Here is a 57,472-nt window from a genome sequence, read left to right as displayed (position 1 = left end):
AGGGCGGGTCTCGGGGTTTCCAGCCCGGATCGACCTACAAGGTCTTCACCCTCGCCGAATGGCTGAAAGAGGGCCATTCCCTGAGTGAAAGGGTGGATTCAGCACCCAAGGCGAACTGGGGCACGTTCAGGGACAGTTGCCTGGGCCCGCAGAACTACAACAGCGAGCACTGGAACCCCAAGAACGACGCCGACGAAGCGGGCGGCAACTACACGGCGCTCGAGTCGACGATCAATTCGATCAACACCGGCTACATCGGCATGGCAAAGCGGCTCGACTTGTGCGGCATCCGTAAGACGGCTGAGGCCTTTGGCGTGCATCGAGCGGATGGTGACCCTCTCGTGCAGAGCGCATCCTCGGTGATTGGAACCAACGAGGTTGCCCCACTCACGATGACTGTTGCGTTTGCCGGCATCGCGAACAGGGGGATCACCTGCACCCCGATTGCCATTGACCGAATCGTCGCGGCGGATGGCACGAACATGCCGATCCCGTCGTCGACGTGTACCCAGTCGGTGCCACCCTCGGTCGTCGCGGGAATGGACTACGCCCTGCAGCTCGTCATGTCGAGTGGAACGGCACGGCAGTCCTACAGCAGTACCACGCCGAATGTCCCGATGATCGGAAAGACAGGGACCACAGACGGTGCAAAGGACACCTGGATGAGTGGGGCGAGCACCAAGGTGGCCACGGTCGTCGCCGTCGTCGCCGTGACAGGAAACGCCAACCAGCGCATCTCGTACTTTGACAGCGGCCAGGCGGCTACTGCACGACACCGAATCTGGCCGAAAATCATGTCGGTCGCGAACGCGAAATACGGTGGAGGAAGCTTCCTGGTTGCGCCGCCGAGCCCCACGACACCAGACAGCAACCGGTGAGCCAGAGGCCGGCTAGCTTTCTCTGGGAGCCCCGATGAGCGCTCGAAGCGGGTAGTCCTGACCCTCGAGAATGACCTGGGCACTGATGCCAGTCTCGGCGTTGACGACGATTGGAGCGACCAGGTTGGCCGCGGTTCCCTCTGGGCCGGCGTTCACCACGACCAGGATCAGGGCGTCCTCAGGGGCGTGGATCGACAGCGCGGCGCAGTACTCATCTGAAATCACCGGGCTGTAATCCGAGAAGTGCGCGCCGGGATCAAGCAGGAACAATCGTGTCTGCGGGTCGAGTACTGCGGTCATCGAGTACAGCCCAACAGCATTCGGGATGGGAATGAGGGTGAAATCCACCAGAGGGTCAAGCCCAGGAGGCGATGCGACAAAGCGAAGCGCAACACTGTTGTCCACGATGCTGTGGCGAGCGGTGCTGGTGTGTACGACGCTCAACTGAGGAAGTCCATCAGTGTTGGCTGGATCACGCTCGCGGTGACCTGCAGTGCGGCCTGGTAGTTCACCTGTGCCTGCTTCAACTCCAGGATCACCTTGCCGAGGTCAATGTCTTCAATAGTCGATCGTTGTGTCTCCAACGTCGCTGATTTAATCACCAGGTTCTCCTGAGCTTTCATGATCTGCGCCTGTCGAGCACCGACATCCGCTTGCTGGTTGATGACGGACTTCATCCGAGTATCGAGTTCGGCGAGGCGCGGACCAACGTTCACGCCTGCGCGCAGGTCGGCCACGATCGAGTCGACGAGAGTGAAGACTGACGCAGGGCCCGTTCCGAAGACCGCGACTCCGTCAGCATCAACACGAACCGTTGAGTTGCTGTCGACTCGACGGTCGACGCCCGTTCCTGTCCCCGTGTATGAAATGACACCAGCCACATCGGTAAAGGCGGCACCGGCATCGGAGTTGCCCGCGAAGACGTTTCGACCGAGATACTGGGTGTTCGCCACCTTGAGGAGATCGTCTCGAAATCCCTCGAGTGCGACGGCAATCGCCTCTTTGGCGGCGGCCGACATCGCACCGTCGTTCGCACCCAACACTGTCTGGTCCCGAACGTTGTTCATGAGCGTCAGGGCGGTTCCCAGCGCGGAGTCGACGGTTGTGAGCCAGTTGTTGCCATTGCTGGCGTTGCGCGTGTACTGGCTGGCCGCACGCTGCTCGCCGCGGACGGCCATGGCGTTTGAGGTGCCCGTCGGGTCGTCAGACGGCTTGGTGATGAGCTTCTGCGACGTGGCCTGGTCCTGGAGCCTGGCCATCGTCGAGAGGTTTGCCTGCAGGTTGCGCTGCGAGGAGCGCATGAGCGCGCTGGTCGTTATGCGAGAGATCATGGCTTAGCGCCCTACAATTCCGGTGCGGTTGATGAGAGTGTCGAGCATCTCGTCGATTGCAGTGATGACCCTCGCTGCACCCTGGTACGCGTGCTGGTACGTGAGCATCGAGATGTTCTCTTCGTCGAGATCGACGGCGGAGTTGGACAGCTGGGCATTGGTGGCCGTTGTCGACGCGATGTCAGCAAGCACGGCCTGCTTGAGCGTCGTCTTGCTCGCGACGGCGATGTCGGTGACGGATGCCGCCCACAGCTTGTCGGGGGACCCAGCCGCAATACCGATCTGGGAGATGGCATCTGCGATCGCGCCATTGTTACCGCCGGCCCCCGGCAGTCCTGAGGCGATCTCCGCCTGGCTGGTCGGGATCACGGTCAGTGACAGGGCAGGCCTGGTGGCATCGAACTGGAAGAAGTCGAGTCCGACGGTGCCAGTCGCCGTTGCGCCTGTCTGGTGGATCGCGTTGACCTGTTGGGCGAGTGCCGTGGCCAGCTTGTCGTATGAGGCTGCAGCTTCGGCGAGTGCTCCACCCGTTCCGGCGGCATTGGTCGGCGCCAGCATGGTCAGCGAGCCGCCGATCTCTCCACCGTCGACGGCGACTGAGACACCGGGGCGCCTGGCCCACTCGACCTGCACAGGCGCGCCGGCCGAACCAGCGTACGTGGGAGAGCCGGTGAGCGTGAGTTCCTGGGACATCGTGCCTGTCACCAACGGGTTGCCACCCACAAGCACGTCAACGGTGCCATCGGGCAACTCGCGCACGGTGCCGCCGGTGAGGGCGGCGAGTGTTGTCGTCATCGTGTTCCTGGCATCGATCAATTCGTTCGCAGAGCTGCCCGAAGCGACCATCGTGCGGATGCGCCCATTGAGATCGGCAACCTGCGCTGCGGTTGCGTTGACTTCCTTGACCATGCCGGCGAGATCCGACTGTGTCGATGCCCATTGGCTGGTGACAGCGTTGTATCCAGAGGCGATGGTCGACGCCAGCGTCTTGGCCGCGCTGATGACCAGCCCGCCCTGTGCGGATTCATCTGGGTCATTGGTCAGGTCGCCCCATGCGGCCCAGAAGTCGCCGAGCTGGCTGGCAATACCGTTTTTTCCCGGCTCGTTGAGGGACGTCTCCAGCGCGGTCATGACGTTCGCGCGAACTGCCGTGTAGCCGGCGCCGCCCGCTGAGAACCGAACCTGTGCGTCAAGCGTCGAGTTGCCGAGACGGGCGATGCCGTCAATCGACACTCCCTGGCCAGGGCGCAAGCCGTTGCTGAACAAGCCCATGGAATTGAGCGGAGCAACCGCTGATGTCGACACGCGCTGACGCGTGTAGCCAACGACGTCGGCGTTCGACACGTTCTGGCCGACGATGTCGAAGCCCAGTTTGGCTGCAGCCAACCCTGTATAGGCGGTGTTCAATCCGCTAAAGGTACTCATCGGGACATCCTCACAGTTTCTGGTCGAAGAATCGTGCGCCGTGGCGAGCTGAATCTGTCGTTCCGGTGGCGTCGTACGTGGCGGCGTTTGTGTCGATGTTCGCCATGGTCTCTTGCGTAGAACGGGCGGCTGAGCGCAGGAACTGCAAATTGACGTCTCGCAGTTCCCTGATCTGCCCGGTCAGGTCGCTGAGCGCAGCGAGGTGGGCCATGAAGATTTCCGACCACGGGCCGTCTGGAGCATGGCTGACAATGTCGCGGAGTGTTGCATCTTCGGCGGTGCCCCATTCAAGGGCGAGCTCTGCGACGGCGACGGTGCGGCTGAGGCCGCTCTCGCGCAGCTTGTTCATGACCTGCTCCACCTCGCGGGTGGCGTGCTGGATCCAACGAGTCTTTCCTGCGGTGAGCAGCAACTGTTCTTCTTCGAGCTTGAAGACCAGGAGCTCCAGGAGTTCACGCTCGCGCCAGAGTAGCGCTGACAGTTCGGTGGCGCTCACGATGCTTCTCCTTCTCTCTCGTTCGTGCTCGACGGGCGGGGAAATCGACACCCTTGCGTGAACCACTGTCGGCAGGAACAGGCCCCATGTTAGCGATTGATCCCGAAATGACCCCGAGACGTGTCCACAAAAGAGAGGACAGCGTTTGACCCGTAAGGGGGGCACCGATCGCCGAAAAAATCGCCATTTGATTGTTAGCTTGTAATCACAGCGACGACGCATCAGCTTCCAGGAACTCGAACATCCAGATGCGAACACCTGCTGTACACCAGCACCGCTCTGAATCCGCGCTTACCCCGCACCCGCAGTCTGCCGTTGCTCTTCCCGGCACGCTGCACCGATATCCATCTCAAGTCACAGGGGTAAATCAATGAATCGCGATGAACGTAACGCGCTCGTGGTAGAGAACCTCCCGCTCGTCGGCTACCTCGTCTCAGAGGTCTGGTCGAAGGCCAGGCACCTCGACAGGGATGACCTCGCCTCGGCCGGTGCTGTGGCGCTGATCACGTCTGCCGACGCCTTCAAGCCTGAACTCGGAATTCCCTTCGGCGCTTTCGCTCGGCGCCGCATCGTCGGTGCATTCGCGGATGAGATGCGCTCACTCGACTGGGCAACACGCTCAGCTCGCCGACGCATCAAGGAAACCCTCGGGGTGCAGGAGACGCTGGCCGCGGCCCTCGGTCGGACCGCCACGGTTGACGAGATCGCCGACGCGCTCGGTGTGGACAAGGCAGAGGCACTCGCCGGTATCGCTGACGCCTCTCGTACGCTCTCGACGCTCGACGACGTGACGGCAGAGTTCCTGGTCGCAGAGACCGTGCTGCCAGAAGACAGCCTGTTGTCCGGCGAGAAGCTCCGCTACCTGCACGCATCCGTTTCAGCGCTGCCGGAGAAGATGCGTTACGTCGTTGAACAGGTCTACTTCGCAGAGCGCACAGTTAAAGAGGTCGCGGAGGAGCTGGGGACCACCCACTCCGCCGTGTCCCAGCAGCGTGCAGAAGCCATCCGCTTGCTTCGTGACGGTTTCGGTACCCACTACTCAGACTCACCGGACACCGCATACGTCCCAGAGTCTCGAATTGCCGTCGCCGGTCGGAGTGCATATCTGGCCAGGCTCTCAGAGCAGGCCGTTGTGGGCATCGCCCGGTTCGCGAACGACCGCGGCGTTGCGTCAGCAGCATCCTGACGTCTCTGACAATTTTCTGGCACATCGTCTAACGGATGATGACGGCCGGTCGATAGATCACAGTGCCAGCCCATGGATGGGCCGGTTATACCAACCCACTCACGGAGGACATCACTATGGGTATGCAGATCAACACCAACACCGCGGCTAACAACGCTTACCGCAACCTCTCCAACACGCAGAACAGCCTGTCGAAGTCGCTTGAGAAGCTGTCCAGTGGTCTCCGCATCAACCGCGCAGCGGATGACGCAGCCGGCCTCGCTATCTCAGAAGGCCTCCGTTCACAGGTGAACGGCATCACCGTTGCAGCCCGCAACGCCCAGGACGGCATCTCGGTCATCCAGACCGCTGAAGGCTCCCTGACCGAGGTGCACTCCATCCTGCAGCGTGTTCGCGACCTCGCAGTTCAGGCCGGCAACGACTCGAACAACGCTAACTCGCGCACCGCGATCCAGACTGAAGTCACCGCACTGACCAGCGAGCTCACCCGCATCGGCGCGTCCTCGAACTTCAACGGCATCAAGCTGCTTGATGGTTCAAAGACTGGTGCAACCAGCCTCACGTTCCAGGTCGGTGCAGGCGGCGTTGCAGCCGAAGACCAGATCACCGTTGACCTCGGCACCGCGAACACGACTGCCGTCGCAACCGCTGTTGGCGCCCTGACGTTCGACTCCGCAGCAAACGCTGCAGCGTCGATCCTGGTGCTCGACACGCAGATCACCAACATCTCAACGGCACGCGCCAACCTCGGTGCTGTTCAGAACCGCTTCGAGTCGACGATCAACAGCCTGAACGTCTCCAAGGAGAACCTGTCAGCTGCAAAGTCGCGCATCACCGACACGGACATGGCTTCTGAAATGGTCAACTACACCCGTGCGAACATCCTGTCGCAGGCCGGTACCGCCATGCTCGCGCAGGCGAACCAGTCCAACTCGGGCGTTCTGCAGCTCCTCCAGTAACTAAGGACGTAGCTAGCTGGGCCAATTCTGAGTAGTTTCACTCACCTCAGAAAGCAGCTCGACAAACACCTGGAAACAGGTACGAGCTGGTGGCGATCGCGGATGAACTGGACCTCATACGTGATCGCCACCGGCTTTTTCGCTTTACCCAGCGTCTGTTGGCGCATACATGATTCAGCAAAGGACTTGTAATGGCGTCAAACCTCGCAATCGACGGTCTCATCAGTGGCATGGACACGACGGCCCTGATCAACTCGCTCATGCAGGTCGAGGCCATTCCGCAGACGCTGCTGAAGGCCAAGGTCACCTCAACGCAGGCGTATGTCACGGCACTGCAGAACCTGAACGCCAAGATCGCAAGCCTCGCGACGCTCTCAGCGGCCGCGGCGAAGCCCACGTCATTCGACCTCTTCACAGCAACGGCCAGTTCGACAACCGTGACGACCGCTGTTGCAGCAGGGGCCCAGGCCGGGCAGATCGACTTCACCGTTGGCAAGACGGCCCAGGCGCAACGGTCGTTGTCTGCACCCATGAGTGCCTGGCCGGAGTCGCCTGCCGTGCTGACCGTCGTCGGCAGTGACGGCACGACAACAGAGATCACCGCAGCAACCACGTCGCTTGACGACATGGTCGCTGCCGTCAACAAATCGGCCGCCGGAGTGACGGCCACCAAGGTTTCGATCGGCAACGGCGAGTTCCGCCTGCAGTTCGAGGGCAAGACCACGGGTGACGCCGGCGCGTTCTCCCTCTATCAGGGCACAGGCACGGGCACCGCCCTGGCGACGACGGCCCTCAAGACTGCGCAGAACGCCGAGATCACGCTCTGGGCTGGAACCGCTGCGGAACAGAAAATCACCTCAGCCACCAATACCTTCGCCGACGTGCTCCCCGGCGTCTCTGTCACCGTTACCGCGGTGAGTGCAGACCCGATCACGTTGACTGTCGCCCGCGACGACAAAGCCGTGTCGAAGCTGGCCTCCGACCTGGTGACCGCGCTGAACGACATCTTCAACCTCATCAAGACGAGCACGAAGGTGATCACCGCCACCGACTCTTCTGGGAAGACGACGACATCCGCCGGCGTGCTCGCCGGTGACAGCACCGTTCGCGGGGTCAACCAGCGGATCACCTCTGCTGCATCCTTGCCGATCAACGGTTTTTCACCCTCCGAGTACGGCATTGTCATCAACAAGTCTGGAACCTTCGACTTTGACGCCGAGAAGTTCCAGGCGTCTCTGACCAAGGATCCGGCCGCAATGCAGGTCGCGCTGCAGGAAATCGCGTCGCGCGTCTCTGTCGTGGCCACCGAGTTGTCTGACAAATATGACGGCTCGCTCACCACCAAGATCTCCAGCCAGGAATCCCTCGTCAAGAATCTCGGCGACCAGGTAACTGACTGGGACCGTCGCCTCACCGCTCGTCGCGCATCGCTCGAAAAGACATACACGGCAATGGAAGTTCAGCTGGGCACACTGAGCACCCAGCAGAGCTGGCTCACCTCGCAGCTCGCGTCGCTGAACTCCTCCAAATCCTAGGGAACACCATGAATACCAGCCAGGCAGAGGCGCAACGATCGAAGTACAACAGGGAAGCCGTGCTGTCGGCCAGCCCCGTACGGTTGTTGACCATGCTGTACGACAGGCTGCTGCTCGATCTGGGTCGTGCGGATGCCGCCCAGACCGTCGGTAACTGGACCGTCGCCTCTGAAAACCTGCTGCACGCACAGGCGATCATCTCTGAGCTCGCATCGTCGCTCAACGCTGATGTGTGGGACGGCGCCGAAGGCCTGTCTGCCCTGTACTCCTATGTGTCGACGGCGCTCATCAGCGCCAATGTGAACCGCGATGTGCTGCGCACCCGGGAATGCGTCGACCTGCTCGAGCCGCTACGCCTCAGCTGGCATGAAGCGGCGCAGCACATGCCGACCACGCCTCGCCCGGCATCCGCAACGGGAACTCTCGGCTTTGCCTGATCACGCCCCAGCGTCTGACCATCGGAATGCAACAGCGTGGGCTGGCGTGCTCGATGACCTTGAACATCGTCTCGGCCTCGCCGCGGCGGAGGCGGACGGATATGCAGAAGCGGAGTCAGAGCCAACTCCCGATTCAGCTTCAGATGTAGCCGCTCATCCGCTCGCGGACTGGACTCCGCCTGTCGGTCTCGGACCGATTCCCACCGAGCTCGTGGAGCGCGCACAGCAGCTGCTGGCGGGTCAGCGAGAGCTGAGCGCTGAGCTTGAATCCGCCAGGAACGAGGTCGCGCGGCATTTGGCCGCCATCCGCTCTGTACCGGCGATGCGGGCCCCGTCTGCAGCGATCTACCTCGACGTCACCGGCTAGCGCGACCGGGGAAGTCCGCCCATACCCAGCTTCTTTTTCAAGCCCTCCTTACGAAAGTCCGAACCGGGCCGATAGCTAAGGGGGAGCACGGATCGCTCACCTCCCGGCCATGGATCGGCCACTTGTTCCCAGACCAAGAAGCGGGTATTCGTGTTTGATTCGGTGACCTCTGTTGCGCTCACCAGCGCGTTGGATGGCCTGGCCCTTCGCCAGAAGACCATTGCCAACAACATCGCCAATGTGAACACGCCGAACTACCACGCCAAGCGTGTCGCGTTCGAAGACGCACTCGCGGCATCCGTTGCAGACGGCGACGGATCGACTGTCGCCACAACGGCGAGGTCACTCGAACCCACCCGCCTCGACGGCAACAACGTGAACCTTGACACAGAGACACTGTCGAATGTCGACACGGTGCTCCGCTACCAGTTCGCGACGCAGGCGGCCAACGGCCAGTTCGCGAGCGTCCGCACAGCGATGAAGACCAGCTGATGACGTTCGACGCGATCGGAATCGCCAGCACAGGCATGACCGTCCACCGTAAGTGGCTGGACGCTGTCGCCGACAACATTGCCAACATCAACACGGCGACGAGCACAGACGGCGCCGCGTTCCAGGCCCGCTACGTCATTGCCCAGGAAGGGCAGGGCACGAGCGGCGTCTACGTGGCAGGCACCGCAGCCGGCGACGCTGAGGGCCGGTTGACCTACCAGCCTGACAGCCCCCTGGCAGACGAAGACGGCTACGTCCGCCTCCCAGACATCGACCTGGCATCCGAAATGGGCCAGCTCATCCTCGCCCAGCGCGGCTACCAGGCCAGCGCAGCGGTCGTCGACCGCGCAAAGACCACGTACGAAGCAGCACTTCAGATCGGACGCTCCTGATGACCATCGCCCCCGTCGCAGCCGTGTCAGGCGTGACCGCCACCGATTACCTCGCCGCCGTCCAGCCCGCAGCGTCGACCGATGGCTCTGCCTTCGGCACATCACTCACGGGTGCCGTCGAAAACGTGCAGCAGCTGCAGTCCACCTCGAACGAACTCGCCATCCAGGCCGTCACCGGCGACCTCGACGACATCCACAACGCAACCCTCGCCTCAAGCCGCGCACAGGTCACCCTGGAACTCGTCGCAACCGTTCGCAACAAGGGCGTTGACGCGTTCAACGAGATTATGAGAATGCAGGCATAATGCCGACCCAGGTAACCTCAGCGTTCCGACGCCTGTCAGAGACGATTCGCGCCTTCACGATCGCCCAGCGCACTGTCGCGCTCATCGGGCTCGCCGTGCTCGCACTCGGCATCGCCGCGCTCACCATGTGGGCGATGAAGCCGTCATACACGCCGCTGTTCTCCGGATTGAGTGCAACGGATGCCAGCACCATCGTCGAACAGCTGCGGAGCGACAACGTCCCGTACGAGCTGACCAACGGGGGAGCGACGATCCTCGTTCCGGAGGAAAGCGTATACCAGGAGCGGCTCACCGCTGCGGCGGCAGGACTGCCGTCGTCATCGACGGGCGGGTATTCCCTGCTCGACCAGATGGGGGTCACCTCGAGTGAGTTCCAGCAGTCGGTCACGTACAAGCGAGCGCTCGAAGGTGAACTCGCGTCCACCATCCAGGCGATGAAGGGCGTCAAGACGGCATCCGTCAAACTGGCCATCCCAGAAGAGAGCGTCTTCGTCGCAGAGCAGAACGATCCAACGGCATCCGTTTTCGTGGAAACCCAGAACGGCGTCACCCTGACGAGTGACCAGGTTCAGGCCATCGTGCACCTCACCTCAGCCTCGATTGACGGCATGTTGGCTACCGACGTCGCCGTGATCGACGCGAACGGTGAGGTGTTGTCAGCCGTCGGCGTCGGAGCGACCGGATCTGCAGACTCGCAGGCATCCGACTACGAAGCCCGCGTTCGGGCATCGGTGCAGACCATGCTCGACAGGGTTGTCGGACCGGGCAACGCCACTGTCGTCGTCGCAGCCGACATGAGCTACGAATCGGCCGAGCGGGTAGAGGAGACCTTCGAAGCCCCAGAGGGAAACCCGGCGCTGAACGAGGCAACCACAACCGAGAGCTACACCGGAACAGGCGGAACGGCGGCCGGCGTGCTCGGCCCAGACAACATTGCGGTGCCCGGTGACGCTGACGGGAACGGCACGTTCCAGTCTGAAGACACCACCAAGAACAACGCCGTGAACAAGGTCACAGAGTCGCGCTCGATCCCGGCTGGCGCACTCAACCGCCAGACGGTGTCTGTCGCCCTCAACAAGGATGCCGCAGACGGCATTCGTGTGGCCGATGTCACCTCCCTGGTCGCCTCTGCGGCCGGCATCAATGCTGCACGCGGCGACGCCGTGACCGTTGAGGTCGTCGAATTCAACGGTGCGAGCGCTGCTGCTGCGGCCGAAGCCATCGCCGCTGCAAAGGCTGAAGCCGCTGCGAGCCGCTTCGCCGACATCCTGAAGATCGGCATCATCGTGCTCGGTGTGCTTGGCGCCCTCGTGGCCGGCGTGATCCTCTACGCCCGCCGCAACAACAGGCAGACTCGCGAAGCCATCGAACTCGGTGAATTCATGGAGTCGAGGCCGGCTCTCGACGAGGCGGCGACCACGCCGATCGGGATTGAGGCGACTACGCCACTGCCGCTTCCGGTGCTCGGCGCAGACGCGAACGACAGCGATCGCCAGCGCGCAGAGATCGACGCAATGGCCGCACGCGACCCGCTACAGACTGCAGAATTCCTCCGCAGTCTGATGGATGACAGGCAGACCGTATGACCATCGTGAGCGGCGCACCACTGACCGGCACCCAGAAGGTCGCCGTCGTGCTGATGAATATGGACCAGCAGCGGGCCGCCGTTGTGATGTCCCAGTTCAATGACGGCGAGGCAGAAGAGATCGCCGCCGAGATCATCAGGCTGCGCCGCGTCGACGCCTCCGTTGCTGAAAGCGCCATGGCCGAGTTCCATGAACTCTCCACCAAGGGCAAGTTCAGCGGCCGCGGTGGCCATGATGCTGCAGTCGGATTGCTTGAAGCATCGTTCGGTGCCGAGAAGGCAGCGGGCGTCATGAACAGGGTGACCTCGTCGATGGCCGGCAAGGCATTCGAGTTCCTCGACTCTGCGGAACCCAGCCAGTTGATAACGCTGCTCGACGGCGAACTGCCCCAGACCGCAGCGCTGGTGCTCGCTCACCTTCGCCCTGAACACGCCTCAGCGGTGATCACCGGACTCAACGAGTCGCTCAGAACCGACGTTGCCCAGAGCATCGCGACCATGGGTGCTTCGTCCCCTGAGGCCGTCAAGATCGTGGCAGACACCCTCAAGATCCGTGCCGGTGCCGTGGTGTCGAAGGATTCAGCTGAAGTCGTCGGCGGCATCCAGCCACTCGTCGACATCATCAACCGCGCAGACGTGTCGACAGAGCGTGAGCTGCTCGAAGCACTCGAAGCACGAGACCCGATCCTGGCTGAAGAGATCAGGTCGCGCATGCTGACCTTCGCCGACATCGTCAAGCTGGAAGGCCGTGATGTGCAGCAGGTGCTGCGTGGCATCGGAGCCGACATCCTCGCGACCGCCATGAAGGGCGCGTCAGAGCAGGTCGTTGAAGTCATTCGCGCCAACCTCTCAGAGCGCAACAAGGAGCTCCTCGACGACGAGATCGCCACTGCACGCCCTGTGCGCATGTCGCAGGTCGAGGAAGCGCGCTCGTCGATCGTGCGCTCGATCAGGGACCTTGAAGCACAGGGGAGCATTACCGTGCTCCGCGGTGACGAGGACGACTATGTCAGCTGACCCAGTCTTCTCTACCGTGGCTTTCCCCACGTTGCGCGGCGACGTGCAGCAACGGGTGGAGGCCCAGGCGAAGGTCCGCGGGCACGCGGCAGGCTTTACAGAGGGTTTGCGACAGGCCAAGGCAGAAGCGGATGCCCAATTGGCCAGGCAGCAGGCAGAGCACCAGGCGTCCCTGCGGCATGACCAGGCCAGGACCGATCGCGCTCTCGGCGTGCTGAACCAGGCCACGAAAGCGCTGCTCCTTCGTACGGTTCCCGTGCTGGACGATGTGCGGTCTGTGCTCGCCGAGACGGCCATCCAGATCGCGGAAGCGATCCTCTGCTGTGAGCTCCAGGACACAGAGCGCTCGGCACGGGCTGCCCTGGCGCGCGCCTTCAGCGGCGCAGACCCGCAGACCGTGCTCTCGGTTCGCCTGAACCCCGATGATCTCGGCGTGCTGCAGGGGGCCATCGGTGACCATGCTGGTGTCGACTTCGTCGCCGATCCCTCTCTGGCTCGCGGCGACGCCATCGCTGAGTATCCAGACGGATTCCTCGACGCCCGGATCGGGACGGCGCTCGCGCGCGCGACAACCGCACTCCGGCAGGAGAACCCATGACGCTCCTGCTTGAGGACACCTTCCTCACCCTCGACGCCGCACGTCGCGCCAGCGCACCGGAACGCGTCGGCGTTGTTTCCGCCATCGTGGGACTTGGCCTCGAGATCCAGGGGCTCAACTGCTCCATCGGTGACCTCGTCAGCGTTGGCGATGACGACCCCGTCGACGCCGAAGTGATTGCAACCACGCGGGAAGGCATCCGCTGCATGCCGCTCGGACGACTGAACGGCGTGAACGCCGGTGCTCCGGCGCGCTCAGCAGGGCTGCCGCTTCGGGTGCCGACGGGCGTCGGACTCTTCGGCCGCGTTCTCGACGGTCTCGGCCGGCCGATCGACGGCAAAGGACCGCTCGTTGACGCGGCGATGGTTCCGCTGCACAACGAGACACCATCAGCCATGCACCGCGCCCGGATCGACACGCCGCTGCAACTGGGCGTTCGTGTCCTTGACACCATGACAACTATGGGCAGGGGCCAGCGCATGGGCCTGTTCGCCGGCTCAGGTGTTGGTAAGTCGTCGCTGCTGTCGATGATCGCCAGGGGAACGGATGCCGAGGTGTCTGTGATCGCCCTCGTCGGTGAGCGCGGACGTGAGGTGCGGGAATTCCTCGAAGACGACCTCGGTGCAGAAGGCCTGGCCAAGTCGATCGTTGTCGTATCGACCTCAGACGAGCCAGCGATGATGCGACTTCGTGCAGCGTTCGTCGCGACTCGGATTGCTGAGTCCTTCAGGGACCAGGGCAAAGACGTGATGCTGATGATGGACTCCCTCACCAGGGTGGCCATGGCCCAGCGTGAGATCGGCCTGTCTGTCGGAGAGCCGCCCGCCACTCGCGGATATCCACCATCGACGTTCTCCGTGCTCGCCCAGCTGCTTGAGCGGGCAGGAACGGCAGAGACCGGGTCCGTCACCGGCGTGTACACCGTTCTTGTCGATGGCGACGATCACAATGAGCCGATCGCGGATGCCGCACGGTCGATTCTCGACGGCCACGTCGTGCTCGACCGCAAGCTGGCCGTCCTCGGTCACTTCCCGTCCATTGACGTGCTCGGCTCCATCTCGCGGGTGGCCACCAAGGTCACGTCAGCCGAGCTCATTCGCCAGGCAGGTCGCCTGCGCACGGTGCTCGCCGCCAGGCGAAACGCGCAGGACCTCCTCGACGTCGGCGCATACCAGCGCGGCACCAACCCCCTCGTCGACGCGGCGGTGGAGCACGAAGACGCGATCAACGCCTTCCTCCAGCAACGGATGGACGACCAGTCCAGCGCTCCGGATGCCTGGGACCAGCTCACTCGACTCAACAGCATGCTCGGAGGTTCATGATGGCTGCTCAATTCTCCCTCGCCGGACTCCTGCGACTCCGCCACGCGCAACAAGACCAGGCCGCAGGTGACCTGGCTGCGGCCAACCTGCGGATCCAGCAGAACGCCGCGAGCGAGGCGAAGACGCGCACCGCGCTCGGCGTGACCGCGACCGATGCCACCAGCACAGAAGCGCTGCACGCACTGGCCGCCGCCCGCGCCTCATCGCGAAGCATGCTCGCCGACCTGTCGTCGCTGGCGCGCCACCACGAGGCAACCGCGAGCGAGGCGCAGCAGGTTTTCGACGCCGCGCGTGCCCAGACACTCAGCCTCGAAAAGCTTGAAACCAGACACAACGCCACCGTCATCGCCGACGCGCTCAAGGCCGAGCAGCTCGTGTTGAACGAAATCGCGTCAACGTCATGGCACCGCGACAGCTCTGGGGGAGCCCGATGAGCATGAGCGACACGATGCTGCGCATCGGCGAGATCCAGGCCACCCTGTTGCAGGTCTCTGGCGTGACGGTATCGACGACCGCGACTACGAGCACCACGGCGACCGACACCAGTTCGGCATCGTCCTCAGCGCTCTTCGCGGAGGCACTCGCAGCCCTGGGCGGCACCACGGCGACCGGGGGAACGACGATCGCGAACCCGACGAACGCGACGGGGACCGACGTGGTCGCATCCGCTTCAAAATATCTCGGCGTGCCCTATGTCTTCGGGGGAGAGGACTCCTCTGGGATGGACTGCTCCGGTCTTGTGCAACGCGTATACGCAGACCTCGGGATCGACGTTCCGCGCCTTGTCTCTGGTCAGATGACCGTCGGCACAGAGGTCGGCTCGCTGGCCGAGGCGCAACCTGGCGACCTGATCGTCACCGAGGGCGGCGACCACGTCCTCATCTATGCGGGCAACAACAAGGTCATCCACGCTCCCTACGAGGGTCGAACGGTCAGTCTTGTCGACGCCTATATGACGGATGCAGACATCGTCACCATCAGACGCATCATCCCCACAGGAACCGCTGCCGCCACGGCGACGTCGTCGCTCTCCGCGGCCACCGGCAGTACCGATCTCGTTTCCGCGGCACTTGCCGCCCTAGCTAAGGGAGGGGTCGCATGACTCTTCTTCCCGGTTCACTGGCCACGGCTCCTCAGCCGGCCCGCGGGGGAGCCTCGACGTCGTCGTCGAGCTCCGCCGCTCGCGCCGACGGCTCCCGTGACTTCGCGTCAGCGCTACAGGGAGCGCTGGGTGGCCCTTCACCCCGCGCAGAGCGCGGCACCTCAGCGTCGCGTGGCGCTCAAGATTCAGCGGATGCCGACACTGTCGCCCCCGTTGCTGGGGACGTAGACGCTCCGGTGGCGCAGCCGCAGGCTGACGCCCAGCCCACCCAGCCGGTTCCCACCGCACTGGTGATCCCCGCCGGACTGGTCGTTCCCACCGGCCTGGTCGTTCCCACCGGTCTGGCCGTTGCTGTGACGCCGGCCGACATCGACGGTTCGGCTGCTGCCGGTGTCAGTGCAGCAGATATCGTCGTGGGCGCAGCCCCACTGGCTGTCGCTCCGGGCGCGGCAGGCACCGATAGTGTCGCAGGCGGTGTGTTCACCGGCCCCGAAACCGATGCTGTGGCCGACGCCGCCGTGGGTGATGCCGCAGCGGCGACGCGTGACAGCGCCCCGCTCGCCGCGACGGCTGCCGCAGCCTCACCCGCCGCATCCGTCGCACCGGGAGCGCAGGCGCAGCCGGTGGCAAACCATCAGATTCCGCAGGCGGCGGTGCAACCAGATGCCGTCCAGACGGCGCCGGTCGGCAGCGTGACCACACCGGGCAGTGCGCCCGCGGTCGCACCAGCGCAGGCAGCATCGCCCGTCGCCCAGGTGGCGACAGCGCCGCTGGCGTCTGAGGCACCGGTCGCGCCAGCTCTCTCCAGCGCGTCAGCAGATGCGGGCGAGCAGTCCGACTCCTCGCAGAACGGAGCCGGCCAGCCGACGCAGGGAACGATTGCCCCATCCGTCGTCCCGAGCGGCATCGCGACCCCAGCCGTCGCATATGCTGCGGCGACCGCGAATGTCGCTGCCAGCCAGAACGCCCAGGCAGATCAGCTCGCGCAAGCGCCGCTCTCCACGCAGATTGCCAGGCCGCTGTTCAGCCTCGCGAATGCCGCTCATGGTGAGCATGTCATGACCATTTCGATCACCCCAGACAACCTCGGCCCCGTCACGGTTCGCGCTCATGTCGGCAGTGAGGGAATCAGGGTGGAGCTCTTCGCGCCCAACGACGCAGGGCGAGACGCGTTGCGCTCGATCCTGCCAGAGCTGAAGCGCGACCTGGCCGGCTCAGGCATGACGGGCGCGAGCCTCGACCTGTCCTCGCGCAACCAGGCGGATAGCTCGCGAGATCAGGGCCAGCAGCCGGGCCAATCCGGCAGGGAACGAGCATCCGTTTCGGCCCTCGAGGGCGCAGGCGCCGGTGCACACACCCCAGAACGCACGACCGTACCGACCTGGTACGGCCCCACAGCCTCCATCGACGTGATGGCATAAGGAAGAGGTATACCCATGACGGATCCTGTGACATCAGCCACCGCGGCTGCTGCGTCGACGCCGACGGCAGGCATGTACACCTCGTCAACGAAGACGCGAACGCCCAGCCAAACGCTGGACTCCGACGCGTTCATGACGCTGCTCATCACGCAGCTGCAGAACCAGGACCCCAGCTCGCCCATGGACACGACGGCCATGATCCAGCAGACCACCCAGCTCGCGATGATGGAGAAGCTCACGGCCATCGAATCGACGGCAACGGAGAACTTCTCCCTCCAGATGCGCGTGGCAGCAGCTGCGCTCGTCGGCCAGCAGGTGACGTACTCCAAGACTGACGGAACTGTGGTGACCGGCACCGCAACATCCGTTTCCTACACCGGAGTTGTGCCGACAGTGTCAGTCGGTGGCGTTGATGTTGCCCTCGACGCCATTTCCGGGGTGACGACCACTACTGCAACCACTCCGCCGGACACCACCACTCCGCCGGACACCACCACTCCGCCGGACACCACCACTCCAACGTCCTGACCTCTTCGCTCCCCACACTTTTCTTCCCCTTTTCATTAACCGAAAGGCGCAACCATGCTTCGCTCTCTCTACTCCGGTATCTCAGGCCTTCGTTCACACCAGACCATGCTTGACGTGACGGGCAACAACATCGCCAACGTCAACACCACCGGCTTCAAGTCGGGTGCCGTGCAGTTCCAGGACACGCTCTCGCAGGTCGTCAAGGGCGCCGGTGGAGCGGATGCCAACAACGGTGGCACCAACCCCGCCCAGGTCGGTCTTGGTGTGCTGGTCGCCGGCATCTCCACCAACTTCTCCCAGGGTTCGGCCCAGTCGACGGGTAACGCGTCAGACATGATGATCTCCGGCGACGGATTCTTCATCACCCAGAAGGGCGGCGACACCACCTACACCAGGGCCGGATCGTTCAACTTCGATGCACTCGGCCGCTTGGTGTCGCCTGACGGCGCATTCGTGCAGGGTTACGCTGCAATCAACGGTGTCGTCCAGGACGGTGGTGCCGTCGGAAACATCACGCTTCCCCGTGAAGCCATCGTTCCGGCAAAGGCAACCACGTCTGCAACGGTCGGCGGTAACTTGCCTTCGGAGACCCCAATTGGAACGTCTTTGGTCCAGGACATTCCGATCTACGACGCATCAGGCGTCTCCCGCACGCTGTCTGTGACCTTCACTCGCACAGCAGCAGGCTGGGATGTCGCCGGCGATGACGGCGCGGGTGCAACGGGCGCGAGCGCTCTCGAGTTCACCAACGGCGTGCTCACCGCGGGTGGCGCCATGACTGTGGGTGGCATTGCCATCGACCTCACCGCGACCACTGGTTTTGCCGAGTTGAAGACGGTGTCGGTCACCGGTCAGGACGGCAACGAGGCCGGCACGCTGAAGTCATACAGCATCGGGCAGGACGGCACGATTGTCGGCCTCTTCAGCAACGGTGAGAAGCAGGCCATCGGTCGCGTCGCCCTCGCCACATTCGTGAACCCCGGCGGACTCGAGAAGAACGGATCGTCGTCGTACAGCGCGACGTTCAACTCTGGCGACGCGGAGATCGGCGTCCCCGGAGCAAACGGCCTCGGCGCGCTCATTTCAGGCTCCCTGGAAATGTCGAACGTCGACCTGTCGCAGGAGTTCACGAACCTGATCGTGGCCCAGCGTGGTTTCCAGGCCAACGCCCGCATCATCACCACCTCCGACTCCATCCTGGAGGAGCTCACCAGCCTGAAGCGCTAGAAAAACTCTCACTTTCGCTGTCGGCCGTCCCCTTCACCTTACGAGTGGAGAAGGGCGGCCGACAGTAGTGTGTGACGGCCGACCCGGCCGAGACCAGGGATGGACACATGATCGTAGTTACCCGGCTGAATGACAGCCAGTTCGCGATCAATCCCGACCTGATCGAACGTATCCACGCCAATCCGGACACCACGCTGGTCATGGTCGATGGCGCAAAGTTCATCGTCACAGAGTCCCTGGACGAGGTCATTGAAAAGATCGCGGTTTACCGCGCGCGCATCATTGCCCTGGCCTACGAGCCGCCGCCTGTCTCACCCGCGAAGGTGAGACAGCTGGGACTCGTGTCATCAACAGACAACGTCGAATCGGAGCAGTTCCGTATCGACGATATCTCAGAGGCAGACAACACCGTCCAGCTTCGTCCCAGGAGGAAGTAATGGATCCGGCTACCCTGATTGGCATCGTTCTCGCCTTTGGCGCATTGTTTGCCATGCTGACGCTTGAGGGATCGCACATCACCGCGATCCTGCTCCCAGCGCCAATGATCCTGGTCTTCTTCGCCACGATCGCCGTTGGTATCGCCGGTGGCACGATCAAGGACTTCTTCGTCGCGGTCAAGGCGCTGCCGCGCGCGTTCAGGGGCAAGACGACACCGCCCCAGCTTGTCATCGACCAGGTAGTCGGCCTCGCCGAAACGGCCAGGAGCAAAGGCCTGCTCGCGCTCGACGAGGAAGCGGCGAACGTCGACGATCCGTTCCTGCGCAGAGCGCTCCAGAACATCGCTGACGGCACGGACGGCGACGAACTTCGCATCCTCCTCGAAGACGAAATTGCCACCCGCGCAACGGCGGACCGCACCGCGTCGAAGTTCTACATGAGTCTCGGCGGCTATGCGCCGACCATCGGCATCGTGGGAACCGTCGTGTCACTCACTCACGTGCTTGAGAATCTCGATGCGCCAGACACGCTCGGCCCGATGATCGCCGCGGCGTTCATTGCCACGCTCTGGGGTCTCTTGTCTGCCAACTTCCTCTGGCTGCCGATCGGAACACGCCTGAAGCGACTGACCGATCTCGAGGTCGAACGGATGACGCTGCTGATGGAAGGTGCTCTGGCTGTTCAAGCGGGGAGCCAGCCGCGCGTGCTCGGCGAACGACTGCGGGCAATGGTGCCCGCCGAGGCGTTGTCTGACGCAGCATGAGCGCCCGTCCCCGGAGCCGGAAGCCGGCAGTAGCCGAAGACGAACATCCAGACGAACGGTGGATGGCGTCGTACATGGACATGGTCACCGTGCTCATGTGTATGTTCATCGTGCTCTTTGCCATGTCGACGGTCGACCAGGACAAGTTCGAACAGTTGCGTAATTCCCTGGCGTCAGGCTTCGGCACAGAGATCACAGAAGAAACCGATACCTCACTCGGCGTCGTGGTTCCCCCCGAACTCATCACCGAAGACGGCGAAGGCTTCACGGATGCTGAGCTCGCCGCGAACGAAATCGACGAGCTGCGCAGGATCCAGGAACAGATCAGGGCGAACCTGCAGCAGAACGGCGTGGAAGACCTCGTCGAGTTCAAGCTCGATGAGCGCGGTCTCACCATCGGACTCGTGGGTTCTGAAACCTTCTTCCAGCCTGACCTGGCCGACCTGAGTCCCGCAGCCATGGTCGTGCTTGACGCGATAGCGCCCGTCCTCGCGCCGGACACCAGGCAAATCTCGATCGAAGGACACGCAGACCGCCACGGCAGGACCATCAACTTCCCGACAGACTGGGAGTTGTCCTCCGGTCGGGCCACGCAGGTGCTGCGGCGCCTGGTCGAGTTCGGGGCCGTCGGGCAGGAACGCGTCGGCGCAGTCGGTTATGGCGCTGCCAGACCGGCAGCAAGCGGCGATGCCCTTGAAGACATGGCTATGAACAGACGCGTCGATGTCGTCGTACTCTCCAACCTGTCCCAGTCGGTCAGAGAACTCATCCCGGGGATCATCTCCAATTCGACGGCGTCGGCCGCGATCGTTCCCTAAGACGACCGAACTGATTGCCAAGACGACCGAACTGATTGCCGCCGCGGCTTACATGAGTGCGGTATCGGCCGATTGTGTTCTACGTGACGGTCCAGGAACAACTCAGCAGTAGCGTACCCATTCGAGGTGCTGGCACGGTCGATCTCTACGACTTCCGTCGGCCGACCACTCTGGCGCGTGAGCATACGCGCGTTCTTGAGCTCGCCTTTGAGACGTTCGCCAGGCAGTGGGGAACCCAGCTGACCGCCAAAGTCAGAATCATGTCGCAGGTCTCCTGCGAGGTGGTGGCGATGCACAGCTATGACGAATACGCCGCATCGCTTCCTGCCGCCACCGCGATGGTGCTGTGCAGCATTGAGGGCCTCGCGCCGAAAGCCGTGATTCAGTTTCCGACATCCGCCGCCCTGTCATGGGTCGTGAACATGCTCGGTGGTACCGGCGGAAGTGTCACCGGTGAACGCAAGTTCACCCAGATCGAGCACGCGCTCGTGCGCAGACTCATGGAAGACGCCCTCGAAGACCTCCGGTACTCGCTCGGATCATTGCTGGTCGCCTCCATTGGCGTTGACGGAATCCAGTACAACTCCCAGTTCGCCCAGGCCGCAGCCACCGCTGATCTCATGATCGTCGCGACGTTCACGATTCGGGTCGGAGAGCACGTCGCGCAGGCGACTGTCGCCTTGCCGGCTGAGGCTTTGCTGCCTCAGCTTGGAGAGGCGAACCCGACAAGCACCACCGCGAATGCGAACGAGCTCATCCACGCCCAAATGGCGTGGGTGCCGGTCGACGTGTCGGTGCAGCTCGCTCCGGCACGCGTCGTTCCCAGCATGATCCTCGACTTGGCTGTCGGTGACGTGCTGCCGCTGCCACACCCGCAGCATCGTCCCCTCGACGTCGCCGTCGATGGCCACCCACTTGCACGTGCAGCCGTCGGGGCCAATGGTTCCCGCCTGGCCTGCGTGGTCGTCAACGGCCCCGCAACAACTGAGGAGAAAACAGCATGACCATGACAGCAACCACGACCGGTTCCATCCAGGCGGATGCCGTTGCGGCACTCGTGCAGGTGCTTCCGACGCTGAGCCCGCTCGTTGCAACCCCGTACACCGGTGCGGTTCCTGCCGGCCAGTTGGGCACCGCTGTCAGCGCATCGTTCGTCGGGGCGCGCTCCGCAGACCTGGCTGTTGTCGTTGTCGACTCCAAGACTGTTACCGCAGCCTCAGAGTCGGAATCATCGCTCATCTCCGTCGAAGACGTCCTGCGTCCGTCGTTGGAGGCCGCGGCTGAGGTGCTGGGGAACGGTGTTCTCGGTGCGGCGAGCACGCAGGATGCCACGGCGCTGTTCAGCGACCCTGACACCATCGTCTACGAGCTCACCGACGATGGCCAGAATGCCGGCTGGTTCCTCATGCGCATCAGGGAGAACGGCACCATCGGCGCCGTCAACGGCCTTCCGACCGAATCGGTGGTCGGCAAGCTTGGCCGCATCAACAGTGTCGAGATGGCGCTCACCGTTGAGATCGGCCGCACCAGGATGTCGGTGCGCGACGTTCTCGCCCTCGAGCCTGGCGCCGTCATTGAGCTTGACCGCTCTGCGGGGGCTCCCGCCGATGTCCTGCTGAACGGCCGACTCATCGCACACGGCGAAATCGTCGTCGTCGACCAGGACTATGCCGTTCGCATCACCCGCATCCTCGATGTTGCCGAGGGCATCTCGTAAGTGGACACCCTTGTCATCGCGTTGCGGGTAGCCCTCTCCCTGGCCGTCGTGGTCGGGTTGCTGTGGTTCATGCAGCGCAAGGTCACCCGGAGCAGCCGGGTGAGCAAGAACGCGCAGCTCATCTCAGTGGTGGGCCGCCAGGGCGTCGGCCAGAAGGCATCCGTCGTCGTTGTCGACATCGACGGGCAGCGGTTCGTGCTCGGTGTGACGGAGCAGAACGTGAACGTGTTGCAGTCGGCTGCTGCCCCAGCATCCGTTGCCGTTGCAGCGCCGAGGAAGGCTGCGAGCCCCCGTTCGTCGGCCGACCTCTTCGCGCTCACCCTTGATTCTGCAACCAGTGAAGAGGCGGCCGGCATGGCGGCGGCCGGCGATGATGCTCCCGCAGGCGATGCTCCCGGTGTTGCCGCGGCTTCGGTGGCCACCATCGACCCTGCGATACTGCACAGTCCTGCTGTACCGCACAGCGCAACGAAGCGCGCGCTCGGCGGCTCCATCCTGTCGCCGGCGACCTGGAAACAGACAGCCGCTGCCTTGCGGCAACACCCGTGACCGTGCTCAGCGTTCAGGCGGTCAACCGCACGAGACGCATCAGGACTGCCGTTCTCATCTCGCTTGGGCTGATGATCGTGCTGGCCATCATCCTGCTCTCGGCGTCTGCCGGATTCGCTGCTCCTGGCGACCCAGGCGAACCCCTCGACCCAACGGCGCCCACCGACCCCACTGTGCCCGGTGCAGGACTCACGGTCGACATCAACGGTCCGAACGGCACACCGTCATCGGCGATCGTCACCCTGATCGGCATCACGCTGCTCTCGGTCGCGCCGGCACTGTTGCTCATGATGACGTCGTTCACCAAGATCTTCGTGGTGCTGGCGATGACCAGGAACGCCCTCGCGCTGCCGTCGATCCCACCCAACCAGGTGCTCGCCGGCCTCGCCCTGTTCCTGTCGCTGTTCATCATGTCGCCGATCCTGATCGACATCAACGACTCGGCCGTGCAGCCATTCCTGAACGGTCAGATCGATTTCAGCGCCGCCGTTGAAGTCGGGTCTGAGCCGCTGCGGCAATTCATGCTTGCGCACACCAGGGAAGAGGACCTCGCGCTTATGACGCGAGCTGCCGACATGGCCAACCCAGACTCTGCGGTTGATGTGCCGATGCTGACGCTGATCCCTGCCTTCATGATCTCCGAACTCCGCGCGGCGTTCATCATCGGGTTCGTCATCTTCATCCCGTTCCTCGTTATCGACCTCGTCGTGTCGGCAGCGCTGATGTCGATGGGCATGATGATGCTTCCGCCCGTCATGATCTCGCTCCCGTTCAAGATCCTGCTGTTCATCCTCGTCGACGGCTGGGGACTCATCGTGACGTCCCTGATCGACAGTTATGGGGGTGGTTGATGGACGCCAACGCTGTTCTCGACATCGGCCTGCAGGCCATCATCATCTCGGCGAAGCTCGCCGCCCCCATCCTCATCACGGCCCTGGTGGTCGGCTTCGCCATCTCGCTGTTCCAGTCGATCACCCAGATCCAGGAAGTCACGCTCTCATTCGTGCCGAAGGCCATCGCCGTCTGCATCGCCATGGTTATCTGCGGCCACTGGATGATCTCGGAGATCGTGTCGTTCACCAACGCGATGTTCGACAAGATCCCGTCCCTCCTCGGGGGAGGGTGACGTGAACATCACGCTGAACTTCGAATGGATCGAAGCAGTGATGTTGGCCAGTGTCAGAATCGTGACCTTCCTGGTCATTGCACCCCCGTTCTCCTACAACGGCATTCCGTTGCGCATCAAGGGCATGCTCGGCATCGGACTGGCATTCGCCGTCTCCCCAAGGGTCGTCCCCGGCTATGTGTCGCAGGGCACTGGCGAGTACATCGGGGCGCTTGTCCTTGAGATCCTCGTCGGGGGAGTGCTCGGCTTTCTCGTGATGCTCGTCTTCTCCGCTGCCCAGTCGGCCGGCAACTTGATCGACATGTTCGGCGGTTTCCAGATGGCGCAGGCATTCGACCCGCAGGCGATGCTGAACGGTGCGCAGTTCACGCGACTGTTCCACATGACCACTCTCGCCCTGCTGTTCGCCTCCGGCGGGTACCAGCTCGTGATCGGCGGGCTCGTGCGCACGTTCACGGCCATTCCGCTCGGGGGAGGCCTCGACCTGGCCGCATCCGCCCAGGCCATGGCTGACGGTATCGGGCAGGTGCTGCTGTCTGCAGTGCAGATCGCCGGTCCGTTGATCGTGGTGCTCTTCCTGGCCGACGTCGGCCTCGGCCTGCTCACCAGGGTTGCCCCAGCGTTGAACGCATTCGCGCTCGGCTTTCCGCTCAAGATCTATCTCACGCTCACCCTCGGGTCCGTCGCGTTCATCGCGTTGCCCCGCATTGTCTCGTCTCTCACCGGGCAGGCCGTCGACGTCTTGATCGGGGTGAAGTAATGGCTGATACCGATTCAGGAGAACGCACAGAGCAAGCCACCCAGAAGCGGATGAAAGAGGTCCGCTCCAAGGGGCAGCTCTCCAAATCCCAGGATGTGACGGCGTGGGTCGGCATTGGGGCCGCCGCGGCCATGATGCCGTACACCATGCAGCTCGCCGCAGACGCCGGTACCACCCAGATGTTCACGGTCAGCCATCTCATCAACCAGCCGGATCCGATCATGGCGGTCCAGGCGCTGGGCGATGGCCTGGCATCGATGGCCGGAACGATGATGCCCATGCTCATCGTGGTGTTCGTCGTCGTGCTGATCGGTGCAGCAGCCCAGGGCGGCATCCACTTCAAGAAAATGGCCGGCAAGTTCGAGCAGTTCAACCCGGTGGCCGGCATCAAGCGCACCTTCGGCACGCAGGCGCTCTGGCAGGGCACGAAGGCGCTCGTGAAGACGGTTGTTGTTGGCCTCGCGCTCATGGTGGTGATCCAGGGGCTCGTCCCCGTGCTCATGACCGCCGGCGGACTGCCCGTCTCCTCGCTGCTGGATGCCGCAAGTGGTGGCGTGGCCGGCCTCATCCAGACGGCTGTCGCAGCCGGCCTCATCCTCGCAGCGGCCGACCTCTTCGTCGTTATGAAGCGCAACCGCAAGAAGACGCGGATGACCAAGAAGGAAGTCAAAGACGAGAACAAGAACTCCGACGGCGACCCGCTCATCAAGTCGCAGCGTCGGTCTCGGCAACTCGCCATGAGCCGGAATCGCATGCTCGCCGCCGTGGCAACCGCCGACGTCGTGCTCGTGAACCCCACCCACTTTGCCGTCGCCCTGAAGTACGAGGCCGGAAAGTCTGCCCCTCGGGTCGTGGCCAAGGGTGCCGGAATCATCGCCCAGCGCATCCGTGAACAGGCGGAGACCGACCGGGTGCCGATGGTCAAGGACATCCCGCTCGCTCGCGCGCTGCACTCAGCGTGCGAGATCGGGCAAGAGATTCCCGCTGAGCTGTACAACGCCGTCGCTCGCGTGCTCGCCTTCGTGATGTCGCTCCGGTCACGGGGCGCAGCGCTCGGCGTACACACCATGTCTGAACTCGCAACACAACCAGGAAGCCGTTGACATGAAACGAAACCTAGGAATGCTCGCTGTCCCCGTCGGGGTCGTCGGCATCGTTCTCCTGCTGGTTGTGCCGGTGCCGGCAGTCCTGCTCGATGTGCTCATCATCCTGAACATCCTGCTCGCGCTGGTGATCCTGTTGACGACCATGTTCGTGCAGAAGCCGCTCGACTTCTCGGTGTTCCCGTCGCTGCTCCTCGTCGCGACACTGTTCAGGCTTGGCCTGAACGTGGCATCCACGCGTCTCGTGCTCGGGGACGGCTATGCGGGCCAGGTGATCGCGGCATTCGGACACGTTGCCGTTGGTGGCTCAATGATCATCGGTGCCGTGATCTTCCTGATCCTCGTGGTCATCCAGTTCGTCGTGGTCACCAAGGGTGCTGAACGTGTCGCAGAAGTCGGCGCCCGATTCACCCTTGACGCCATGCCTGGTAAGCAGATGGCCATCGACGCCGACCTGAACGCCGGCCTCATCACCGATGTGCAAGCCAGGGAACGCCGGGCAGAAGTGTCGGCTGAGGCCGACTTCTACGGTGCCATGGACGGTGCGTCGAAGTTCGTCAAGGGTGACGCCATCGCCGGAATCATCATCATCATCATCAACATCGTCGGTGGTATCGCCATCGGCATGATCCAGCGCGGCATGGAGATCGGCGAGGCCCTCGACACCTACGCCCTGCTGACCATCGGTGACGGCCTTGTCACCCAGATTCCCGCCCTGCTGATGGCGGTGTCAACCGGCATGATCGTGACGCGGTCCAACGCTGAATCCGACATGGGATCAACGGCATCCGCCCAGCTGACGCAGTCACGCAACGCACTGATGATCGCCGGCGTCGCAGCCATCCTGATGGCTTTCATCCCAGGCATGCCGATCATCCCCTTCATCACTGTCGGCGCCGGCCTGCTGATCGTCGCGCAGCGCATCAAGGCGCGGAAGGCCTCCGACCTGGCCATCGAAGCCGCGTCCGTCGCGGGGGAGCGCACGGGCCAGTCGGACAAGCCGGAAGACCTCATCGAGCAGATGCGCGTGCATGCGCTGGAGATCCAGTTGTCCACCGACCTCGTCGACATCGTGTCAGGCGCCTCAGACGACCTGCTGGCCAGGGTGCGCGCCCTGCGCAGGAAGATCGCTCTCGACCTCGGCGTCGTCGTGCCGCCTGTGCGCACCAGGGACAGCGTCGAGCTGCCGCCGTCGACCTATGTCATCCGCATTGCCGGTGTGGAAGCCGGCCGAGGCATGGCGCCGTCCGGCAAGGTGCTCGCACTTGGCGACCACCTCGATTCGCTGCCGGGCGTCGCAACCGTCGAGCCGGTCTTCGGACTGGCCGGCAAATGGGTGCCGGCCGAGATGCGGCACAGCGCTGAAATGATGGGGGCGACGGTCATCGACCGCGTCTCCGTCCTGGTCACCCACCTCTCCTCGATCATCACGCAGAACGCCGCGCGATTGCTGTCGCGTGAAGATGTCAGGGTGCTGACGGATGGCGTCAAGGCGGTCAACCCGTCGGCGGTCGAAGAACTGATCCCCGGCCTCCTGTCACTGGCTGAGGTGCAGCGTGTCTTGCAGGGGCTGCTCGCCGAGCAGATTCCCATCAACGACCTGCCGCGCATCTACGAAGCGCTGTCCCTGCGTGCCAAGGTCTCCACAGAGCCGGAGGGTCTCATCGAAGCGGCCCGGCAGGCGCTCGGCCCCGCATTGGCGATGCAGTATCTCGACGGGACATTGCTTCGGGTCATCATGATCGATCCGATGTTGGAACAGTCGATGCTCGAGGGCATGCGCCAGGGCGATGGCGGCAGCCAGATCCTGCTGGATCCGCTGAAGACCGAGGCGGTGCTCGCCTCGTTGAAGGCGACGGTGAGCTCGGTGGAGTCGAACGGCTATTCCGCAGTGCTGGTCTGTGCCCCTGCACTTCGCCCGGCCATCCGGAAACTGGTGTCGACGCAGTCCGGCGGCATTCCGGTCTTGTCGTATCAAGAAGTTACGTCGGCGAACGTCGGCATCGAAACAGTAGGAGTGGTTCGTGGAACCGAAGCAATTTCAGCTTGAGGGTCAGTCCCTCCCTGAGATCACGGAGCGCGTTCGCGCGCTGTACGGACCGGATGCCAGGATCGTCTCAGCCGAGCGGGTCACCGTTGGCGGGGTGAAGGGTTTCTTTGCCAAGCAGCACTATGAAGTCACCGTCGAAGAGCAGGCGCCGCGCGAGCTCACTGTCGACGCCAGCGGCATGGCCGGCGCAGACCTGACCCGGCGCCTCGGGATCGCCGCACTGCTCGACGATGCAGACGACGTGGAGGAACGCATCCAGGATCTCCCCGTTGCGCCGAAGCTGTCGACGGCATCCGCTGATTTTGACGCCATCATGTCGGACCTCAGCACGGCGACCGGCCTCGGACCGGAGATCGACCTTCTTGCTGCATACACGAAGCCGCAGCCGCTCGCATCCGCAGCCGCTCTGGCCGGCGAGCCTGCAGGGGATGGCGATGACCTCAGCAGTGCGGGAGCGAATTCTGCGCGCCAGGCTCCGAGTCCGCTGACAGGCGCCGGTGACCTGGTCGTGATCGCCGGTTTGTACGACGATGCCCTCGGCGTCGCCCGCTCGATGGCTGCATCGTGCAACGGGCTGGTACGGCGTGGTGGGTCGCTTGCCGCCGACCTGGGCGGGTCTGTCTCCGACCAGACCGGGTCTGTCACCGATCGGCGTAGCGCGCTGGACGCGCGGGCGGCCGGCGTTGAGAACGGCGCCGCAGTATTTGTCGCGTGGGGCGTGCCGACGGGCGGACGTCACGCTCTCGCCGCTCCCGTATCGCCCAGTGTCAGCAACGTCGCAGCCGACCAGTGCTGGGTGGCCGTTGACGCCGGTCGGAAACCCGCGGACTCTGCCCGCTGGGTGCGCGCCATTGCCGCCAACACGGCGGTGGATGCGGTTGCTGCCGTCAACGCTGCCGGGACCCAGTCGCCCGAAACGCTGAGGCTGCTCTCGCTTCCCATCGGCTGGATCGATGGCGTCCCCGCAGCCCTGTCGTCGGTCGCGGTAGGCTGAACGGATGCTGGTTCTTACGCGTAAGCCCGGAGAGAAGATTCTCCTCGGCGATGACATCGTCATCACCGTTCTCGATACCCGCGGCGACAGCATCCGGATCGGAATCGACGCCCCTCGTGGCCTCAAGATCCAGCGGGACGAAGTAGTTCGCGCGGTGAGCGAAGCCAACCGCGAGGCAGCGGAGGCCTCATCGGGTGCAGAGGCTGCCATCAAGGCGAGCCTCGGCATTCTGCCCTCCTCCGAGCCTGTGCCCGCAGCCGACTAATCCTCGCTCTGGCGGTCGTGCCTTCTTTGGGGTAGTGGGTCGTATTTTGGCGGCATGCCGTACAACGGCGTACCACAGGAGACCGTGCAGTTCCGCTCGCTCATCTGCCCGCCACCGCCCGTTCACCTGCCGGACGGCTGCGCGCAAGACCCGAGCCTGAATGTTTCGTGAGAGGTAGCGTGTCGCCCGCCCTGGGCGCCTCGTGCCTGACAGAACAGCACATCTGTGCCCTCTCACTGGAGACCAATGCCCGCGACGCCGCGCGTGATGTTCACCTCGTTCCAGACGTCAGCCGAACCGCTGCTGCGTGCATGGGTTCGATTCCGCGACGAGATTGTGAATGCGAACCGACTGGTGGCTGATCCTCAGCCTGGGCGCCCGGGGGATCTTTCACCGGGACGAGCCGTTGCCGTCCCTCCCCAGTCCGCTGCCGCGTTGCCTGGCACGTCGGCGTCGTTCCCTGGCACGGGGAGCGCGGGGGTCTGGCGATTGCTCGCGACAAACAACCGGGAACTGGCCAGGAGCTCACACGCATACACCAGCCTGGATGGCGCGCAGGCCCATATCGCCCGCATCCGTGACCGGGTGGATGCCCTGGGCGTGGTCTTCGTACTTGGGCCAAACCCGGGAATGCGCGGGTGGTTCCTGACGCTCGACGGCCATGTCGTTGCGACCTGTGGACGTTGGTACGGAGGCGTTGTGCCGTGCCAGGAATCATCAGCGGCAACCATCGACGGCCTGCGGACGGCGACGATTGCCGAAACGGCGAGGCCAGGCGGACCTCCCGTCGCGCGATCAGGCGCCGCGTCACGCCAGTCCCAGCACGTCCTTGCGTGGTGATATGGGAGACGACGCACTGATCTCCGGCCGATTCCGGCTGGGCGAATTGCTCGGCACCGGCGGCACGGCCTCGGTCTTCGACGCGGATGATGTTCTCGACGGCACCAGGGTCGCGCTCAAGATTCTGCATCCGCACCTTGCTCGCTCGGAGGAGGCGTGCGCCACGTTCGCGGCAGAGGCCCAGACCGCCGGGGTGCTTTCTCATCCGAACATCGTGAGGGTGCTCGCCTCTGGGGTTCATGAAACCGACGAACAGCGGTGTGTCTGGATCGCCCTCCAACGCGCAGATGGCATCACGCTCGCCGAGTACGTTGAGGCGCATGGTGCGCTCGAGGTTGACGATGCGCTCACTGTCGCGGAAGGGATGCTCCGTGCCCTGGAAGCCGCGCATGCCGCCGGCATCGTGCACCGTGACATTTCACCGACCAATGTGATGGTGAACGTTTCCGCCGAGAGCGCGGGGTCAGGACTCGGCCGGAGGATCGAACCTGCGGGTGTGCGTCTACTTGACTTCGGACTAGCCGATATCGCAGGCCGCACGGCTCACGGCGCCGGGGTGCTTGGGGAGGGACGCACGACGCCGCACGAGCGAACCATTGTCGGCAATGCCCACTACTTGTCACCCGAACACGCTCGGGGACTGCCGGTAACAGAGAGCAGCGATCTGTACCACGTGGCCGGGGTGCTCTACTTCGCGCTGACCGCACGACCGCCATTTCCTCGAGCGACGACGGCCGCTGTGCTGGAGGCCCACATTCAGTCGCCGCCGCCCGTGCCCTCTGTTCTCAACCCGTCCTGTTCGAGGTCGGTCGACCGCATTGTGGTTAAAGGCATGCTGAAATCATCAGCGAGTCGCTTCGTTTCCGCGACCGACATGCTGGCCGCGGTGCAGGACGCCAGGTCTGGTCCGATAGTCAGGGGTGCGTGGCCAGGGGAGAAGCGTATGCTCGCACCCCAACACACCCTGTCGGAGTCTGATCGGACGATGGTGATTCCGGCAGGTGCAACCGCGGATCCTGACGCTCTCACGGCGCGTTTGGCGGAAGGCCGCGCCGGGGGAGCAGCGCCGGCCTCCGTGGGGGTGACAACCGGACAACCGGTAACGCGGGATCGTGAGTACGCTGCGGTGCGAAAACGCACAGGAGCCGGGCGTGCAGGTCCCGGCGTTGGCGCTTTTCTCCTGCTTGTTCTCGTCATCGCGGTGGTGTGGTCTGGAGCCGTCACCGGGGACCGACGAGATGATGCCGTGCCCGTCGCGTCCGCGGGCCCGAGCCCGCCAGCATCGACGCCGACCCCGACACCCACACCGACGGATTCACCATCGGCTGTGCCGCTGATGGTGAGCGTTCCCGAACTGGGCACCATGACGCTGAAGGACGCGCTGTCAACACTCGCGAACGCCGGGCTCGTGGCGGGGGAGCTTGCGGTTGAGAATTCCGCTGCCCCCGGCGACACGGTACTCGGCATGAGCCTGCTGGCAGGCACGTCTGTCGCGCCGGGAACCACCGTGGGCCTCGCCGTCGCGTCGGGGTCGAACGTGGTACCGGCCGTCGCTGGCATGACCATGGCGGATGCCGTGGCGGCCGTACGTGCCGCTGGCCTCGACGCCCTGCAATCCGTCAGTGCGGCGCAAGGAATAGCAGAGGGTACTGTCATCCAGACCCAGCCGGCAGCCGGTACCGCGTTGCGGCTGGGAACGAGTGTGACCATCGTCTCAGCCGGGCCACAGGCGCCGGTATCGCCGACTCCGACCGCGCCAACGGTACCCGCCGATCCGACGATTTCCCCGATCGCTCCTGCAGCACGGGAGTCGTCGCCGCGCTCGTCGGGATGACGCCGACAGCTCATGTCGTGGCGACTGCTCCTTCACCGCCCGGATGCTTGCCGTTCACCTGCGGCCCCAATTGTGAACGCGGGCTCGAACACTGACGCGCCTGCTCCCAGCTCCACCGATCACAAGGAAGTCATGTCCGAAGCCCAACTTGGCGGCATCACGCGCCGACGCCTTGTCGCCAGGGAGTCCGGTGGAGACCGTGTTTTCCGCGCGGTCAGCTTCGCGGCAGGTACGACGACTGTCGGAATCATGCTCGCAGTCGGCCTCTTCCTGTCGATTCGGGCAGGCTCCGCATTGCAGGTGGCCGGCCCTGCGTTCCTGTGGGAACAGGAGTGGTCGCCCGAGACACAGACCTTCGGTATTGCCGCGGTCCTGTTCGGAACCATCACCGTAGCCCTGGTCGCAATGTGCATTTCCGTACCGCTCGCGCTCGGCACAGCACTGCTGCTGTCTGAGGTGGTTCCCGCCAAAATCAGGCCGACCCTCATCTCGCTGGTCGACCTCATGGCTGCGGTACCGAGTGTTGTCTTCGGCCTGTGGGGCGTGTTTTTTCTCCAGGGCAACGTGCTTCCCGTCTCCCAGTGGCTGTCGACATACCTCGGGTGGATTCCCATCTTCGCCGTCACCTCTCAGACGGGGCAGCAGCTGACGGATGCGAGCGCATTCACATCGTCCGCATTCATCGCAGGCATCGTCGTTGCACTGATGGTGGTTCCCACCCAGACGTCTGTCATGCGAGAGGCGTTCTCCCAGGCGCCGGCAGGCGAGCGCGAAGGGGCGCTTGCACTCGGTGCCACCCGCTGGGGCATGGTCAGCGCCGTTGTGCTTCCGTTCGGCCGTGGCGGCATCATCGGAGGCACGATGCTCGGTCTCGGCCGTGCACTCGGGGAGACGATCGCCGTGTACATGATCATCTCGCCGATCTTCACGATCAACTGGCAGGTGCTGAAGACAGGAACCAACTCCGTCTCGTCCCTGATCGCACTGCGGTATGGCGAATCAAGTGAGTTCGGCCTCTCCGCGCTGATGGCCGCCGGCCTCGTGCTGTTCCTGATCACCCTCGCCGTCAACTTCACAGCGTCATCCATTGTTGCGCGCTCGCGGTCCGGCGCAGAGAGCGAGGCCTGATGTCCACGATCCTCGAACCCGGCGTGCGCGAACCGGTCGTACGCGAACCGGGCGTGCTCGAGCCCCTCGTCGACACTGAGAGTGAGGTAGTGCTGGCACCTGCGCCGGCACCCACCGTCATCCCGTCCCCCGGGGATCGCCCGATCGGGCCGAAGCGGCGGCTCCGAACAGCAACCATCGACGAGAAATTCAACCTCTGGGGTGCCCTGTTCGCCGGGGGAGCACTCGCCAGCCTGCTGTTCGGGTGGTTCACGCCCATGACGGGCGGCATCGGCTGGGCCGTCGTCGCGTTCGTTGCATTCATCGCCCTGTACGCCGTGCTGGTGGCCCTTCGCTCAAATGGTCAGGATGTCGCAGACAAGGTGATGACGACGCTGTTGTACAGCGCGGGCATCATCCTGGTGGGCGCACTGGTCTTCGTCTTGATCTACACCCTGGTGCGCGGCCGTGAGGCGCTGCCGCACCTGAACTTCTTCACGCAGACCATGGAGCTGGCCGGCCCACTCGATCCCCTCGACATGGGTGGCATCCTGCACGCCATAGTAGGAACTCTCATCCAGATCTCGATCGCCCTGGTCATCACCATTCCGCTCGGCGTGACCACTGCTGTCTTCCTGAATGAGGTTGGCGGCCGCTTCGCGCGGTTCGTCCGCACGATTGCGGATGCGATGACCGCATTGCCCTCGATCGTGGCTGGGTTGTTCGTCTACTCGGCGATCATCACGCTGATCACACACCAGCGTTCAGGGTTCGCCGCCGCAATGGCCATCACCGTCATGATGCTGCCCATCGTGATCAGGGCGTCGGATGTGGTGCTCCGCCTCGTTGCCGGAAACCTTCGTGAGGCGTCGTACGCACTCGGCGGATCACGATGGCGAACCGTCTGGCATGTGGTGCTGCCGACGGCGAAGTCGGGACTGGTCACCGCCGTGATCCTCGGAACCGCGCGAGGAATCGGGGAGACCTCCCCAGTGCTCCTCACCTCAGGTGTGACGGCCGTACTCAACGTGAATCCGTTCTCAGGGCCCATGATTTCGCTGCCGCTCCAGGTGTTCGACTTCGTGAAGTCACCCGAGCCGAACATGATCGCCCGTGGATTCGGGTCAGCTGCCGTGCTGATCATTGTCGTCCTCACCCTGTTCGCCGTGGCCAGGGTGTTCGGCGGCAGGGGTCCTGGCCAGCTCTCCTCACGCCAGCGTCGTGCGGCGCTCGCCGCATCTGCTCGCGATGAAGTGCGGATCTCCCGGCGCGACTCAGAACGCAACACAGTCCAGAACACAGTCCAGAACACAGTCCAGAACACAGTCCAGAACACAGCCCAGAACACAGCCCAGCCCGTACCGCCTACAGCAGCTACCAAGGAGACGTCATAGTGACGCGTCGCATCCGCTTGTCCCGTTTCCTCACCGCGTCGTTCGCCTTCCTGCTGCTGTTCCTGGGCGCACTGGGTGGAGTGGGCGCCCCTGCCGCGCTGGCCGACGAGTGGAAGCCGATCTCCGGCACCGGATCAACCTGGTCGCAGAACGCACTCGACCAGTGGCGCAAGAACGTCGCAGCCAACTACGGCATGACGGTGAACTATTCAGGCGTCGGATCCTCGGCGGGGCGGCGCGACTTCGTGCTGGGCAACGTTGACTTCGCGGTGAGCGAGATCCCGTTCCAGACGAGCCCGGAAGACGGTTCCGCACCGGAGCAGCCGACCACCGGATTCGCGTATATGCCCATCGTGGCCGGCGGTACCTCCTTCATGTACAACCTCAAGATTGGCGGCAAGAAGGTCACCAATCTTCGGTTGAGCGGAGAGGTGATCACCAAGATCTTCACGGGCGGCATCACCAACTGGAACGACCCGGCTATCCAGACCGACAATCCGGGACTCGCGATGCCGGACAAGGCGATTGTGCCCGTGGTGCGCTCCGACGGTTCAGGCTCAACCGCACAGTTCACCCTGTGGATGTCGAAACAGCACCCAGACCTGTGGAACGCGTTCTGTTCATCCGTCGGTCGATCGACACCCTGCGGCCTGACCTCGCAGTACCCGACCTTCGGCAACGCCAAGGCCCAGAACGGGTCGCTGGGCGTCGCCGGCTACGTCGGCCAGGACTACGGCGAAGGCGCCATCACGTATGTCGAGTATTCCTATGCTCTGAAATCCGGATTCCCGGTCGCGAAGGTGCTGAACAACGCCGGATACTACGTGGAGCCGACAGCATCCTCTGTGGCCGTTGGCCTGATGCAGGCGGCAATCAACACCGATTCCGCGTCGCCTGAGTACCTCACACAGATCCTCGACGGCGTGTACAACAACGCTGACAACCGCACATACCCGTTGTCGAGCTACTCGTACATGATCGTGCCTACGGCCGTTGCCGGAATCTTCACGGAAGCGAAGGGCAAGACCCTCGGCTCCTTCGCCAGTTACATGTTGTGCGAGGGACAGCAGCAGGCCGCAGCGCTCGGCTACTCGCCATTGCCCATGAACCTGGTGCTTGCCGGGTTCGAACAGATCAAGCGCATTCCAGGAGCCGGGGGTGCCGCTGTCGATGTCAACGCGTGCAACAACCCAACGTTCAAGCCTGGCGATTCGCCTACGAGCAACCAACTGGCGCTCACGGCACCGGCACCGGCCGACTGTGACAAGGCGGGGCCTGACCAGTGCACCACCGGTACGGCAGGGGCAACGGATGACACCCCGGTAAGCGGGTCTGGCGCTGGCGGCAGCGCAGCGGGAGCCCAGGGAACGGATGCCGCAGCCGCAGTTTCGACGGCAGCGTCTGCAGGTGCTACTGCCGTGTACGACGAGAACGGAGCACTGATCAGCGGGAGCAACAGCGCGAGTGGTGCCGCGGTGTCGTCGCCGTTCTCTCTGGCCGACACCGGCTGGGGCACCTCGCAACTGGTCATGCTGTTCGCCGCGTTGCTGTTGATTGCAGGAACAGTGCTTCCGCCGCTCTTCTCGCGGCGGCTCAAGCGATCCGGCAGCGCGCCGGACGCATCCTCGCTCGGCTGATTCGTCGCGCTTCCCCCTGCTCGTTGCGCGCTCGCAACGGATGCTCGTTCTCGTGGCTCTCATTCCGACAGGCGCGGGAGAAGGGTCGTTCCAGACCTGTTCATCCGGGCGTCACCAACCGCTCGTACCGTGACCGCTATCGGCTGAGAATGTGCCGAAAAACCTATGGAGAATTCTGTGAAATCGAGTCGTCGCACGCGGTCGCACCCCACCTGGCTGCGTTCGCTCGTCACGGGAACCGTGGTGGGGGCCTTCGTATCAGCGCTCCTTGCCCTCTCTGGCGTTGTCGTGCCGACGGCATCCGCTGATCAGTCGAGTGCGGTGACCGTGACGGCAGCGAGCCAGGACTCGGATGCTGCCAACGCCCCGTTCCCCGACCTGGCCGTCACGGTCTCCCAGACGCGTGACCTGACCTCACAGGGCGTGACGGTGAGCTGGACGGGCGGCAAGAAGTCGACGGTGCCCGGGTCGGGTCACGGCGGAGAGAACTTCCTGCAGATCGCCCAGTGCTGGGGTGACGACGCGACGGGCCCTGACCGCACCACCTGCCAGTACGGCGGCTTCAACACTCCGGGGGCATCGAGAGACAACTCGGTTGCCGACGACAACGTTGCGGCAGAGGACGCCGCATACACCGCGCCGTCGACCTACTTCACCGTCCCGACCTACACGTCAATCCCGTTCAAGGCAGTCGATGGAAAAGTCATCCGCTCGGTATCAGACGACAACAAGAAGCTTGAAGTCGACGTCAACACCAATGAGTACTTCACCCAATACACGACAAACGAGGTGAAGTGGGCAGGCTCAGGAAGCGACGGGGCCGGCTCGGCAAAGTTCGAGATCCAGACGGCGCTTCAAGCACCGGGCCTCGGCTGCGGCCAAACCGTGAAATCGAGTGACGGCACCTCGAGCCCGCGTTCGTGCTGGCTGGTCGTGATCCCACGCGGCACAGCGGATGTCGGCGAGGCGCACGTGGTGAACTCCGGACTGTTCTGGAACAGCTGGAAGCACCGCGTCGCCTTCCGGCTCGACTTCAAGCCTCTCGCCGCCACCTGCACCATCGGCGCTGCTGAGCGCCAGCTCTCTGGGAGTGAGCTGGTCGCCGGTGCCGTCGCATCGTGGCAGCCGACACTGTGCACCAAGGCGGGAACCGCCACATACACGTTGAGCACCGGGACGGAGTCCGACGCGCTCGCCTCGGCGAACGGCACAGTCACCGCCCCGTTGGCGCTGACGTCCAGGGCGCTCTCCTCGAGCACCTCCGAGGTCGCAGACTCGCTCACGTACGCCCCGGTGGCGCTCACCGGGCTGTCGATCGCCTTTGCGATTGATCGCCAGCCGAGAGACGTGGCGGCCACTGATCCCGAGTATCTGGCCAAGGCTGGAATGTCGTTCAGTGAGCTCAAGCTCACCCCGCGGCTGGTGGCGAAGCTGCTCACCAACTCCTACCTCGACTCGTTGCCTACATACGCCGACAAGACCCACGTCGGCTACTTGAGCCCGGAAAAACCAGGTCACAACGCCCGCAACCTCACGCAGGATCCCGAGTTTCTCGCCATCAACGATCCCGAGTGGGCAGTCCAGACCCTGATGGGACCATCGTTGGCCGACCTTCTCGTTCCCCAGGGGCGATCGGATGCCGCGTGGCAGCTCTGGCGCTATGTCATGTCAGACCAGGCGGCAGCTGATTTCCTGGCCGGTGTGCCGGACGAGTTCGACATGATTGTCAACCCGTGGAGCGAGACGACCGACGAGGGAAACAAGAGCGGCAGCGCCCTCATCCTTCCCCGCGATAATCTGCCGAAGGCCGACCCCATCCAACAGGACGAATCCACTGCCCTCGGCGGCGCCGTCAACCTCGTGACCTGGCGACCGTACACAACCGACCTCGACACGAGCGCGTATCTCGCTCTTCGTGGCGATGGTCAGGTGCTTGGCGCCTGGGATGCCGTGTCGATCCCGCACAAATACGGAAAGAGCGTGCGTGACCTCACCGGCTACCAGCATGTTCTCGCCCTCACCGATACGGCATCCGCAGCCAAATACCAGATCGTATCTGCCTCGCTGCTGAATGCTGCGGGCAACTATGTGGCCCCGACGACCGAGTCGCTCACTGCAGCTGCCGCCGCTATGACGTCGGTCGCCGAGCAGCCGCAGGTCTATGAATATGATCCAGCCGGCGAGGGCGCGAAGGCTGCGGCGAATGCCTATCCGCTGGCGATGCCGGTGTATGCGGCCGCCAACCCTGCGCAGGCGGATGCCGCTGCGCGCGCAGACTACGCCGGCTTCATCCGCTATGCGGCCACCCTCGGACAGGAGCCTGGCACGGCTTCCGGCTTGCTGCCTGCAGGTTATGCGCCGCTGCCGCAGGGCTGGCGCGAACAGGCCGTGACGGCCGCGAACGCCATTCAGTCGGGTGTCCCCACTGTCGTGTCGAAGCCCGCGACCGCCTCGCCGACAGCGAGCACGCCGACGACCGTCAGGAAACCGACCGTCCCTGGCGCTGTGGCAGCCGCCCCAACTGCAGCGGCTCCGGTGGCAACCGGAGCTGTGGCCGCCGCGCTGCTGGGCAACGCCACCCCTGCCGATCCCGATACCGGCCCGATCTCCGCTGCCGTACCAGGGGGATTGCTCGCCGGTCTGGGGGCCGCGGCCGCCGTGCCGCTGTTCACACGCATCAGAAGGCGAAGCTGATGCCCGAAATCTTGGATAGTCCGGCACTCACCGGAGCGTCCAGGTCGACGCACCCGCGCCAGCGGTTGCTCGAACGCTCCACCCGAAGTGCTCGTCCAACCCATTCGAAAGGTATCAAAGTGAAGTCGAAGAAAGCTGTCGCGCTCTGCGCGACGCTCGGTCTGACCCTGGCCGGTCTTGCTGTCGCCGTTCCGGCGCACGCTGACGTGGTCTCCAACAGTTACGTGCTTGTTGGTTCTGACACCCTGCAGGACTCTGTCAACGCACTCGCCAACGGCACCACAATCACCGGTTCGTCAGTCCGAGTCACCGCTGCCGGAAACTCGATCGGCTCGTTTGACGCCACCGGTTCTGCCGCCATCCAGACGAAGCCCGGCGGCGCGTACTTCTCGCGCCCGTCCGGCTCTGGCGACGGCGTGACGGCGCTCCTGGCGTCGATCAACGGCACGGCGTACACCAACAACAATGGCACTCCTGCTGCCACGGTCACTGGTTTGATCGACATTGCCCGCTCGTCGAGCGCCCCTACCCAGAGCAACACGGGCCTGGTGCAGTACTTCCCATACGGCCGTGACGCTCTGTCATACGCGTACAAGGGCGGCACTGGCCTTGGCGAGATCTCGGCGGCCAACCTGAAGCTGCTCTACAGCTGCGATGCCGCGACACGGTCTGCGTTCGGCAACGTCACACCTGTTCTGCCCCAGGCCGCCTCCGGCACCAGGAAGTTCTTCCTCACCGCCATCGGCAACCCGACCATCGGCAACTGCGTCCTGCAGAACGAGGTCATCGAGAACGACGGCAGCGTTCTCGCCGACAACCAGCTCATCCCGTTCTCGGTCGCCAGCTGGGTGGCCCAGAAGAGCGGTGCTGGCCAGGACCGCACCAGCACGGCAACCCTCGGCAGTGCTATCCCCGGCACTGCGCCGTTCACCGGCACCGGCAGCGCGACAGTGCCGAACGCGGCGTACTACAGCAACGCCACGTTCGGTCGCGACACGTACGTTGTCGTCGAGTTCGCCCGTGTCGACCAGACCAACCCCAAGTTCGACCAGGCGCTGGCCGACCTCGTCGACCGCACCAAGCCCAAGAGCCTGACGAACTTCAGCGTCGGATCGCTCACCTCTGGTGCGGTCAAGACAAAGTTCGGCTTCCTCGCACCGTCAAGCACCACCGCGATCCGCGCATCCAAGTAGTCCTTCTGCACCTCGATGTGAAATGAAAGGCAAGAAAATGTTCAAGAAAAATATCGTTCGGGTCGCGTCTGTCGCTCTCCTCGCGACGTCGATCGTCGGAATGTCCGCCGTTGCGGCGAACGCGGCACCCCAGGCGAATGGATCCGACGGTCCCGTCTACATCTACGAACCGATGGATGAGGTGCGTTACGCGGACAACTACGTGTTCGCGTGGGACGAATCAGTCGGCGGATCCCCGTCTGCCACAGACCCGCACGCGAAATTCTCCTGCTCGGCTGACGCGACGTCTGTCAGGACCTTCCTTGCCCCGCAGGGCCAGGAGCGCGCCCCCAAGAACTGGTCGGCCTACGCGGACGGCGGGTTCACCGCGCCGGGCAGCAAGGACGTCATGTTGATCACCACCACACCGATCGAGCAGATCCTCGGACTGATCGGCCAGGGCGCGGTCAAGGCGGTCGGCGGCAACTACAGCGTCGGCATGGCGTGCCTGAAGGACAACCACGTCAACCTGGCGTCGTCCGGTGTCTGGTACGCCAGCATCTCGATCACACCGGGCACCGGCGCATACACGGTGGCTCTTCCCTCTGATGCCCCGGTCACCGCGCCCGTCGATCCGTCCCAGCAGGGCAGCATCGATATCTCGGCCGGTGCCATCGCGGCAGCCGACGGCGCACTCAGCCTTGAAGTTCCGGCTGGCGCAAGCGCAACGCTCGCAGCTCCGACGCTGGTGAACAACCTGTCAACGGCAACGGGCACGCTCCCGACCTTCACGGTGAAGGATGGCCGTGTCGTGTCGCTGAAGGGCTGGGATCTGACCGCCACGGTGCAGAACTTCACCAACTCGGCTGATGCAGCGGTGACGATCGACTCCAAGCAGCTCGGCGTCGCCCCGAAGGTCGTCACGTCGACGGCATCCGGTGTGGTCGCGGCAGCCGCGCACATTGCGGGCAGCTCGACTCCGTTCACCACCTTCGCCTCGGCACCCGCCGGGCAGGCTGTCGGTGACACGGTACTCGGTGCCGACCTCACCTTCGTCGCGCCGGCTGGCAAGGCCGCTGGTACCTACACCTCGAAGCTCACGCTCACGCTCGCTTCGAAGTAGTCCAGCACGCAGTACCACGGCGGGAGGAACGCGTTCAGCGCGTCCCTCCCGCCAGGGTGTGTGTGCGCCGACATGAGTCACCAGCGTCCACCCGTTTACTTTCGTTCACAGCTCGTTCAGCCCCGCGAGGGGTGCACGACAACATCCTTTGGACTAATGAACCGTGCTCTCCATTTCATACTTCCCTGAGCGTCTGCGACGTGTGCGCGCTGGGCTCACTGCGGCACTCGTGCCTGCCCTTCTGCTCGGCATTGTGATGGCATCGTCTGCATCCCTGCCGGCAGTAGCCGACGAGACAGACGGCATCTCCGGTTCGCCGGGCACAGTGGAGGGAGCCGATACACGTTCCCGGTTCAGCTACCAGGCTGAGCCAGGCCAGCACCTTGACGACTACTACGTCGCGCGCAACACCGGCACGACGCCGCAGACCCTGACCATCTTTGCGAGCGACGCCTACAACTCGGAGGACGGTTCGTACGGTCTTCTCGACACCGATGCAGCTCCGATCGACGCCGGGAGCTGGGTGAGTTTCGACAATGGTGCCAAGCAGCTCAGTATCCCGCTGGATCCCGGTGCCTCCCAGGTCGTCCCGTTCTCCGTCGATGTCCCGGCTGATGCGACGCCGGGTGACCACGCTGGTGGAGTAGCCATCTCAGTGCAATCAGCGGTGGGTGAAGTTCTCGTCGACCGCCGTGTTGCCACGCGCCTGTATGTGCGTGTGCCAGGCGAGCTCCAGCCTGCGCTTACCATCAGCAACATCGAGGCGTCGTACGCGCCGAGCCTCAACCCGCTCGACGGGCTGACGACAGTGACGTTCACCGTCGCCAACAATGGCAACATCGCGCTCGGCGCGCACATGGTGATCGGCGTGAAAACGCTGTTCGGCATCGGTGCAGGCGATCTCGTGCGCCAGGAACTCTCCGAGATGCTCCCAGGGGCAACCCGGACCGTATCGATCGACGTTCCAGGCGTCGGCCAGTTCGGCTACCTCAATCCATACGTTCGGATGGCGCCAACCGTTGAACAGGACGCATTGAACCCCGGCGCCCTGCGAGAGGTCAGTCGCGACACCATGATTGTCGCGATGCCATGGTGGTTGCTCGTCCTTGTGCTTGTGGGCGGTTCGCTCTGGCTGTTCACCCGACTCCGGGCGAAGCGCGACGAGAAGAATGCCAAGGCATGGATCGCGTACACAGAGGCTGAAGCCGAGCGCAAGGCTCGTGAAGCTGCACCTGAGCCCGCACTGGTTGCCACTGGTGGCGAGCCTGCATCCGCTTCGTCGTTCCCGTCGCCCTCGCCGTCGCCGTCAGCAGACGGGCGGTAGGGGACGATGGCACATTCTCGACGCACCCCGACCAGGCGAACAGCCGCGCTCCTTACACTCGGGCTCACGTTCGCACTCGGTGCAACGCTCGGCTCAGCCGGAGTGGAGAACGCAAAGGCTGCAGATGATCCCGACGGAATGGGTATCACCGTTCAGGTGACGCCGTCACCGGTCGGATCAGCGTCCACGGGTACCGGTTCGACGACCTCGCCACGACCAGGCGCGGGCTCCGCACCCGGATCGACGTCGGTCGCGACGCCAGGTGCAGAAACCGGCGGCGACAATGGCGGCGACAATGGCGGCGACAATGGGGAGGACATCGGGGGAATCCTCTATCTCAGCGGCCTCTCGACCACGCATCATCCGTCGCTCAATCCGCTGCGCGGTGAGCTCGTCGTTGAATTCACGGTTCGCAATGCGTCGGACACAGCGATGGATGCCAGTGCCCATTTCTGGGTCGATGGTCCGTTCGGAAACACCATCAGCGATGTTGATTCTGTGCCTGTCACGGCGCTGGCCCCCGGCGAATCACGAGTCGTGTCGGCGACGCTGCCCGGCATCGGCCAATGGACGATCTTGAACGCGCACGCGGTGTTCACACCGCCGAACTCCGTTGATGGCGTGTCCCTGACCGCTGTGACCCGGGATGGGATGGTCATGGCAGCGCCGTGGTTCCTGATCCTGGTCGTCACCAGCGGGGGAGCCCTGTTCGGAATCGTGCTTGCCGTGCGCAGGGTGCTCGCCGCCCGGATTGTGCCGGAGCTCGCGTGACAATCATCGACGAAGAACACACGTCAACGGATGACGCAATCGGCGCAGCGAGCGACTCGCGCGGCAGGGGCCGCAGAGGCACGCCGTCGAACTCAAAGCCGCCGAAACCGCCCAAGCCACCGAAGCCTCCGCGCGCAGCAGTCATCCCCAAACCGCCGCGCCGGCCACCGAAAGCACCGGTCCTCCAGCCCCCGCTGACCAACACGCAGGTCCTCGCCCGCGGATGCCTCGCGCTCGTTGCTGCGCTCATGCTGGGCTTCGTACTCAACCTGATGGTGCTCAGTCATGTGCAGCATCTGGTTTCACAGCAGAAGCTGGAGAACTCGTACCGCCAGCAGCTCTCAGACGGCACGGCGCCCGTGAGCGAAGGGACCGTCGACAACGTCCTGCTCAGCAACGGCGACCCCGTCGCCGTTCTCGATATTCCTGCTATTGGCGTTCATGAAGTCGTGGTCGAGGGGACGGCATCCGGAACCCTGATGAACGGACCTGGGCATCGTCGCGACACCGTGCTGCCTGGCCAGGCAGGGGTGAGCGTGATCATGGCGCGTGCCGCCACCTACGGCGGGCCGTTCTCACGTCTCCAGGAGCTGGCTCCCGGTGAGGAGTTCACCGTGATCACCGGGCAGGGCGAGCAGACCTTCTCCGTCATCGGTGTGCGTTATGCCGGCGATCCAGCGCCGCCTGCCCTGAAAGCCGGGCAGTCGAGGCTCATTCTTGAGACTGCTCGTGGGCCGGCATACGTTCCCACCGGCGTTGCGCGAGTGGATGCCCAGCTCACGAGCACAACCCAGCCAGCCGGCATCCGCCAGAGTTCATTTGCGCTGCTGGCGCCGGCTGACAAGGAAATGGCAACCGACGCCTCGACGGCATGGGCGCTGGTCTTCGCGCTGCAGTTGTTCCTGGTGCTCGAACTCGCGGCGGTGTGGGCGTATCGCCGCATCGGTGCGCAGAAGACCTGGATCGTTTTTGTTCCCGTCCTGCTCCTCGGAGGCCTGTTCGTTGCCGACCAGGTCACCAGGCTTCTCCCGAACCTGCTGTGACAGAAAGAAGTGATGTGACCATGTCCGATCTCGCGCCCGACCTTGAGCTCCCTCCATCGACCGGCATCACGGTCGGCCACGCGCCGTCGTCCAATTTCGAATCTGGCCAGACGGAGGTATTGCCGGTCCAGTCAACGCGGCGTGGTCTGATCGCACGCGCACGGCTCCCGCGTGCGCGTGCGTCCAGCCCCGTAACAGCCAGCCCCTTTATAGACAGTTCGGCCCCTCTCGAACCGCTGGCAACGCTGGATGCGCGCAACATCACCGCGTGGTTCGGCGACCACCAGGTGCTCGACCGCGTGTCGCTCACTATGCCTGCCGGTGTTGTCACAGCGTTGATCGGGCCGTCCGGCTGCGGCAAGTCCACCTTCCTCCGCATCCTGAACCGCATGCACGAATTGATACCGTCGGCGAGCATGGCCGGTGAGGTTTTGATTGACGGCGACGACATCTACGACACGAGTCGCAGCCTGGTCGAGGCACGCAAAAGTATTGGAATGGTATTCCAGAAGCCGAACCCGTTCCCTGCGATGTCGATCTACGACAACGTCGTCGCCGGACTCAGGCTCACCGGCACCCGGGTCTCGCGCGACGAACGCGACTTCCTCGTTGAGTCGTGCCTGACGAAGGCCGGGCTGTGGAAAGAGGTACGCGACCGACTGCGGGCGCCAGGCGGCGGGCTTTCAGGCGGCCAGCAGCAGCGGCTGTGCATTGCCAGGTCGCTCGCGGTGAAGCCACGGGTCCTGCTGATGGACGAGCCGTGTTCTGCCCTCGACCCGACATCCACTCGTGTCATCGAAGAGACGATGCTCGAGCTCGTGAACGACGTAACCATCGTGATCGTCACCCACAACATGCAGCAGGCCCAGCGTGTCTCTCAGCAGTGTGCATTCTTCCTGGCATCGCAAGGCCAGCCGGGTGCGATCGTTGAACATGGAGACACGGATGCCATGTTCTCCAGTCCGATTGATCCCCGCACGTTTGACTACGTGAACGGCCGATTCGGGTAGTCGACCTGGTGTAAGATTCTTCTTGTATCTATGATGCATGTTAGAGGAGCACCAGTGAGTGACGCGATCGTCAATGAGTCAGCGGCAGAGCGCGCATACGCCGACGTGAAGGGTCGCATTCTCGACCGCAGCATCGAAGGCGGAACCTTGCTCAGCGAGGGTGAGATCGCCCTCGAGCTCGGCATCAGCCGCACTCCGGTGCGCGAGGCGTTCCTGCGTCTGCAGGCTGAGGGCTGGATGAAGCTGTACCCGAAGCGCGGGGCACTCGTCCGCGAAGTCCGACCCCGCGAGATCAACGAGGTGTTGGAAGCGCGGCGACTCATTGAGTCGGCTGCCGTCGCCAACATCGCGAACGATGCAGACGCCACCCGCGAGCTGTCCGCTCGCCTTGGCGAACTGATCGCCCAGCAGGAAGAGGCCGTGCGCTCCGGCGACATCGATGAGTTCGCCGTCGCCGATGTGGCCTTTCACCAGGCCGTGGTCGAGGCCGGTGGCAACAGCATCCTGAGCGAGGTGTACCAGACCCTGCAGGATCGCCAGCGTCGCATGGCCACGCGTTCGGTGTGGCTGCAGACGGGCCGCTCAGAGCGAATCGTCCAGCAGCACAAGGAGCTGGCTGCCCTCATCGCCAGCCAGGACCTTCGCCACTTCGCCCACGAACTCGATGTGCACATGCGCGACATCCATCAGGATCTCCTGTCCTAATCCAGTCCATCTCTGGACCCATCTTCACTGCGCCAACGCCGCCGCCTTCATCCATTTCGAAGGAGTAGCCACAATGGCGCTCGGCACCGCATCCATCCGCCTCCCCGCACCGACACCCGCACGTGGGCTGCCGAACGCGGGCACCACACCGACCGGTCGTCGACCGTTGCCCGGGCGTGGCCGCATCGCGGGCATCCCAGCCTGGCTGCGTGCCTGTGGTGCGCTGTTCGCCGTGGCATGGGGCGGCAATGAGTTCACGCCGCTTCTGGTGATGTACCGCGAGGTGAACGGGCTCACCAACCAGGCGGTCAACGTGCTGCTGGGCGCGTACGTGCTCGGCATCGTGCCTGCCCTACTCATCGGCGGTCCTCTCTCCGACCGTTACGGGCGCCGACCGCTCATGTTCCCCGCGCCGGCCCTGGCGATTGTGGGCAGCATGCTTCTCGCGCTGGGCAGCCTTGAGCCAACGCTGCTCCTCATCGGTCGTGTCTTCTCCGGCCTCGCACTCGGACTGGTGATGGCCGTCGGCACGAGCTGGGTGAAGGAACTCTCACAGGCACCGTTCGATCGATCAACGGATGCCGGCACTGGCGCCCGCAGGGCCTCACTCGCACTGACGGCCGGCTTCGGTTCAGGCGCAGTGGTCGCCTCGATCCTCGCCCAGTTCGGCCCGCTACCAAGCGTGTTGCCATACATGGTGAACATCGCTGTCACCCTCGTGCTCTGGTTCAGCATGTGGGGAGCCCCTGAAACCCGCCGTCGTCGTGAAACGTCAGGCAGGCTTCGCGACGACCTCAAGGTGCCGGCTGTCTGGCACCGCCGATTCCTGTTCGTGGTGCTGCCCATGGCGCCCTGGGTCTTCGGTACTGCTGCTGCCGCATATGCGATCCTCCCCGGCGTGATGATGACCATGGTTCCCGGCATGGAGGTCGGCTTCTCCGGGCTGCTCTGCTTCGTGGCACTCAGCTGCGGCATCATCAGCCAGCAAGTGGCCAAGCGGCTCGACTCCCGGCACTCGGCACGTGCCATCGCGATAGCCATGGTCGTGGCTGTTGCCGGTCTGGTCGGCGCTGGGTGGGCATCCGCTGAACTGTCACTCGTCCTTGCCCTGGTGGCGGCGGCAGTGCTCGGCGCGGCCTATGGGCTGCTGCTGGTATCCGGCCTGCTGGAGGTTCAGCGGATTGCGGGGCCTGACGACCTGGCCGGACTCACCGCTGTGTACTACTCATTCACCTACCTCGGATTCTTTGTGCCGGCCATTCTCGCCCTGTTGAACCCGTGGTTCAGCTACCCGGTCATGTTTGTTGCCGGGGCGGTGCTGGCCATCGTCTGCCTCGGCCTGATTCTGATCGGGTCGCGCAGGCACCTGCCCAAACCGGTCTAATCAACGGCGCGTCGAACAAGGCACCGTCAGCTGACATGCTTGCCTGGCCATCCAGCCTCAGGCGCTCTGCACGCCTTCCGGCATCTCTGGGTGCAGCTTGGCCCACCAGAACCTGACTTCTTCGTAGAAGCGGTCGGCAATGGCATCCGCTCCTTCGTCGGTTGTGACACCGATCGTGTACGGACGACTTGCCGGCGCTGCCTGGATGCCCCCGGTCGTGTCCGCCATCGGACGTACCTGCCAGGTCCCGGTGCCAGGAATCGCATCGAGATAGACACGATCGGCGACGCGCACACGGATGAAGCTGGGCTGGTCAGGATCGCCGTCAATGAGTTCCATGGTGATCTCGGCCTCTGGCCAGTGGGTCCACAGCCTGGTGACGATGTCGCCGCTGAGCGAACCCTCTACTGTCTGCGTCACGGTCTGCGTCACGGTGACGTCCTCTCGAGGCATGAATGGAATCAGGGAGTGGGAGGTGGCGATGAAAATCGCGCTCAGCACCAGGGTGAGGGCTGCAAGCGACTCTCCGAGAACGAACTTTCGACGGTATCGCCAGGGAACCGCGCCGCGTCGAAGGATGCGGTGGGCCGGAATGGTCCAGGCCAATCCGAGCACGGCCATCGGTATCGCGACGGGTGGGAACCAGGCGACGAGAAGCGAGAGGGAACTGATGGTGGTACCTGGCACCGCTCGCACCAGGGTGCGGCCGGTCCTGGCCGCCTCGCTCTTCGGTGGAATGACCGTCTCGTATTCGCCGGCGAGTTCGGAGAGCGCAGCCGCACGCGCGTGCTTGCCCGCGCCCTGGATCGGCTCTGCGTAGCGGCCGATGCGGGGAGGAGGCGGCATCCCGATGCTGTCGTGCCTGCTGTCGTGCCCATTGTCATTACTGTCGGCGCTCTGGGAAGCCCTCAGCTCTGGCGTGAGATCAGGGGTGCCCATGAGCCAAAACGGCGCGTCTTCGGGAAAGATCGCCAGCGCGGCCTTCCACTGGTCGAAATAGAGTGACAGCGATTCTGTGCTGGCGGCGACCCGCGGGGCGAACCGATTCTCGACGACCATGCCGATTTCACGGCGTCCCCAGTAGGTCGACCACGCGACGCGGAACTCATCGAACGTCAGTTCGCGCATGCTGCCTTCCGTGTCTGACTACTCTGTCTGTCTGGCTGACTACTGCTCTGGCTGCACTGTTTGACTGCGCTGACTGGCAGGCTTCCCAGTTTTACGCAATCATCTTCGCGTGCCGTGTGCACACACTATCCATTGGAGGTGCTGACGCACCGCAGGCGCGAGGCTCTCTATAGGCCCAGACTCCTCCAGCGCTCAGATTGCTCGCCAGATTTCGAGACACTCGCTGGCGCTCGTTCCTCAATCAGCGGATGGTGACGACCCGCACGGACGGCAGTCGTGAGGCCGCCGGCCTCAGTCCTCGTCGTCGACCGATGCCGACCCGTCGCGACCACGCAGATGCTCAAGCTCTCGACGCTCGCGCTTGGTCGGGCGCCCAGCGCCACGCTCGCGCACCGGAAGCATCGCCACTTCTTCGCGCGGCGGCGGCGGAGGCGTCTTGTCGACGTAGCACTCGGCCGCGATGGCAGGACCTACACGCTTGGTGACGATTCGATCGACGATCAGGATCCGATCGAATCCGGCAGAACGCACCCGTACTTCATCCCCGATCCGAATGGGTTGGGCCGATTTCGCGCGATCGCCGTTCACCCGAACATGGCCGGCGCGGCACGCGGCAGTCGCCTGCGAGCGGGTCTTGTACATTCGTACCGCCCACACCCAGCTATCAACGCGTGCGCTCACCAGCGGTTCCATGCTTCGACTCTAGGCGGTGGCGCTGCCACCAGGGCGCCAGCCAGACCAGAGCAAGCGTCCAGCTGTCACCGAGTATTCTTGAGGGGTGCCTTCTGCTGCTGAAAACGTGAATTCCCTGCTCGCTTCCTACCCAAACTTTCCTCAGGAAGGAATTCTGTTCCGCGACCTGAACCCCGTGTTCGCCAACGCGGCAGCTTTCCGATCCATCATTGATGAACTCGTCTCGTCGTCCGGTGAGTTCGACGCGGTGGCCGGCATTGAGGCCAGAGGGTTCCTGCTCGCCGCAGCTGTTGGCTATGCAGCAGACGTCCCGGTTCTCGCGGTCCGAAAGGGCGGCAAGCTCCCCGGCACCGTTCTCTCCGAGGAGTACTCGCTCGAGTACGGCACCGCCCGCCTCGAACTTGAGGTCGGTCAGCTTGCACCGGGCACGCGCGTGCTCATCCTCGATGACGTGCTGGCGACCGGCGGTACGATCGCCGCAACCGCGTCGCTGATCCGCCGCGCCGGCTATGTCGTCGCTGGCGCCGGTGTCGTTATCGAACTCAGCGACCTCGATGGCCGCGCACGCATCGGCGACGTCCCCACCCGCGCAATCGTGTCCTTCTGAGTCAGGCGCACCAATGCCAGCGGATGTTCTGGGGCATGCTGAAGGCATGAGTGGAAGTGGTGACGCCTGGGTCTTCGCGCCCGACGGCCGCAAATTCTGGGGCCGCTACGGCGCTGCCGGACTGCTTGTGCACCATCCCGTCGCCGGTGTCCTTTTGCAGCACCGCGCCACCTGGAGTCACTTCGGCAACACCTGGGGTCTGCCAGGGGGAGCAAGGCACGCCGGCGAATCGGCCGAACAGGCAGCCCTGCGTGAGGCGAACGAAGAGGCCGGAGTGCCTGCCGACCTGGTTCGCATCCGCTTCACGTCTGTGTTCGACCTGGAGTTCTGGTCGTACACGACGGTCGTGGCCGAGGCCGTCGAACTCTTCCAGCCCGTGATCAGCGACCCGGAGAGCATCGAGCTGCGCTGGGTGCCGGTCGACGCCGTGGCGAACCTGCCCCTGCACCCGGGGTTCGCCGACAGCTGGGCAGGCCTCCGCGCTCAGCTCGCCTGATTTTCGGCGCCGGCGCCCACAGCAGTGGCAGGATGCCGGGGAAACCACGGAATGATCGCCGATGTGCGCCGCTGGTAGTCGGCGTACTCCGGGTAGCGCTCCCGGCTGATGCTCTCTGTGAACACCGTCGACCCGATGAAGAGTGCCGTCAGCAACACCGCACCGACGACGGTCCACTGCCAGAGCGAACCGGCCGCGATCGCTCCGAAGAGGAAGAACGCCCACCACTGCGCCTGCTCGAAGAAGAAATTCGGGTGCCGAGAGTAGCGAAAGAGCCCGTCCTGTAGGAAGCGCGGTGACGGGGTGCGTCCGGCAGCCTGCTCGAGTCGCTTCCAGGCGTGGAATGCCCACTGCTGCTGGTCCGCGATGGTCTCCCCGGCGAGGAGGGCCAGGAACAGGATGGCGACGAGCCCGTCGAGCACGCCGAACGGGGTGCCGCGGTGCTGGAACGCCGTCAGGGCGGGCAGCGTGATGAGCAGCAAAATGATGTTCTGGTAAATCGAGATGAACAGCAGGTTGAAGAGCCCGAACTGCCACGGCTTCAGCCGATGGCGCAGCACCACCCAGCGGTAGTCCTCGCCGCCCGGTGCATAACCGCCCTTGCGCGCGAAATTGAACGTGAGTCGTGCGCCCCACAGCGTCACGAGCACGGCCATCACATTCAAGCGGATGTCGCCGAGACCTGCCGCCACGGCAAACGTCCACACGTAGACAAGGGGGATGATCGACCAGATGCGATCAACCCACGAATTCTCCTTCGTGATGAGCGAGAACACCCAGGTGACGATGCAGCTGGCGGCGAAGATCCACAGGCACACAATGAGGGCATCCATGGCAGGAGCATAGGCGACAATGCGAGCGGAGGCACCGGTCCACCGCAAGAATCACGCTTCCCGCACCACGTCATCCGCTGCTTTGTCGGGCCGCAGTCCCCTCCACGACGGATGACGAAGCCGATCGGCATCCGTCCACTCCGTGAATTCGACCTCGCCGACGACGGTCGGTGTCACCCAGCTGGCATCCCGTGCCTCCGCGGCCGGAACATCGATGAACGGCGACGAGTCGCTGGCCAACGGGGTGAGCAGTTTCATCATGCGGTCCAGGTCCTTGTCGCTGAAACCGGTGCCGACCCGGCCGGCATACTGCAGCCCACCGTCGGCCGGAATGCCGACGAGCAACGACCCGAGCGTCTTCGCCCTGCTGCCGTTGCCCCTGCGCCAGCCGCCGATGACCACTTCCTGCGTCAGGTGATGCTTGATCTTGATCCACGACCGCGAGCGGATGCCTGTGCTGTAGCCCGCATCGCGTCGCTTGGCCATCAATCCCTCCAGCTTCAACTCGCGGCTGGTGTCGAACGCCGACCCGAAATCCCCGTCGAACGCAGGCGGTACCTGGATGCTGCCGCCAGCGGTGACGAGGTCCTGCAGAAGCTCGCGCCGCTCGTCGTAGCTCAGGTCAACGACCGATGTGCCGTCGCGTTCCATGACGTCGAAGAGCATGTATCGCACCGGCACTCGGCGCCTGAGGGCGGCCACGTCGCGCCCTGACGTGACGCCCATCCGGTTCTGCAGCATCGAAAAGCTCGGCCGGCCCGCAGCGTCTGCCGCCACGATCTCCCCATCGAGCACAGCGGATGCCGCCCCCACCCGCTCCGGAAGGTCTTCAACGATCTCGGGGTACGACACCGACACGTCGTTTCCGTTGCGGGTGAACAGCCGAACCGATGCGTCCTTCCCGTGTGCAGGATCGGCCGCAGTGACGTACGCGATCGCACGGATGCCGTCCCACTTCATCTCGAACGCCCACTCGTCATCAGCGGACAAGTCACGCTCCGTCCCCGCGGTGGCCAGCATGGGCGCGTACCGAGGGTGAACCTCGGAAGTCGCAGTCGCCTTCGACCGCGCACCCGCCCGTTTGCTTGCCCGCGGTGGCGCCGCGGTTTCGCGAGCAGCGGCGGGTGCTGCAGCGGCAACTCGAGCCTCCGAATGGCCGGAAGGACGGTCAGCAGAGTGGTCGGCAGTGTGACGGTCAGCAGCAGAGCCGTGGTCACCAGAGTGGTGGTCAGCGGCGCCGTGGTCACTGGAATGGTGCTCACCAGGATCCAGTTTCATCTGGTGGATCAGCCAGTTGTTCGCACTGCGGCCGCTGCTGCCTCCTCCGGTGCGGATCAAGGCGAAGCGGCGCGGGCCGCCCAGCCCACCGTCCGGCAGGCCGTGCAGGGTGACGATAACCTCATCGTCCCGCCATTTCTCCAGCTCGTAGGTGCCGCTGTCCCAGATCGACACGGTGCCTGCGCCATATTCCCCGCGCGGAATCTCTCCCTCGAAACTGCCGTACTCGAGCGGGTGGTCTTCGACCTGCACCGCCAGGTGGTTCTTTGTTCCCTCCGTCGGCACGCCCTTGGGCAACGCCCACGACGCAAGCACGCCGTCGTGCTCGAGCCGGAAATCCCAGTGCAGGTTCCTGGCATGGTGCTCCTGGATCACGAATGACCGGCCGTCGTCGTCGGCAACGGATGCCGGAATCGGCTCTGGCGTCTTCGCCGCGTCCCGCTTGCTGCGGTACTGCGTGAGCCTGTCTGGTTCGCTGGTCGACTCCGCCTGTTCGTCGGCCGCTGTGAACTCGGTGTCGAGGTGGTCAGGATGCGCGTCGAGCAGCACAGCAAGCGGATCGGTGCGTCGCTGCATCCGCTTCATCACCTGCTCATAGTCGAGGTGTGCAAGGCCAGGATCTGACAGCTCGCGCCACGTGCGGGGGACCGCGACCATGGGCCGTGCCCTGCCGCGCAGCGAATACGGCGTGATGGTTGTCTTGGCCGCACTGTTCTGGCTCCAGTCCACGAACACCTTGCCAGGGCGCAGCGACCGTTTCATGTCACTCACGATCAGGTCGCGGTGGTCGGCCTCGAGCGCCCGCGCCAGTTCGTGCGCGACCTGCGACACCTGGTCGGAGGTCGCCCGCCGATCCAACGCCGAATACAAGTGGATGCCCTTGCTCCCGCTGGTCACCGGCATCGGATCCAGCCCCATGTCCGTCAGGATCGTGCGGGCGAGCCTGGCCACCTCGGCGCACTCGGCGAGGGTTACGCCTTCGCCGGGGTCGAGGTCGAGTACCAGCCGATCGGGGTTCCTGGGCGTGCCCGCGCGGTTGAACTGCCACTGCGGCACGTGAATCTCAAGGGCGGACATCTGCCCGAGCCAGGTGAGCGTCGCCAGGTCGTTGACCAGGGGGTACTCGTTGACATGGTTCGTGTGCTCGATAGTGCGTCGTTTCACCCAGCTCGGCGTCCCAGAGTCCAGATTCTTCTGAAAGAAGGTCAAACCGGGCTCGGCATCCGTTCCCACACCGTGCACCCACCGCTTGCGGGTGGCCGGCCGATTCTGCGCGTGGGGAATCAAAAACTCAGCGACGGCGGCGTAGTAGGTGAGCACGTCGCGCTTCGTGGTGCCGGTCTCCGGATACAGCACCTTGTCGAGGTGGGTCAGGGTGATGCGGTGACCGTCGACGCTGACAACCTGAGACGCCTCTTTCATGAGGCCAGCATCCTCCACCCTGCCCGCCCCTGGCTAGCCTCCCAGGCATTGGCTAGCATCCCGGGCTGCTGAGGTGTGTACTGGGTGCATGAGATCGATCTGGAAAGGGGCGATAACCTTCGGGCTGGTCAACGTGCCGGTGAAGGTCTACAGCGCCACAGAAGACCACGATGTCGAATTGCACCAGGTGCACGACGAAGACGGCGGCCGCATCAAGTACCAGCGTCGGTGCGAGGTGTGCGGGCGCGTCGTGCCCTATGAGCACATCGACAAGGCATACGAAGACGGCGACCGCACTGTCGTCATCACGGCAGAAGACCTGAAGGCGCTCCCGGCAGAGCGCAGCCGCGAAATTGACGTTGTCGAATTCGTTCCGAACGACCAGCTCGACCCCATCATGTTCGACCGCTCATACTTTTTAGAACCTGACGGGTCGTCTCCGAAGGCATACGCGCTGCTCAGGAAGACTCTCGAATCGACCGAGCGCACGGCGATCGTGCGTTTCGCGTTGCGGCAAAAGACCAGACTGGGCGCGCTGCGGGTGCGCGACGATGTCCTGATGCTCCAGTCGCTCCTCTGGGACGACGAGGTGCGTGAAGCCGAATTCCCTTCGCTCGAAGAGAAGGTGAAGATTTCTGAGCGTGAACTCGAGCTTTCGGCCGCCCTCGTCGACTCCTTCGCCTCTGATTTCGAGCCGGAGAAGTTCACCGACGACTACCAGGTTCAGCTGAAGACCCTGATCGAAGACAAGCTCGCTCACGGCGACGTCCTCGAAACCGCGCGCACCCTCGGCGAGACTGGCGAGACCGGCGAAGGGGGAGAAGTGCTCGACCTGATGGAGGCGTTGCAGCGGAGCGTGGACCGCAGCCGGACCGCGAAGAAGAAGTCCACAGCGCGAACCAGCAGAAAAGACGCCTCATCAGCGTAGATTCTGCCCGTCGCGCTTACGGGGGTCTGCTCGCCGTCGATAGTCTGTTCTTGTGACACAGCCAGCGGAGAACGAGGTAAGCAGCCGGGTGCTCACGCTGCCAAACCTCCTGAGCTTCGCTCGCCTCCTGTTGGTGCCGGTCTTCCTGGTGCTGCTCATCAGGGGAGAGGATGCCTGGGCGCTCGTCGTCCTCATCATCTCCAGCATCACCGATTTCCTCGACGGATACCTCGCCAGGAGCCTGAACCAGATAAGCAGGCTCGGACAGCTTCTCGACCCTGCAGCTGATCGCCTGTACATCTTCGCCGCGCTGATCGGTCTGGCCTGGCGCGATCTGGTTCCCTGGTGGATCGTGCTCATCATTGTCGCGAGGGACGTCTTCCTGCTGGTTCTCGGGATCGTTCTCGCCAACCACGGTTTTGGCCCTCTTCCCGTGCACCAACTCGGCAAGATGGCCACCTTCTGCCTCTTCTACGCGCTCCCGATGATCATGCTCGGTGAAGCTTTCCCTGTCTTGTCATGGTGGTCGCAGCCCGTTGGGTGGGCCTTTGCACTGTGGGGAGCCTTTTTGTACTGGTGGGCGGGCATTATTTACGCGATCGAAACGGCACGAGTGATTCGCCTTCCGCGGGTTCAGCCGCCCTCCGTTTCCGATACGCTTGGTTATTAGGAGGTTTTACGGTGGCTGATACCGAAGAGAACAAAGAACCCGAGCGCACGCAAGCGCCCGAGCACTCCTCGGGTGCGACCGATACAACCCTGAACTTCAGTCAGGAGTTCGCTGCGCAACTCGCAGCGATCGACGGCGATGTCACGGCGGAGGAGCAGGAAGCCATTGCGGCACTGCCCTCAGGCTCGGCATTGTTGGTTGTGCGTCGCGGCCCGAACTCTGGGGCTCGATTCCTGCTTGACGCTGACGTGACGACCGTTGGTCGCCATCCAGATGCCGACATCTTCCTTGACGATGTGACGGTCTCCAGGCGCCACGCAGAATTCTTGCGATTCGGCACGGCGTTCGAGGTGAAAGACCTGAACTCCCTGAACGGCACGTACTTCGACGGCGTCCGCATCGACAGCGCGCTGTTGGCCGATGGCGCTGAAGTGCAGGTCGGCAAGTTCCGTCTCACGTTTTACGCTTCGCGGCTCGACCTCGCTCATATGGCGAGCAGATAGTGTCAGCGACGTCATCCGCCAGGGCGAGTGGCCAGGGCGCGGCGCCGCTACTCAGCATCGGCCAGGTACTTGCGCGGTTGACCCCGGAGTTCGCTGAACTCACCCCATCGAAGTTGCGCTTCCTCGAGGAGCAGGGCCTGGTGTCCCCAGCGCGCACGCAGTCTGGCTACCGCAAGTTCTGCGCGAGCGACGTCGACCGCTTGCGCCTCATCCTGTCGATGCAGCGCGACCACTACCTGCCGTTGAAGGTCATCCGCAGTTACCTGGACGACCTGGATGCCGGGCGCAACCCCACGCTGCCCGGTGGGGCTCCCGCCCCGTCGATGCTCTCCGCCGTTCGCCGTCTCACGCGGGAAGAACTGCTGCGCGAGGCATCCGCGTCTGCGACGCTGCTGCACGATGCGATCGCGGCGTCGATCATCCTCCCCGCAGACCACTACGGCGAAGACGCACTGAATGTGCTCCGTTCGCTCGTCGACCTGCAGCGCAGCGGCATTGAGCCCCGGCACCTGCGGGGGTTCAGGGGAGCGGCCGAGCGCGAACTTGGCCTCATCGAGAGCGCCCTGGTGCCGATGTCACGACGCAAGGATTCGTCGAGCAGGGCGAAGGCTGCCGAAATGGCCGTAGAGATCGCCGGTCAGCTCGAAGTCGTCCGGAGCAGTTTGATCCGGTCCGCACTGACCCGCCTCACATCCTGAGCGATTCGGAGCTTTCGCTTCTTTCGACGTGAACGGCGTCTCGACGGGTCGTCGGCGTACACTGAAAAGGCGACGTCCACCGGCCAGGAGCCGCCGGTCGTGACCTCGGAAATTCGACACGCCGACGCGGAAGTGCGAATGTCGTTGATCAGGGCCGCTGCCGTCTGTACCGTGGACACTGTGACGCGGTAACGTCGCAGACAATCCCCGAGAGGCAATCGAATGAGCGAACTCAAGCCACGAGACGATGCCTCGCGATACGGACTCGGACTGCTGTTCACCGACGGAATGCCTGAGCTTGATGAGAACTCCGGATACCGCGGTGCGATTGCCGCACGCGCAGCCGGCATCAGCTACCGCCAGCTCGACTACTGGGCTCGCACCGGACTCGTTGAACCGACAGTCAGGGGAGCCGCAGGCTCCGGCACGCAGCGTCTCTACGGCTTCCGCGACATTCTGGTCCTGAAACTCGTTAAGCGCCTGCTCGACACCGGCATCTCGCTCCAGCAGATTCGTACCGCCGTCAACCAGCTGCGCGAGTCAGGCGTTAACGACCTGGCCCAGACCACTCTCATGAGCGACGGCGCCAGCGTCTATCTGTGCACGTCGAACGACGAGGTCATCGACCTGGTCAGCCGCGGACAGGGTGTCTTCGGAATCGCCGTCGGCAAGGTCTTGCGCGAAGTGGAGAGCAGCCTCGTCGAACTCGACACCCAGGCTATCGACCACGCGGACGAACTCGCCGTGCGTCGCACGGCTCGCAAAATCTCCTAGCCGTTCCGCAACGAGCGGTTTCCGCAACGAGCCGTTCCGCAACGAGCGGTCTCGAGACGGCCGTGAACGGCCTCCTCGACCAGCGGATGTCCGTGTCCGTCGTTAACGCGCCCCTCCGGTGGTTGAGGAGCGAGCGCCAGCGAGCGTCTCGAAACCAGTCCCCACAGAATCCGAGCCGCGCACCGCTCAGCACTTCAGCCACCGGATGTCGCGAAAAC

The 57,472-nt window shown here is 64.0% G+C and carries 60 protein-coding genes (1 of these 60 cut by a window edge); 52 read left to right on the top strand and 8 right to left on the bottom strand.

The window, feature by feature from the left end:
• Positions 1–878, top strand: the final stretch of a protein-coding gene (locus AC25Z0_RS06990) for a transglycosylase domain-containing protein (protein WP_488119461.1). 1,303 nt of this gene lie to the left of the window's left edge; 878 of the gene's 2,181 nt are visible here — the last part of the coding sequence; the start codon falls outside the window, past its left edge; the stop codon is at positions 876–878.
• A gap of 12 nt (positions 879–890) precedes the next feature.
• On the opposite strand, the gene AC25Z0_RS06985 is transcribed toward AC25Z0_RS06990, so the two are convergent.
• From AC25Z0_RS06985 to AC25Z0_RS06970, 4 genes are read right to left on the bottom strand one after another with little or no spacing between them, the layout of a single operon-like run.
• A complete protein-coding gene (locus tag AC25Z0_RS06985; protein ID WP_488119460.1) occupies positions 891–1,322 on the bottom strand; it encodes a flagellar assembly protein FliW in 432 nt (143 codons plus the stop codon).
• Positions 1,319–2,209, bottom strand: coding sequence for a flagellar hook-associated protein FlgL (flgL, locus tag AC25Z0_RS06980; protein WP_488119459.1), 891 nt, complete (start codon positions 2,207–2,209; stop codon positions 1,319–1,321). The genes AC25Z0_RS06985 and flgL overlap by 4 nt, the downstream gene beginning before the upstream one ends.
• Before the next feature lie 3 nt (positions 2,210–2,212).
• Complete coding sequence (gene flgK / locus AC25Z0_RS06975) at positions 2,213–3,634, bottom strand: flagellar hook-associated protein FlgK (RefSeq protein ID WP_488132693.1); 1,422 nt, start codon at positions 3,632–3,634, stop codon at positions 2,213–2,215.
• A 10-nt stretch (positions 3,635–3,644) separates the two neighbouring features.
• On the bottom strand, positions 3,645–4,130 hold the full coding sequence (locus tag AC25Z0_RS06970) for a flagellar protein FlgN (RefSeq protein ID WP_488119457.1): 486 nt from the start codon (positions 4,128–4,130) through the stop codon (positions 3,645–3,647).
• A gap of 370 nt (positions 4,131–4,500) precedes the next feature.
• Between AC25Z0_RS06970 and AC25Z0_RS06965 the strand changes: the two genes are divergently transcribed.
• The 44 genes from AC25Z0_RS06965 (at position 4,501) to AC25Z0_RS06750 (ending at position 47,224) form a co-directional block, all read left to right on the top strand.
• Complete coding sequence (locus tag AC25Z0_RS06965; protein ID WP_488132692.1) at positions 4,501–5,316, top strand: sigma-70 family RNA polymerase sigma factor; 816 nt, start codon at positions 4,501–4,503, stop codon at positions 5,314–5,316.
• Between the two features lie 116 nt (positions 5,317–5,432).
• A complete protein-coding gene (locus AC25Z0_RS06960) occupies positions 5,433–6,275 on the top strand; it encodes a flagellin N-terminal helical domain-containing protein (protein WP_488132691.1) in 843 nt (280 codons plus the stop codon).
• A 191-nt stretch (positions 6,276–6,466) separates the two neighbouring features.
• Positions 6,467–7,810, top strand: a complete 1,344-nt coding sequence (gene fliD / locus AC25Z0_RS06955; RefSeq protein ID WP_488132690.1) for a flagellar filament capping protein FliD — start codon at positions 6,467–6,469, stop codon at positions 7,808–7,810.
• Between the two features lie 8 nt (positions 7,811–7,818).
• Positions 7,819–8,247: a flagellar export chaperone FliS gene (fliS, locus tag AC25Z0_RS06950; protein ID WP_488119453.1), complete on the top strand. Its 429-nt coding sequence runs from the start codon at positions 7,819–7,821 to the stop codon at positions 8,245–8,247.
• Positions 8,248–8,293: 46 nt separating this feature from the next.
• Positions 8,294–8,614, top strand: a complete 321-nt coding sequence (locus tag AC25Z0_RS06945) for a hypothetical protein (RefSeq protein WP_488132689.1) — start codon at positions 8,294–8,296, stop codon at positions 8,612–8,614.
• A gap of 150 nt (positions 8,615–8,764) precedes the next feature.
• The gene (flgB, locus tag AC25Z0_RS06940; RefSeq protein WP_488119451.1) at positions 8,765–9,106 is read left to right on the top strand and encodes a flagellar basal body rod protein FlgB; all 342 of its coding nucleotides are present in this window, start codon (positions 8,765–8,767) and stop codon (positions 9,104–9,106) included.
• Positions 9,106–9,498: a flagellar basal body rod protein FlgC gene (locus tag AC25Z0_RS06935; protein ID WP_488119450.1), complete on the top strand. Its 393-nt coding sequence runs from the start codon at positions 9,106–9,108 to the stop codon at positions 9,496–9,498. The genes flgB and AC25Z0_RS06935 overlap by 1 nt, the downstream gene beginning before the upstream one ends.
• Positions 9,498–9,803: a flagellar hook-basal body complex protein FliE gene (gene fliE / locus AC25Z0_RS06930; RefSeq protein ID WP_488119449.1), complete on the top strand. Its 306-nt coding sequence runs from the start codon at positions 9,498–9,500 to the stop codon at positions 9,801–9,803. The genes AC25Z0_RS06935 and fliE overlap by 1 nt, the downstream gene beginning before the upstream one ends.
• A complete protein-coding gene (fliF, locus tag AC25Z0_RS06925; RefSeq protein WP_488119448.1) occupies positions 9,803–11,389 on the top strand; it encodes a flagellar basal-body MS-ring/collar protein FliF in 1,587 nt (528 codons plus the stop codon). The genes fliE and fliF overlap by 1 nt, the downstream gene beginning before the upstream one ends.
• The gene (fliG, locus tag AC25Z0_RS06920) at positions 11,386–12,405 is read left to right on the top strand and encodes a flagellar motor switch protein FliG (protein WP_488119447.1); all 1,020 of its coding nucleotides are present in this window, start codon (positions 11,386–11,388) and stop codon (positions 12,403–12,405) included. Before fliF ends, fliG begins: the two co-directional genes overlap by 4 nt.
• Positions 12,395–13,003 (top strand): FliH/SctL family protein, encoded by a 609-nt coding sequence (locus AC25Z0_RS06915; RefSeq protein WP_488132688.1) that lies wholly within the window; start codon positions 12,395–12,397, stop codon positions 13,001–13,003. Before fliG ends, AC25Z0_RS06915 begins: the two co-directional genes overlap by 11 nt.
• Positions 13,000–14,325 (top strand): FliI/YscN family ATPase, encoded by a 1,326-nt coding sequence (locus tag AC25Z0_RS06910; protein WP_488119445.1) that lies wholly within the window; start codon positions 13,000–13,002, stop codon positions 14,323–14,325. Before AC25Z0_RS06915 ends, AC25Z0_RS06910 begins: the two co-directional genes overlap by 4 nt.
• On the top strand, positions 14,322–14,759 hold the full coding sequence (locus tag AC25Z0_RS06905) for a hypothetical protein (RefSeq protein WP_488119444.1): 438 nt from the start codon (positions 14,322–14,324) through the stop codon (positions 14,757–14,759). The genes AC25Z0_RS06910 and AC25Z0_RS06905 overlap by 4 nt, the downstream gene beginning before the upstream one ends.
• Before the next feature lie 2 nt (positions 14,760–14,761).
• The gene (locus tag AC25Z0_RS06900; protein WP_488132687.1) at positions 14,762–15,427 is read left to right on the top strand and encodes a C40 family peptidase; all 666 of its coding nucleotides are present in this window, start codon (positions 14,762–14,764) and stop codon (positions 15,425–15,427) included.
• Complete coding sequence (locus tag AC25Z0_RS06895; RefSeq protein ID WP_488132686.1) at positions 15,424–16,848, top strand: flagellar hook-length control protein FliK; 1,425 nt, start codon at positions 15,424–15,426, stop codon at positions 16,846–16,848. The genes AC25Z0_RS06900 and AC25Z0_RS06895 overlap by 4 nt, the downstream gene beginning before the upstream one ends.
• Before the next feature lie 15 nt (positions 16,849–16,863).
• Positions 16,864–17,376, top strand: coding sequence for a flagellar hook capping FlgD N-terminal domain-containing protein (locus tag AC25Z0_RS06890; RefSeq protein ID WP_488132685.1), 513 nt, complete (start codon positions 16,864–16,866; stop codon positions 17,374–17,376).
• A 54-nt stretch (positions 17,377–17,430) separates the two neighbouring features.
• On the top strand, positions 17,431–18,603 hold the full coding sequence (locus tag AC25Z0_RS06885) for a flagellar hook protein FlgE (RefSeq protein ID WP_488132684.1): 1,173 nt from the start codon (positions 17,431–17,433) through the stop codon (positions 18,601–18,603).
• Between the two features lie 107 nt (positions 18,604–18,710).
• Positions 18,711–19,040, top strand: a complete 330-nt coding sequence (locus AC25Z0_RS06880) for a flagellar FlbD family protein (RefSeq protein WP_488119439.1) — start codon at positions 18,711–18,713, stop codon at positions 19,038–19,040.
• The gene (locus tag AC25Z0_RS06875) at positions 19,040–19,804 is read left to right on the top strand and encodes a motility protein A (protein ID WP_488119438.1); all 765 of its coding nucleotides are present in this window, start codon (positions 19,040–19,042) and stop codon (positions 19,802–19,804) included. Before AC25Z0_RS06880 ends, AC25Z0_RS06875 begins: the two co-directional genes overlap by 1 nt.
• On the top strand, positions 19,801–20,622 hold the full coding sequence (locus AC25Z0_RS06870) for an OmpA/MotB family protein (protein ID WP_488119437.1): 822 nt from the start codon (positions 19,801–19,803) through the stop codon (positions 20,620–20,622). The genes AC25Z0_RS06875 and AC25Z0_RS06870 overlap by 4 nt, the downstream gene beginning before the upstream one ends.
• 83 nt (positions 20,623–20,705) lie before the next feature.
• A complete protein-coding gene (locus AC25Z0_RS06865; protein ID WP_488119436.1) occupies positions 20,706–21,626 on the top strand; it encodes a flagellar motor switch protein FliM in 921 nt (306 codons plus the stop codon).
• Positions 21,623–22,339 carry a flagellar motor switch protein FliN gene (gene fliN / locus AC25Z0_RS06860; RefSeq protein ID WP_488119435.1) on the top strand — a complete coding sequence of 239 codons (717 nt, stop codon included), beginning with the start codon at positions 21,623–21,625 and terminating at the stop codon, positions 22,337–22,339. The genes AC25Z0_RS06865 and fliN overlap by 4 nt, the downstream gene beginning before the upstream one ends.
• The gene (fliO, locus tag AC25Z0_RS06855) at positions 22,340–22,888 is read left to right on the top strand and encodes a flagellar biosynthetic protein FliO (RefSeq protein WP_488132683.1); all 549 of its coding nucleotides are present in this window, start codon (positions 22,340–22,342) and stop codon (positions 22,886–22,888) included.
• Between the two features lie 71 nt (positions 22,889–22,959).
• Positions 22,960–23,739, top strand: coding sequence for a flagellar type III secretion system pore protein FliP (gene fliP, locus AC25Z0_RS06850; protein ID WP_488119539.1), 780 nt, complete (start codon positions 22,960–22,962; stop codon positions 23,737–23,739).
• The gene (gene fliQ, locus AC25Z0_RS06845; protein WP_488119433.1) at positions 23,739–24,014 is read left to right on the top strand and encodes a flagellar biosynthesis protein FliQ; all 276 of its coding nucleotides are present in this window, start codon (positions 23,739–23,741) and stop codon (positions 24,012–24,014) included. The genes fliP and fliQ overlap by 1 nt, the downstream gene beginning before the upstream one ends.
• Before the next feature lies 1 nt (position 24,015).
• Positions 24,016–24,774, top strand: a complete 759-nt coding sequence (locus AC25Z0_RS06840; protein ID WP_488119432.1) for a flagellar biosynthetic protein FliR — start codon at positions 24,016–24,018, stop codon at positions 24,772–24,774.
• Entirely contained in the window at positions 24,774–25,877 is a 1,104-nt protein-coding gene (locus AC25Z0_RS06835) for an EscU/YscU/HrcU family type III secretion system export apparatus switch protein (RefSeq protein WP_488132682.1), read from the top strand. The genes AC25Z0_RS06840 and AC25Z0_RS06835 overlap by 1 nt, the downstream gene beginning before the upstream one ends.
• A gap of 1 nt (position 25,878) precedes the next feature.
• The gene (locus AC25Z0_RS06830) at positions 25,879–27,927 is read left to right on the top strand and encodes a flagellar biosynthesis protein FlhA (RefSeq protein WP_488119430.1); all 2,049 of its coding nucleotides are present in this window, start codon (positions 25,879–25,881) and stop codon (positions 27,925–27,927) included.
• Positions 27,902–28,921: a hypothetical protein gene (locus AC25Z0_RS06825; RefSeq protein WP_488132681.1), complete on the top strand. Its 1,020-nt coding sequence runs from the start codon at positions 27,902–27,904 to the stop codon at positions 28,919–28,921. The genes AC25Z0_RS06830 and AC25Z0_RS06825 overlap by 26 nt, the downstream gene beginning before the upstream one ends.
• A gap of 4 nt (positions 28,922–28,925) precedes the next feature.
• Positions 28,926–29,186, top strand: coding sequence for a carbon storage regulator (locus AC25Z0_RS06820; RefSeq protein WP_488119428.1), 261 nt, complete (start codon positions 28,926–28,928; stop codon positions 29,184–29,186).
• A gap of 246 nt (positions 29,187–29,432) precedes the next feature.
• The gene (locus AC25Z0_RS06815; protein ID WP_488119427.1) at positions 29,433–30,026 is read left to right on the top strand and encodes a YegP family protein; all 594 of its coding nucleotides are present in this window, start codon (positions 29,433–29,435) and stop codon (positions 30,024–30,026) included.
• Position 30,027: 1 nt separating this feature from the next.
• Positions 30,028–31,860 (top strand): protein kinase domain-containing protein, encoded by a 1,833-nt coding sequence (locus tag AC25Z0_RS06810; RefSeq protein WP_488132680.1) that lies wholly within the window; start codon positions 30,028–30,030, stop codon positions 31,858–31,860.
• Positions 31,861–31,992: 132 nt separating this feature from the next.
• A complete protein-coding gene (gene pstC / locus AC25Z0_RS06805; protein ID WP_488119425.1) occupies positions 31,993–32,988 on the top strand; it encodes a phosphate ABC transporter permease subunit PstC in 996 nt (331 codons plus the stop codon).
• On the top strand, positions 32,988–34,361 hold the full coding sequence (gene pstA, locus AC25Z0_RS06800) for a phosphate ABC transporter permease PstA (protein ID WP_488132679.1): 1,374 nt from the start codon (positions 32,988–32,990) through the stop codon (positions 34,359–34,361). Before pstC ends, pstA begins: the two co-directional genes overlap by 1 nt.
• On the top strand, positions 34,361–35,998 hold the full coding sequence (pstS, locus tag AC25Z0_RS06795; protein WP_488119423.1) for a phosphate ABC transporter substrate-binding protein PstS: 1,638 nt from the start codon (positions 34,361–34,363) through the stop codon (positions 35,996–35,998). The genes pstA and pstS overlap by 1 nt, the downstream gene beginning before the upstream one ends.
• A gap of 177 nt (positions 35,999–36,175) precedes the next feature.
• Positions 36,176–38,692, top strand: coding sequence for a hypothetical protein (locus AC25Z0_RS06790; RefSeq protein WP_488119422.1), 2,517 nt, complete (start codon positions 36,176–36,178; stop codon positions 38,690–38,692).
• Positions 38,693–38,811: 119 nt separating this feature from the next.
• A complete protein-coding gene (locus tag AC25Z0_RS06785) occupies positions 38,812–39,885 on the top strand; it encodes a hypothetical protein (protein WP_488119421.1) in 1,074 nt (357 codons plus the stop codon).
• A gap of 37 nt (positions 39,886–39,922) precedes the next feature.
• Entirely contained in the window at positions 39,923–40,987 is a 1,065-nt protein-coding gene (locus AC25Z0_RS06780; protein WP_488119420.1) for a hypothetical protein, read from the top strand.
• Positions 40,988–41,150: 163 nt separating this feature from the next.
• Entirely contained in the window at positions 41,151–42,311 is a 1,161-nt protein-coding gene (locus tag AC25Z0_RS06775; protein ID WP_488132678.1) for a hypothetical protein, read from the top strand.
• 6 nt (positions 42,312–42,317) lie between these two features.
• Positions 42,318–43,082 (top strand): hypothetical protein, encoded by a 765-nt coding sequence (locus AC25Z0_RS06770; protein WP_488132677.1) that lies wholly within the window; start codon positions 42,318–42,320, stop codon positions 43,080–43,082.
• Entirely contained in the window at positions 43,079–44,125 is a 1,047-nt protein-coding gene (locus tag AC25Z0_RS06765; protein ID WP_488132676.1) for a sortase, read from the top strand. Before AC25Z0_RS06770 ends, AC25Z0_RS06765 begins: the two co-directional genes overlap by 4 nt.
• Before the next feature lie 236 nt (positions 44,126–44,361).
• The gene (locus tag AC25Z0_RS06760) at positions 44,362–45,135 is read left to right on the top strand and encodes a phosphate ABC transporter ATP-binding protein (RefSeq protein WP_488119538.1); all 774 of its coding nucleotides are present in this window, start codon (positions 44,362–44,364) and stop codon (positions 45,133–45,135) included.
• A 54-nt stretch (positions 45,136–45,189) separates the two neighbouring features.
• Positions 45,190–45,840, top strand: a complete 651-nt coding sequence (locus AC25Z0_RS06755) for a GntR family transcriptional regulator (protein WP_488119416.1) — start codon at positions 45,190–45,192, stop codon at positions 45,838–45,840.
• A gap of 73 nt (positions 45,841–45,913) precedes the next feature.
• Entirely contained in the window at positions 45,914–47,224 is a 1,311-nt protein-coding gene (locus AC25Z0_RS06750; protein ID WP_488132675.1) for an MFS transporter, read from the top strand.
• Positions 47,225–47,281: 57 nt separating this feature from the next.
• Here AC25Z0_RS06750 and AC25Z0_RS06745 read toward each other — a convergent pair whose 3' ends face one another.
• Both AC25Z0_RS06745 and AC25Z0_RS06740 read right to left on the bottom strand, forming a co-directional pair.
• Positions 47,282–48,352, bottom strand: a complete 1,071-nt coding sequence (locus AC25Z0_RS06745; RefSeq protein WP_488132674.1) for a hypothetical protein — start codon at positions 48,350–48,352, stop codon at positions 47,282–47,284.
• A 291-nt stretch (positions 48,353–48,643) separates the two neighbouring features.
• On the bottom strand, positions 48,644–49,045 hold the full coding sequence (locus AC25Z0_RS06740; RefSeq protein WP_488119413.1) for an RNA-binding S4 domain-containing protein: 402 nt from the start codon (positions 49,043–49,045) through the stop codon (positions 48,644–48,646).
• An 85-nt stretch (positions 49,046–49,130) separates the two neighbouring features.
• On the opposite strand from AC25Z0_RS06740, the gene AC25Z0_RS06735 reads away from it, so the two are divergent.
• Together AC25Z0_RS06735 and AC25Z0_RS06730 are read left to right on the top strand one after the other, a co-directional pair.
• Positions 49,131–49,652 carry an adenine phosphoribosyltransferase gene (locus tag AC25Z0_RS06735; RefSeq protein WP_488119412.1) on the top strand — a complete coding sequence of 174 codons (522 nt, stop codon included), beginning with the start codon at positions 49,131–49,133 and terminating at the stop codon, positions 49,650–49,652.
• 46 nt (positions 49,653–49,698) lie between these two features.
• Complete coding sequence (locus tag AC25Z0_RS06730) at positions 49,699–50,148, top strand: NUDIX domain-containing protein (RefSeq protein ID WP_488119411.1); 450 nt, start codon at positions 49,699–49,701, stop codon at positions 50,146–50,148.
• On the opposite strand, the gene AC25Z0_RS06725 is transcribed toward AC25Z0_RS06730, so the two are convergent.
• Together AC25Z0_RS06725 and AC25Z0_RS06720 are read right to left on the bottom strand one after the other, a co-directional pair.
• Positions 50,136–50,981 (bottom strand): DUF1295 domain-containing protein, encoded by an 846-nt coding sequence (locus tag AC25Z0_RS06725; protein WP_488132673.1) that lies wholly within the window; start codon positions 50,979–50,981, stop codon positions 50,136–50,138. The two genes, AC25Z0_RS06730 and AC25Z0_RS06725, sit on opposite strands and share 13 nt — an antisense overlap.
• 51 nt (positions 50,982–51,032) lie before the next feature.
• A complete protein-coding gene (locus tag AC25Z0_RS06720; protein ID WP_488132672.1) occupies positions 51,033–53,681 on the bottom strand; it encodes an ATP-dependent DNA ligase in 2,649 nt (882 codons plus the stop codon).
• 88 nt (positions 53,682–53,769) lie between these two features.
• On the opposite strand from AC25Z0_RS06720, the gene ku reads away from it, so the two are divergent.
• The 5 genes from ku (at position 53,770) to AC25Z0_RS06695 (ending at position 57,254) form a co-directional block, all read left to right on the top strand.
• Positions 53,770–54,609 carry a non-homologous end joining protein Ku gene (ku, locus tag AC25Z0_RS06715; RefSeq protein ID WP_488119408.1) on the top strand — a complete coding sequence of 280 codons (840 nt, stop codon included), beginning with the start codon at positions 53,770–53,772 and terminating at the stop codon, positions 54,607–54,609.
• 52 nt (positions 54,610–54,661) lie between these two features.
• Positions 54,662–55,279 carry a CDP-alcohol phosphatidyltransferase family protein gene (locus AC25Z0_RS06710; protein WP_488119407.1) on the top strand — a complete coding sequence of 206 codons (618 nt, stop codon included), beginning with the start codon at positions 54,662–54,664 and terminating at the stop codon, positions 55,277–55,279.
• 11 nt (positions 55,280–55,290) lie between these two features.
• Positions 55,291–55,782, top strand: a complete 492-nt coding sequence (locus tag AC25Z0_RS06705) for an FHA domain-containing protein (protein ID WP_488119406.1) — start codon at positions 55,291–55,293, stop codon at positions 55,780–55,782.
• Positions 55,782–56,480: a transcriptional regulator FtsR gene (ftsR, locus tag AC25Z0_RS06700; protein WP_488119405.1), complete on the top strand. Its 699-nt coding sequence runs from the start codon at positions 55,782–55,784 to the stop codon at positions 56,478–56,480. The genes AC25Z0_RS06705 and ftsR overlap by 1 nt, the downstream gene beginning before the upstream one ends.
• A 222-nt stretch (positions 56,481–56,702) precedes the next feature.
• Complete coding sequence (locus AC25Z0_RS06695; RefSeq protein ID WP_488119404.1) at positions 56,703–57,254, top strand: MerR family transcriptional regulator; 552 nt, start codon at positions 56,703–56,705, stop codon at positions 57,252–57,254.
• Positions 57,255–57,472 lie beyond the last annotated feature (218 nt).

This window comes from Leifsonia sp. Y862 (assembly GCF_057669585.1).
Note: the sequence above shows the minus strand (reverse complement) of the source record. Positions and strands in the feature narration are given on the sequence as shown.

Coding starts and splice junctions, on each gene's coding strand:
- AC25Z0_RS06695 (WP_488119404.1), top strand. CDS start 56,703: ATGAGCGAACTCAAGCCACGAGACGATGCCTCGCGATACGGACTCGGA.
- AC25Z0_RS06730 (WP_488119411.1), top strand. CDS start 49,699: ATGAGTGGAAGTGGTGACGCCTGGGTCTTCGCGCCCGACGGCCGCAAA.
- AC25Z0_RS06890 (WP_488132685.1), top strand. CDS start 16,864: ATGACGGATCCTGTGACATCAGCCACCGCGGCTGCTGCGTCGACGCCG.
- fliF (WP_488119448.1), top strand. CDS start 9,803: ATGCCGACCCAGGTAACCTCAGCGTTCCGACGCCTGTCAGAGACGATT.
- AC25Z0_RS06895 (WP_488132686.1), top strand. CDS start 15,424: ATGACTCTTCTTCCCGGTTCACTGGCCACGGCTCCTCAGCCGGCCCGC.
- AC25Z0_RS06725 (WP_488132673.1), bottom strand. CDS start 50,981: ATGGATGCCCTCATTGTGTGCCTGTGGATCTTCGCCGCCAGCTGCATC.
- ku (WP_488119408.1), top strand. CDS start 53,770: ATGAGATCGATCTGGAAAGGGGCGATAACCTTCGGGCTGGTCAACGTG.
- AC25Z0_RS06720 (WP_488132672.1), bottom strand. CDS start 53,681: ATGAAAGAGGCGTCTCAGGTTGTCAGCGTCGACGGTCACCGCATCACC.
- pstA (WP_488132679.1), top strand. CDS start 32,988: ATGTCCACGATCCTCGAACCCGGCGTGCGCGAACCGGTCGTACGCGAA.
- AC25Z0_RS06900 (WP_488132687.1), top strand. CDS start 14,762: ATGAGCGACACGATGCTGCGCATCGGCGAGATCCAGGCCACCCTGTTG.
- AC25Z0_RS06780 (WP_488119420.1), top strand. CDS start 39,923: ATGTTCAAGAAAAATATCGTTCGGGTCGCGTCTGTCGCTCTCCTCGCG.
- fliE (WP_488119449.1), top strand. CDS start 9,498: ATGACCATCGCCCCCGTCGCAGCCGTGTCAGGCGTGACCGCCACCGAT.
- fliD (WP_488132690.1), top strand. CDS start 6,467: ATGGCGTCAAACCTCGCAATCGACGGTCTCATCAGTGGCATGGACACG.
- AC25Z0_RS06820 (WP_488119428.1), top strand. CDS start 28,926: ATGCTGGTTCTTACGCGTAAGCCCGGAGAGAAGATTCTCCTCGGCGAT.
- fliG (WP_488119447.1), top strand. CDS start 11,386: ATGACCATCGTGAGCGGCGCACCACTGACCGGCACCCAGAAGGTCGCC.
- fliP (WP_488119539.1), top strand. CDS start 22,960: ATGATCGTGCTGGCCATCATCCTGCTCTCGGCGTCTGCCGGATTCGCT.
- pstC (WP_488119425.1), top strand. CDS start 31,993: ATGTCCGAAGCCCAACTTGGCGGCATCACGCGCCGACGCCTTGTCGCC.
- AC25Z0_RS06915 (WP_488132688.1), top strand. CDS start 12,395: ATGTCAGCTGACCCAGTCTTCTCTACCGTGGCTTTCCCCACGTTGCGC.
- fliQ (WP_488119433.1), top strand. CDS start 23,739: ATGGACGCCAACGCTGTTCTCGACATCGGCCTGCAGGCCATCATCATC.
- AC25Z0_RS06830 (WP_488119430.1), top strand. CDS start 25,879: ATGAAACGAAACCTAGGAATGCTCGCTGTCCCCGTCGGGGTCGTCGGC.
- AC25Z0_RS06910 (WP_488119445.1), top strand. CDS start 13,000: ATGACGCTCCTGCTTGAGGACACCTTCCTCACCCTCGACGCCGCACGT.
- AC25Z0_RS06770 (WP_488132677.1), top strand. CDS start 42,318: ATGGCACATTCTCGACGCACCCCGACCAGGCGAACAGCCGCGCTCCTT.
- fliN (WP_488119435.1), top strand. CDS start 21,623: ATGACCATGACAGCAACCACGACCGGTTCCATCCAGGCGGATGCCGTT.
- AC25Z0_RS06815 (WP_488119427.1), top strand. CDS start 29,433: ATGCCCGCGACGCCGCGCGTGATGTTCACCTCGTTCCAGACGTCAGCC.
- AC25Z0_RS06885 (WP_488132684.1), top strand. CDS start 17,431: ATGCTTCGCTCTCTCTACTCCGGTATCTCAGGCCTTCGTTCACACCAG.
- AC25Z0_RS06835 (WP_488132682.1), top strand. CDS start 24,774: ATGGCTGATACCGATTCAGGAGAACGCACAGAGCAAGCCACCCAGAAG.
- flgK (WP_488132693.1), bottom strand. CDS start 3,634: ATGAGTACCTTTAGCGGATTGAACACCGCCTATACAGGGTTGGCTGCA.
- flgL (WP_488119459.1), bottom strand. CDS start 2,209: ATGATCTCTCGCATAACGACCAGCGCGCTCATGCGCTCCTCGCAGCGC.
- AC25Z0_RS06905 (WP_488119444.1), top strand. CDS start 14,322: ATGATGGCTGCTCAATTCTCCCTCGCCGGACTCCTGCGACTCCGCCAC.
- fliS (WP_488119453.1), top strand. CDS start 7,819: ATGAATACCAGCCAGGCAGAGGCGCAACGATCGAAGTACAACAGGGAA.
- AC25Z0_RS06750 (WP_488132675.1), top strand. CDS start 45,914: ATGGCGCTCGGCACCGCATCCATCCGCCTCCCCGCACCGACACCCGCA.
- AC25Z0_RS06745 (WP_488132674.1), bottom strand. CDS start 48,352: ATGCGCGAACTGACGTTCGATGAGTTCCGCGTCGCGTGGTCGACCTAC.
- AC25Z0_RS06875 (WP_488119438.1), top strand. CDS start 19,040: ATGGATCCGGCTACCCTGATTGGCATCGTTCTCGCCTTTGGCGCATTG.
- AC25Z0_RS06740 (WP_488119413.1), bottom strand. CDS start 49,045: ATGGAACCGCTGGTGAGCGCACGCGTTGATAGCTGGGTGTGGGCGGTA.
- AC25Z0_RS06880 (WP_488119439.1), top strand. CDS start 18,711: ATGATCGTAGTTACCCGGCTGAATGACAGCCAGTTCGCGATCAATCCC.
- AC25Z0_RS06965 (WP_488132692.1), top strand. CDS start 4,501: ATGAATCGCGATGAACGTAACGCGCTCGTGGTAGAGAACCTCCCGCTC.
- AC25Z0_RS06935 (WP_488119450.1), top strand. CDS start 9,106: ATGACGTTCGACGCGATCGGAATCGCCAGCACAGGCATGACCGTCCAC.
- AC25Z0_RS06960 (WP_488132691.1), top strand. CDS start 5,433: ATGGGTATGCAGATCAACACCAACACCGCGGCTAACAACGCTTACCGC.
- AC25Z0_RS06870 (WP_488119437.1), top strand. CDS start 19,801: ATGAGCGCCCGTCCCCGGAGCCGGAAGCCGGCAGTAGCCGAAGACGAA.
- AC25Z0_RS06810 (WP_488132680.1), top strand. CDS start 30,028: ATGGGAGACGACGCACTGATCTCCGGCCGATTCCGGCTGGGCGAATTG.